The organism is Limosilactobacillus walteri (genome assembly GCF_014830205.1).
In the GTDB taxonomy this organism is placed as follows: Bacteria; Bacillota; Bacilli; order Lactobacillales; family Lactobacillaceae; genus Limosilactobacillus; species Limosilactobacillus walteri.
In genome coordinates, this window is sequence record NZ_QORN01000002.1 from 57,672 (window position 1) to 115,342 (window position 57,671).

54 protein-coding genes, 1 tRNA gene and 1 other annotated feature (2 of these 56 cut by a window edge) are annotated in these 57,671 nt (G+C 39.7%); of the genes, 15 read left to right on the forward strand and 40 right to left on the reverse strand.

The genetic code is table 11. The annotated features are described in order from the left end of the window. A protein-coding gene (gene rpoE / locus DTK66_RS00595) for a DNA-directed RNA polymerase subunit delta (RefSeq protein ID WP_191667437.1) crosses the window boundary here: on the reverse strand, nt 1–42 show its 5' end (the start). Its footprint begins 516 nt before the window's first position; the window shows 42 of its 558 coding nt (coding positions 1–42); it begins with the start codon at nt 40–42; the stop codon falls past the left edge of the window. 48 nt (nt 43–90) lie between these two features. Then, nucleotides 91–510: a YwiB family protein gene (locus tag DTK66_RS00600; protein WP_368356234.1), complete on the reverse strand. Its 420-nt coding sequence runs from the start codon at nt 508–510 to the stop codon at nt 91–93. Between the two features lie 136 nt (nt 511–646). Between DTK66_RS00600 and DTK66_RS00605 the strand changes: the two genes are divergently transcribed. From DTK66_RS00605 to yidA, 3 genes are read left to right on the forward strand one after another with little or no spacing between them, the layout of a single operon-like run. Next, the gene (locus DTK66_RS00605; protein ID WP_153929743.1) at nt 647–1,471 is read left to right on the forward strand and encodes a lipoate--protein ligase family protein; all 825 of its coding nucleotides are present in this window, start codon (nt 647–649) and stop codon (nt 1,469–1,471) included. A gap of 1 nt (nt 1,472) precedes the next feature. Beyond that, nucleotides 1,473–2,834, forward strand: coding sequence for an HD domain-containing protein (locus DTK66_RS00610; RefSeq protein ID WP_153929742.1), 1,362 nt, complete (start codon nt 1,473–1,475; stop codon nt 2,832–2,834). 5 nt (nt 2,835–2,839) lie between these two features. Continuing rightward, nucleotides 2,840–3,661, forward strand: a complete 822-nt coding sequence (gene yidA / locus DTK66_RS00615; RefSeq protein WP_191667438.1) for a sugar-phosphatase — start codon at nt 2,840–2,842, stop codon at nt 3,659–3,661. A 50-nt stretch (nt 3,662–3,711) separates the two neighbouring features. Here the strand turns inward: yidA and DTK66_RS00620 are convergent, their stop codons facing one another. From DTK66_RS00620 to DTK66_RS00690, 15 genes are all read right to left on the reverse strand, one after another. Next, nucleotides 3,712–5,034: a replication-associated recombination protein A gene (locus DTK66_RS00620; RefSeq protein ID WP_191667439.1), complete on the reverse strand. Its 1,323-nt coding sequence runs from the start codon at nt 5,032–5,034 to the stop codon at nt 3,712–3,714. Nucleotides 5,035–5,120: 86 nt separating this feature from the next. After that, on the reverse strand, nt 5,121–5,852 hold the full coding sequence (locus DTK66_RS00625) for a hypothetical protein (RefSeq protein ID WP_191667440.1): 732 nt from the start codon (nt 5,850–5,852) through the stop codon (nt 5,121–5,123). Between the two features lie 151 nt (nt 5,853–6,003). Further along, nucleotides 6,004–6,993 (reverse strand): ribose-phosphate diphosphokinase, encoded by a 990-nt coding sequence (locus DTK66_RS00630; protein WP_153930751.1) that lies wholly within the window; start codon nt 6,991–6,993, stop codon nt 6,004–6,006. A gap of 76 nt (nt 6,994–7,069) precedes the next feature. Further along, on the reverse strand, nt 7,070–8,437 hold the full coding sequence (glmU, locus tag DTK66_RS00635; RefSeq protein ID WP_191667441.1) for a bifunctional UDP-N-acetylglucosamine diphosphorylase/glucosamine-1-phosphate N-acetyltransferase GlmU: 1,368 nt from the start codon (nt 8,435–8,437) through the stop codon (nt 7,070–7,072). 2 nt (nt 8,438–8,439) lie between these two features. Next, the gene (gene purR, locus DTK66_RS00640; RefSeq protein ID WP_191667442.1) at nt 8,440–9,285 is read right to left on the reverse strand and encodes a pur operon repressor; all 846 of its coding nucleotides are present in this window, start codon (nt 9,283–9,285) and stop codon (nt 8,440–8,442) included. A 117-nt stretch (nt 9,286–9,402) separates the two neighbouring features. Next, a complete protein-coding gene (locus tag DTK66_RS00645; protein WP_153930754.1) occupies nt 9,403–10,200 on the reverse strand; it encodes a metal ABC transporter permease in 798 nt (265 codons plus the stop codon). Continuing rightward, a complete protein-coding gene (locus DTK66_RS00650; RefSeq protein WP_153930755.1) occupies nt 10,201–10,872 on the reverse strand; it encodes an ATP-binding cassette domain-containing protein in 672 nt (223 codons plus the stop codon). 5 nt (nt 10,873–10,877) lie between these two features. Then, entirely contained in the window at nt 10,878–11,789 is a 912-nt protein-coding gene (locus DTK66_RS00655; RefSeq protein WP_191667443.1) for a metal ABC transporter solute-binding protein, Zn/Mn family, read from the reverse strand. A 263-nt stretch (nt 11,790–12,052) separates the two neighbouring features. After that, a complete protein-coding gene (gene ispE, locus DTK66_RS00660) occupies nt 12,053–12,904 on the reverse strand; it encodes a 4-(cytidine 5'-diphospho)-2-C-methyl-D-erythritol kinase (protein WP_153930757.1) in 852 nt (283 codons plus the stop codon). Nucleotides 12,905–13,079: 175 nt separating this feature from the next. Further along, nucleotides 13,080–13,325: a Veg family protein gene (locus tag DTK66_RS00665; RefSeq protein WP_191667444.1), complete on the reverse strand. Its 246-nt coding sequence runs from the start codon at nt 13,323–13,325 to the stop codon at nt 13,080–13,082. Between the two features lie 94 nt (nt 13,326–13,419). Beyond that, nucleotides 13,420–14,313, reverse strand: a complete 894-nt coding sequence (gene rsmA, locus DTK66_RS00670; RefSeq protein ID WP_191667445.1) for a 16S rRNA (adenine(1518)-N(6)/adenine(1519)-N(6))-dimethyltransferase RsmA — start codon at nt 14,311–14,313, stop codon at nt 13,420–13,422. Then, nucleotides 14,306–14,872 carry a ribonuclease M5 gene (gene rnmV, locus DTK66_RS00675; RefSeq protein ID WP_191667446.1) on the reverse strand — a complete coding sequence of 189 codons (567 nt, stop codon included), beginning with the start codon at nt 14,870–14,872 and terminating at the stop codon, nt 14,306–14,308. The genes rsmA and rnmV overlap by 8 nt, the downstream gene beginning before the upstream one ends. Then, a complete protein-coding gene (locus tag DTK66_RS00680; protein WP_438268334.1) occupies nt 14,869–15,675 on the reverse strand; it encodes a TatD family hydrolase in 807 nt (268 codons plus the stop codon). The genes rnmV and DTK66_RS00680 overlap by 4 nt, the downstream gene beginning before the upstream one ends. Before the next feature lies 1 nt (nt 15,676). Further along, on the reverse strand, nt 15,677–17,701 hold the full coding sequence (gene metG / locus DTK66_RS00685) for a methionine--tRNA ligase (RefSeq protein WP_191667448.1): 2,025 nt from the start codon (nt 17,699–17,701) through the stop codon (nt 15,677–15,679). Between the two features lie 77 nt (nt 17,702–17,778). After that, nucleotides 17,779–18,627: a DUF72 domain-containing protein gene (locus DTK66_RS00690; protein WP_191667471.1), complete on the reverse strand. Its 849-nt coding sequence runs from the start codon at nt 18,625–18,627 to the stop codon at nt 17,779–17,781. A gap of 265 nt (nt 18,628–18,892) precedes the next feature. Here DTK66_RS00690 and DTK66_RS11060 point away from each other — a divergent pair, with 265 nt between their 5' ends. Then, a complete protein-coding gene (locus tag DTK66_RS11060; protein ID WP_255505036.1) occupies nt 18,893–19,018 on the forward strand; it encodes a hypothetical protein in 126 nt (41 codons plus the stop codon). Between the two features lie 68 nt (nt 19,019–19,086). Here DTK66_RS11060 and DTK66_RS00695 read toward each other — a convergent pair whose 3' ends face one another. From DTK66_RS00695 to trpS, 5 genes are all read right to left on the reverse strand, one after another. Next, nucleotides 19,087–19,785 (reverse strand): NAD-dependent protein deacylase, encoded by a 699-nt coding sequence (locus DTK66_RS00695; RefSeq protein WP_191667449.1) that lies wholly within the window; start codon nt 19,783–19,785, stop codon nt 19,087–19,089. A gap of 5 nt (nt 19,786–19,790) precedes the next feature. Then, a complete protein-coding gene (locus tag DTK66_RS00700; protein WP_191667450.1) occupies nt 19,791–20,750 on the reverse strand; it encodes an IpaB/EvcA family protein in 960 nt (319 codons plus the stop codon). Beyond that, complete coding sequence (locus DTK66_RS00705) at nt 20,743–22,005, reverse strand: hydroxymethylglutaryl-CoA reductase, degradative (RefSeq protein ID WP_191667451.1); 1,263 nt, start codon at nt 22,003–22,005, stop codon at nt 20,743–20,745. Before DTK66_RS00705 ends, DTK66_RS00700 begins: the two co-directional genes overlap by 8 nt. Further along, entirely contained in the window at nt 21,998–22,939 is a 942-nt protein-coding gene (locus tag DTK66_RS00710) for a Ppx/GppA family phosphatase (protein ID WP_153930765.1), read from the reverse strand. Before DTK66_RS00710 ends, DTK66_RS00705 begins: the two co-directional genes overlap by 8 nt. A gap of 141 nt (nt 22,940–23,080) precedes the next feature. Then, entirely contained in the window at nt 23,081–24,103 is a 1,023-nt protein-coding gene (trpS, locus tag DTK66_RS00715) for a tryptophan--tRNA ligase (protein WP_153930766.1), read from the reverse strand. 282 nt (nt 24,104–24,385) lie between these two features. On the opposite strand from trpS, the gene DTK66_RS00720 reads away from it, so the two are divergent. Then, on the forward strand, nt 24,386–25,333 hold the full coding sequence (locus DTK66_RS00720) for a DNA-methyltransferase (RefSeq protein WP_153930767.1): 948 nt from the start codon (nt 24,386–24,388) through the stop codon (nt 25,331–25,333). Between the two features lie 188 nt (nt 25,334–25,521). Here DTK66_RS00720 and ndk read toward each other — a convergent pair whose 3' ends face one another. The 3 genes from ndk to DTK66_RS00735 form a co-directional block, all read right to left on the reverse strand. Continuing rightward, entirely contained in the window at nt 25,522–25,965 is a 444-nt protein-coding gene (gene ndk, locus DTK66_RS00725) for a nucleoside-diphosphate kinase (protein WP_153930768.1), read from the reverse strand. Nucleotides 25,966–26,054: 89 nt separating this feature from the next. Further along, nucleotides 26,055–28,373, reverse strand: a complete 2,319-nt coding sequence (gene helD / locus DTK66_RS00730; RefSeq protein ID WP_191667452.1) for an RNA polymerase recycling motor HelD — start codon at nt 28,371–28,373, stop codon at nt 26,055–26,057. 12 nt (nt 28,374–28,385) lie between these two features. Next, a complete protein-coding gene (locus DTK66_RS00735) occupies nt 28,386–29,555 on the reverse strand; it encodes a cation:proton antiporter (RefSeq protein ID WP_153930770.1) in 1,170 nt (389 codons plus the stop codon). Between the two features lie 201 nt (nt 29,556–29,756). On the opposite strand from DTK66_RS00735, the gene DTK66_RS00740 reads away from it, so the two are divergent. Next, nucleotides 29,757–31,031: a ClC family H(+)/Cl(-) exchange transporter gene (locus DTK66_RS00740; protein WP_191667472.1), complete on the forward strand. Its 1,275-nt coding sequence runs from the start codon at nt 29,757–29,759 to the stop codon at nt 31,029–31,031. A 151-nt stretch (nt 31,032–31,182) separates the two neighbouring features. Here DTK66_RS00740 and DTK66_RS00745 read toward each other — a convergent pair whose 3' ends face one another. From DTK66_RS00745 to DTK66_RS00770, 6 genes are all read right to left on the reverse strand, one after another. Then, nucleotides 31,183–32,412 (reverse strand): tyrosine-type recombinase/integrase, encoded by a 1,230-nt coding sequence (locus tag DTK66_RS00745; protein WP_191667453.1) that lies wholly within the window; start codon nt 32,410–32,412, stop codon nt 31,183–31,185. A 63-nt stretch (nt 32,413–32,475) separates the two neighbouring features. After that, the gene (locus DTK66_RS00750) at nt 32,476–32,679 is read right to left on the reverse strand and encodes a helix-turn-helix transcriptional regulator (RefSeq protein WP_191667473.1); all 204 of its coding nucleotides are present in this window, start codon (nt 32,677–32,679) and stop codon (nt 32,476–32,478) included. A gap of 64 nt (nt 32,680–32,743) precedes the next feature. Next, nucleotides 32,744–34,012 carry a Rep family protein gene (locus DTK66_RS00755; RefSeq protein ID WP_191667454.1) on the reverse strand — a complete coding sequence of 423 codons (1,269 nt, stop codon included), beginning with the start codon at nt 34,010–34,012 and terminating at the stop codon, nt 32,744–32,746. Between the two features lie 83 nt (nt 34,013–34,095). Beyond that, on the reverse strand, nt 34,096–34,497 hold the full coding sequence (locus DTK66_RS00760; protein ID WP_191667455.1) for a hypothetical protein: 402 nt from the start codon (nt 34,495–34,497) through the stop codon (nt 34,096–34,098). A 141-nt stretch (nt 34,498–34,638) separates the two neighbouring features. Further along, nucleotides 34,639–35,253, reverse strand: a complete 615-nt coding sequence (locus DTK66_RS00765) for a hypothetical protein (RefSeq protein WP_191667456.1) — start codon at nt 35,251–35,253, stop codon at nt 34,639–34,641. Then, nucleotides 35,250–35,615 (reverse strand): hypothetical protein, encoded by a 366-nt coding sequence (locus DTK66_RS00770; RefSeq protein ID WP_191667457.1) that lies wholly within the window; start codon nt 35,613–35,615, stop codon nt 35,250–35,252. Before DTK66_RS00770 ends, DTK66_RS00765 begins: the two co-directional genes overlap by 4 nt. A 193-nt stretch (nt 35,616–35,808) precedes the next feature. On the opposite strand from DTK66_RS00770, the gene DTK66_RS00775 reads away from it, so the two are divergent. Beyond that, on the forward strand, nt 35,809–36,372 hold the full coding sequence (locus DTK66_RS00775; RefSeq protein ID WP_191667458.1) for a hypothetical protein: 564 nt from the start codon (nt 35,809–35,811) through the stop codon (nt 36,370–36,372). Nucleotides 36,373–36,445: 73 nt separating this feature from the next. Here DTK66_RS00775 and DTK66_RS00780 read toward each other — a convergent pair whose 3' ends face one another. Further along, a complete protein-coding gene (locus DTK66_RS00780) occupies nt 36,446–37,405 on the reverse strand; it encodes a hypothetical protein (RefSeq protein ID WP_191667459.1) in 960 nt (319 codons plus the stop codon). A 9-nt stretch (nt 37,406–37,414) separates the two neighbouring features. After that, a complete protein-coding gene (locus DTK66_RS00785) occupies nt 37,415–43,966 on the reverse strand; it encodes an SEC10/PgrA surface exclusion domain-containing protein (protein WP_191667460.1) in 6,552 nt (2,183 codons plus the stop codon). 173 nt (nt 43,967–44,139) lie between these two features. On the opposite strand from DTK66_RS00785, the gene DTK66_RS00790 reads away from it, so the two are divergent. Further along, nucleotides 44,140–44,508, forward strand: a complete 369-nt coding sequence (locus tag DTK66_RS00790; protein WP_003665518.1) for a helix-turn-helix domain-containing protein — start codon at nt 44,140–44,142, stop codon at nt 44,506–44,508. Nucleotides 44,509–44,747: 239 nt separating this feature from the next. On the opposite strand, the gene DTK66_RS00795 is transcribed toward DTK66_RS00790, so the two are convergent. The 3 genes from DTK66_RS00795 to DTK66_RS00805 all read right to left on the reverse strand — a co-directional run bounded on the left by DTK66_RS00795 (nt 44,748) and on the right by DTK66_RS00805 (nt 47,752). Further along, nucleotides 44,748–44,821, reverse strand: a tRNA-Thr gene (locus DTK66_RS00795). 125 nt (nt 44,822–44,946) lie between these two features. Continuing rightward, nucleotides 44,947–46,311 (reverse strand): aspartate aminotransferase family protein, encoded by a 1,365-nt coding sequence (locus DTK66_RS00800; protein WP_191667474.1) that lies wholly within the window; start codon nt 46,309–46,311, stop codon nt 44,947–44,949. After that, nucleotides 46,271–47,752 (reverse strand): APC family permease, encoded by a 1,482-nt coding sequence (locus tag DTK66_RS00805; protein WP_191667461.1) that lies wholly within the window; start codon nt 47,750–47,752, stop codon nt 46,271–46,273. Before DTK66_RS00805 ends, DTK66_RS00800 begins: the two co-directional genes overlap by 41 nt. A 292-nt stretch (nt 47,753–48,044) precedes the next feature. Here DTK66_RS00805 and nth point away from each other — a divergent pair, with 292 nt between their 5' ends. Beyond that, the gene (gene nth / locus DTK66_RS00810; RefSeq protein ID WP_191667462.1) at nt 48,045–48,686 is read left to right on the forward strand and encodes an endonuclease III; all 642 of its coding nucleotides are present in this window, start codon (nt 48,045–48,047) and stop codon (nt 48,684–48,686) included. Nucleotides 48,687–48,704: 18 nt separating this feature from the next. Then, complete coding sequence (locus DTK66_RS00815; protein WP_191667463.1) at nt 48,705–48,998, forward strand: FMN-binding protein; 294 nt, start codon at nt 48,705–48,707, stop codon at nt 48,996–48,998. A 134-nt stretch (nt 48,999–49,132) separates the two neighbouring features. Here DTK66_RS00815 and DTK66_RS00820 read toward each other — a convergent pair whose 3' ends face one another. The 3 genes from DTK66_RS00820 to DTK66_RS00830 form a co-directional block, all read right to left on the reverse strand. Continuing rightward, complete coding sequence (locus DTK66_RS00820) at nt 49,133–49,882, reverse strand: sulfite exporter TauE/SafE family protein (RefSeq protein ID WP_153930410.1); 750 nt, start codon at nt 49,880–49,882, stop codon at nt 49,133–49,135. Nucleotides 49,883–49,905: 23 nt separating this feature from the next. Beyond that, complete coding sequence (locus tag DTK66_RS00825; protein ID WP_191667464.1) at nt 49,906–51,102, reverse strand: MFS transporter; 1,197 nt, start codon at nt 51,100–51,102, stop codon at nt 49,906–49,908. A 140-nt stretch (nt 51,103–51,242) separates the two neighbouring features. Further along, entirely contained in the window at nt 51,243–52,175 is a 933-nt protein-coding gene (locus DTK66_RS00830) for an L-lactate dehydrogenase (RefSeq protein WP_153930408.1), read from the reverse strand. 276 nt (nt 52,176–52,451) lie between these two features. Further along, nucleotides 52,452–52,695: a binding site (T-box leader), on the forward strand. 83 nt (nt 52,696–52,778) lie between these two features. Here DTK66_RS00830 and DTK66_RS00835 point away from each other — a divergent pair. The 5 genes from DTK66_RS00835 (at nt 52,779) to DTK66_RS00855 (ending at nt 57,017) form a co-directional block, all read left to right on the forward strand. Beyond that, a complete protein-coding gene (locus DTK66_RS00835; protein ID WP_153930407.1) occupies nt 52,779–53,630 on the forward strand; it encodes a MetQ/NlpA family ABC transporter substrate-binding protein in 852 nt (283 codons plus the stop codon). 11 nt (nt 53,631–53,641) lie between these two features. Continuing rightward, entirely contained in the window at nt 53,642–54,706 is a 1,065-nt protein-coding gene (locus tag DTK66_RS00840; RefSeq protein WP_153930406.1) for a methionine ABC transporter ATP-binding protein, read from the forward strand. Beyond that, entirely contained in the window at nt 54,681–55,388 is a 708-nt protein-coding gene (locus DTK66_RS00845) for a methionine ABC transporter permease (RefSeq protein WP_370649447.1), read from the forward strand. Before DTK66_RS00840 ends, DTK66_RS00845 begins: the two co-directional genes overlap by 26 nt. A gap of 15 nt (nt 55,389–55,403) precedes the next feature. Next, a complete protein-coding gene (locus tag DTK66_RS00850) occupies nt 55,404–56,546 on the forward strand; it encodes an ArgE/DapE family deacylase (RefSeq protein ID WP_191667465.1) in 1,143 nt (380 codons plus the stop codon). Between the two features lie 129 nt (nt 56,547–56,675). Next, nucleotides 56,676–57,017: a carboxymuconolactone decarboxylase family protein gene (locus DTK66_RS00855; RefSeq protein WP_153930403.1), complete on the forward strand. Its 342-nt coding sequence runs from the start codon at nt 56,676–56,678 to the stop codon at nt 57,015–57,017. A gap of 394 nt (nt 57,018–57,411) precedes the next feature. Here DTK66_RS00855 and msrB read toward each other — a convergent pair whose 3' ends face one another. After that, nucleotides 57,412–57,671, reverse strand: partial view of a peptide-methionine (R)-S-oxide reductase MsrB gene (msrB, locus tag DTK66_RS00860; protein WP_225208937.1) — the 3' portion only. The gene runs 172 nt beyond the window's last position; the window shows 260 of its 432 coding nt (coding positions 173–432); its start codon lies beyond the right edge, outside the window — the gene reads right to left on this strand; its stop codon occupies nt 57,412–57,414.

The window sequence follows — 57,671 nt, forward strand, 5'->3', positions numbered from 1 at the left end:
AAGTTCTGATTTATCCTGACCGTCAAAAACCTTTAAATCCAAATTGGTGCACATCCCTTCAAAAAGTCTAAATTACATCTTACAATATTATCACGCAAATTGCAATTCCAACTGATAACTTCCAATAATTTGTCCAGCCTGTTTTAATTGATATTTAACAGACACCTGTCCTGCTGGCTTTTGAACATCCACTTTCTTTTCCAAGCTCTCAGTCACAACGTCAAGATTAAGAATCCCATACTGAGTCCGGTAACGCATTATTGTTGCCTGATGCGGGTCAAGGAATAAATTGGTCTCAACGCTTCCCCGCCTCCTAAGACGCACTAGCTCATCTTCAAACTTTACTTGAACCGGTGTTTCTTGACCATTTTGATGTTCAAGGTACCGCAAATAATATTTCCCATTAATTTCAACAAACGTACCGTCTTCAACAAAATCAAAATGTTCCTGCTGACCTTCTTGGGTGATCGTTGTTGATAGTTTTACCTTTACCGGTATTTCTCTTTTAATCGTAACCTCCTCCTTCCTTGGTTAATCATCGTCATTATTATACTCTTTTTAGTAATAAATACCCGCTAATACGCCCATGTTAGTGTTAGTTCTTGTATAATATTAATGTATAATTTTACAGAAAAGAAGAAGTCATATGCCTAATTTAAATACGCAACAGTTTCAGCACTTTACCCAGCACTTAATACCATCAAATAATCTTTCATCGTTTATCTACACAAATGCCCTCCTCCGCTCAGCGGGACAGCTTTCCCATCCTTTGCTTCACTTTTGGACCCTTAAAGATACTGTAATTCTGGGCTTAAAAGACCAACGACTTCCCCACCTCCAAAAGGCCCTTGATTTATTAGACCAGCGAGGTTGTCACTACTTTATGCGGAATTCAGGTGGCTTAGCGGTTGTTAGTGACAATGGAATCTTAAATTTATCAATTTTTTACCCGTGGCATCTCCTAGGGCACGAATTAACAATCGATGAAGCTTATCAACAGATGGTGAACCTAATCCAAACTGCATTTCCGGCGCTTCACCTCGCAGTTGGTGAAATTATTCATTCTTATTGTCCAGGCAGTTTCGATATTAGTGTCCACGGGCAAAAGATTGGGGGGATTTCACAGCGCCGGAATAAATTCGGCGTTGTCGTTATGTTATATCTTAGCGTATGCGGTAACCAACAACAACGCGGGGTCCTTATTCGTGATTTTTACGCGGCTGGCTTACAAGATGAAATAAATAAATGGCATTTCCCAGATGTTTGGCCCACCGCAATGACGACCGTTGAACAAGCGCTGCAGACACAATTAACTGTTGAAGACGCAATCCATCAGATTCAAACAGCTTGTAAACTTCTTAATAATGCGAGCCTAAATAACCTAATGTGGTCGGCCGATTTTATCGCAACCTTAAACAAAGAATTAATCAGCATGAACCGTCTCCAAGAGCGGTTAAAGAAAGAGGAGTAACATGAACCACTTCTATGATGAAAAGCTAAGACGGGAAAAGGTTTTTCGTGATCCAATCCACGGGCAAATCATTGTTGATAATCAGGTAATCATGGATTTGATTAACACGCCTGAATTTCAACGTTTACGCCGCATAAAACAACTAGGGACCTCGTCTTTTACCTTTCACGGCGCAGAACACTCGCGCTTCGGGCATTGTCTTGGTGTCTACGAAATAACGCGCCAAATGTGTAATTATTTTCAACGCAACTACCCTAGCCAGCAAGAAGACGATGGTCTGTGGAACGATCGTGAACGACCCGTCGCCTTATGTGCTGCCCTGCTCCATGACCTAGGGCACGGACCTTATTCCCACACTTTTGAGCATATTTTCCATACTAATCATGAACAGATAACGCGACAGCTAATCACTGATAGTAGTACAAACATCAACAAAATCTTACGGCGGGTTTCCCCAGACTTTCCGCGTCAGGTTGCCAGCGTGATCGACCATACCTATGATAATCCCCAAGTTGTTCAAATGATTTCAAGTCAAGTTGATGCTGACCGAATGGATTATTTACAACGGGATGCATATTATACGGGGACTAATTATGGCAAATTTGACCTCGACCGGGTTCTCCACGTTATGCGGCCAGTAAAGAGCGGGATTGCTTTTGAGATTTCAGGGATGCATGCTGTAGAAGATTATATTATTAGTCGTTTGCAAATGTATCTGCAGGTTTATTTTCACCCGGTTTCCCGTTCAATGGAGGTGATTTTAGACCACTTATTGATGCGGGCAAAATATATCTACCAACACCCGAATGATTTTGAATCGGAATTTACCCCCCACATGCTAATGCCTTTTTTCAATAATCATTTTACCTTAGATGATTATCTTGCCCTTGATGACGGTGTCTTAACGACCTATTTCATCCACTGGACCCACTCCCGAGATGACATTTTAAGCGACCTTGCTAGTCGTTTCCTTAACCGTCGACCATTCAAGTCGGCCGTATATGATAAAAAGACCCAGGAACTTTTGCCAACTTTACGTAACTTAATCCAAACTGCTGGTTTTAATAGCCAATATTATACTGCTGTCAATGATAGTTTTAAGCTGCCGTATGATACCTACCATCCGCAAGACTCTAATGCGCAAACCCAAATTGAGCTATTACAGCCAAACGGTGATTTCATTGAACTTTCTCAAGTAAGCACTTTGGTTGCAAGTGTTTCAGGCAGAGAAGCAGGCGACCAACGGTTCTTTTTCCCAAAAGAAATGTTAGAATCACGTGATAGTATTGAAATTTTTGAACCAATTTACGAAAAATTCCAAAGTTACATTAAAAATAACCATGTTATCAACCCAAAGGAGTAATTATAATGACAATTAAAATGGTAGCGATCGATATTGATGGAACTTTAATCAATGACCAACGAGAAGTAACCCCCAAAACTGTTGCAGCAATTAAAAAAGCAAGCAAGCACGGAGTAAAAATCGTTTTATGTACCGGCCGGCCAATGACTGGCGTTCGCGCATATCTTGATCAATTAGGATTAAACAATTCAGATAATGAATTCGTCATTAGCTTTAACGGCGCACTTGCCCAATCAACCAGCGGTAACGTCTTTGTAAACTATACAATGTCTTTTGATGACTACGCTAATTGGCAAACTTACTGCATTAAAGAGGGAGTTAAATCACAAATTGAAACACGGGATTATATTTACACAATTAATCGGGACCTTAGTCCTTATACGGTTTATGAATCCGACCTCGTTAATATGCCAATCCGTTACCGAACCTTTGAAGAGCTTTCTAAAATGCAAGACCAATACGTCATCGCTAAAGCAATGATGGTTGATGAAAAAGAACGGATCGACAAAGCATGGCAGGACCTCCCCACTTCAATGACCGAGCGTTTTTCAATCGTGCGAAGCGAAGATTTTTATCTTGAATTCATGAATAAACAAGCAAGTAAAGGTAACGCCCTCCGTGTTCTTAGCGAAGAGCTCGGGATTAAGCAAGATGAAGTAATGGCACTTGGAAATGCTCAAAACGATGATTCAATGATTGAATTTGCGGGCTTAGGCGTTGCCATGGGCAATTCTATTCCCGGAACATTAAAGATTGCTAATGCTACTACTGCTGATAACAATCATGATGGGGTCGGTCAAGCAATCGAAAAATATGTCTTAAACTAAAATAAACGGTAACTGCAGCTACTTTTACAAGCTGACGCAGTTGCCGTTTTTTAATCATGTTTGCGGTGCCATTCATTAATTTGATCCATTCGTGCTTGAAAGCGTGGTTCCCGTCCCTGTGTGCTAGGATGATAGAAAGTTTGACCAGCTAGTTCAGACGGCATCGTCTTCATCGTGGTTAATTTATCCTTAGTATCATGCGCATACTGGTAATTTTTGCCGTAATTTAGCTCTTTCATTAACTTTGTCGGCGCATTGCGGATCGTTAGGGGAACTGGTAAATTCCCCGTCTTTTTGATCACACGTTTTGCTTCTTGCCGAGCTGCATATGCCGCATTGGACTTTGGGGCTAGGGAAAGATAGATTACACATTCCGTTAGATGGACATCACATTCAGGCATTCCCAAAAATTGACAAGCATTAAAAGTATTAACCGCTACCTGTAAGGCGTTAGTGTCTGCTAGCCCGATGTCTTCACTTGCAAATCGAACTAACCGCCGCGCAATATACAATGGGTCTTCTCCGCCATCAATCATCCGCGAGCACCAATAAATCGCTGCATCTACATCACTATTCCGCATTGACTTATGAAGGGCAGAAATGATGTTGTAATGTTCCTCCCCTTTCTTGTCATACCGTAATGACTTGGTGTTAATCAATTGTTTGAGCGTCGCCATCGTTAAGCTTACATTCCGACCGTCTCGTTCACCATTTAAGACCGCCATTTCTAACGTGTTAAGGGCAATTCGCGCATCGCCATTTGCAAATTGGGCAATTAACGGAATTACCCCCTCCTCACAGTCAATTGTTAATTCTGGGAAACCGTGCGGGTGGCTTAAAGCACGTTGTAATACTTCTTCGATATCCCTAGCACTAAGAGAATTAAGGACAAATACCCGACATCGGCTCAGCAAGGCAGCATTAATTTCAAAGGACGGGTTCTCAGTTGTCGCCCCGATTAAAATAATACTTCCCCGTTCGACAAAAGGTAAAAAGGCATCTTGCTGGGCCTTGTTAAAACGATGAATTTCATCAATAAAACAAACGGTTCGTTCACCATATTCACGGTTTTGTTCCGCCTCTTCCATAATTTTGCGGATATCACGAATACTACTTGTCACCGCACTAAAAGTAATAAAGTGCGATTTCGTTTGCTTAGCAATAATCTCAGCTAAAGTCGTTTTACCAACCCCTGGCGGTCCCCAAAAGATCAATGATGACAATTGATCATTCATAATAATTTCCCGCAAAATCTTATCCTTGCCAAGAAGGTGCTGTTGACCAACAAATTCGTCAATATTCGTTGGGCGGACTCGATTGGCAAGGGGCGTATTATCTTCACTATTTTGGTTGAATAATGATTCTTGGTGCATCCTTTTCCCTCCTCATACGAAAAAAGCAGGAGACCAGCTCTTTATTCGCTGTCTCTTGCTCGTATATCGTTATTATCAATAAATTATTAAGCAATCTTTGTAACAGCACCAGTTTGACTATTGTATTGGTAAATACCAATTAAATTAGCAACGGTGTTATCACTATTGTTTTGCCGAACTTCAAACTTGTAAACATTGCCTGTCTTCCCAGTTGGTATAATCTGGTAACCTTGTGAACCGCTAAAGCCCATCTTATTAGCAAATTGTTGAACAACATTATCACTAGTAGCATCTGATGCAGCTTGGTTAGCAACTTCTTGTTGGCTACTATTCTTAGTGGTAGTAGCAGTAGCATTGTTGTTTGTTTGCACACTTGATGATGCCGCAGAGGTCTTATCCGATCCCTTAGCAGAACTTACTTTATCTTGTAAGTCAGCATAAGCATTTCTCATTGCCGTACTGGTTGACTTTTGGGACTTTAAGTTGTTCTTAGCACTGTCATAGTCCCCGTTTTTATATGCCTTTTCAGCATCCATATAGCTTTGTAGGTCATCAGCAAGGGCTTCCGTTTGAGCAGTATGATCATTTAAATTATTTAATTGTTCATATGCCCCTTCGTAATCATGGTTTTGAATAAGCTTATTAGCTGTACGGTAAGCCTTGGAAGCTTTACTTTCGGAAGAACGAACAGACGATGAACTGGAAGAACTACTATCGCTGCTTGAGGCTGATTGCTTACCACAACCAGCTAATGCGAAAACAGTGGCTAAAGCAGCCGTTCCAACCATTGCTTTTTTGAAAAACTTAATTGTTGTCATTTTTCTCCTCCTTATTTCACATCGTATTATACCATGAATTAATAATTGCTGTTTAGCTTTCATTAATCTTTAGTTTCTTTTAATTAACTATATTATACTCATTAAATAACAAAAGTCCTAACAACAATAAATGTTGCCAAGACTTCTAATTTTAGTTCTTTTCTAACTGCGCACTTTGAAATACTTGTTTAAACAAGGGACTAACAGGTCGATTTTCGTTAATCCGCTTGATTGCGGCACCGATTAACGGAGCAACTGATACTTGTTTGATCTTATCAATTTGCTTTTCTTTTGGTAGTTGAATTGAATCGGTAACTACCACTTCTTTAAGTGGCGATTCACTCAAACGTTCAATAGCCGGTCCCGATAAAACTGCGTGGGTACATGAAGCATATACTTCTTTTGCCCCTGCTTCCATTAATGCTTTTGAACCTAAGCTAATTGTTCCTGCCGTATCAATCATATCGTCAATCATGATACACTTCTTACCTTTAACGTCACCAATAATGTTCATGATTTGGGCAACATTGGCTCGTGGTCGCCGCTTATCAATGATTGCAATTGGCGACTTTAAGAATTCAGCGAGTGCCCGGGCCCGTGTCACTCCACCATGATCGGGTGAAATAACAACTGCATTATCAGCAACTCCTTGATTAATAAAGTATTCAGCTAAAAGAGGTGCGCCCATTAAGTGGTCAACAGGAATATCAAAGAACCCTTGAATTTGCGCTGCGTGAAGATCAAGGGCAATAATTCGGTCAACTCCTGAGTTTTGCAACATGTTCGCAACTAATTTGGCAGTGATTGGTTCACGGCTCCGTGCTTTCCGGTCTTGACGAGCATAGCCATAATATGGCATTACTACATTAATTGTCTTAGCACTAGCACGACGAAGCGCATCAACCATGATCAATAATTCCATCAAATTATCATTGACCGGTGCGGAAGTCGATTGGATAACATAGACATTATCTCCGCGTACACTCTCTTCAATGTTAATTTGAATCTCACCATCACTAAAACGATTAACTGATAATTTTCCTAAATCTACCCCAACATGCTTAGCAATTTTTTCAGCCAATGGTCGGTTTGAATTTAACGCAAAAATTTTTAAATTTTGATCAAAATATTGCTGTGTCATTAGGTCCTCCGCTGGATTAATAAAAGTTATACTACCTACCACTTACATAATATAAATTAGTGTAACAAAAAGCAAGTTACCAAGGTAGCTTCTTAGCATAATTTTCTTTGTTAATCTGGCGTGCCCGCGCAATTGCCATATCATATTGCTCGGTACTATCGGTAATCGTAGAGCCTGCCGCAATAAATGAATCTTTGGCAATATTAACAGGGGCCACTAAATTACTGTTGCTTCCAATAAATGCGTGGTCCCCCACATTTGTGTGGTGCTTATTCGTCCCATCGTAGTTAACAAAGACTACGCCACAACCAACATTAATATCTTTTCCAAGAGTTGCATTACCGATATAAGTCAAATGACCAACCTTGGTGCCCTTGCCAATGTAAGCTTTTTTAACTTCACAAAAGTTTCCGATATGAACATCTTCACCAATTTCAGCCTCAGGACGAAGGTGACTATTTGGACCAATATCACTGCCATTATGCATTTCCGCTTCTTGTAGCGTTGAAGAAATTATCTTAACCCCATCATGAATCTTAGAATCAATAATTCGTGAGCCAGCCCCAATGTAACAGTCATCACCAATGACCGTATTACCTTTGATAACTACGCCGCCTTCAATTACCGTATCACGGCCAATCTTAACATCAGCATCGATATAGGTTGATTCCGGATCAATCATTGAAACTCCTTCACGCATCCAATGCGTATTGATCCGCTTGCGCATTACTTTATTAGCCCGCGCAAGAGCAATCCGGTCATTTACCCCCATCGACTCATCAAAATCAGCCATCTTATAGGCGGTCACGATCTCATTGTCTTGTTTAAGAATCCCAATCACATCTGTTAAGTAATACTCACCTTGTGCATTGTCATTAGTAATCCTAGCTAGTGCTTTAAAAAGTTTCTTGTTGTCAAAACAATAAACACCAGTGTTTATTTCTTTAATTGCTTGTTCCGCGGGTGAAGCATCCTTTTGTTCAACAATGCGCTCAACGATCCCAACATCATTACGGATGATTCGGCCATAACCTGTTGGGTCAGGAGCCATTGAAGTTAAAATTGTTGCGGCAGCATGGCGCTGTTCATGATATTCAAATAATTTTTCAAAAGTTTCTGCAGTAAATAGCGGCGTATCACCACTAACAATTATTGTTTCACCGTCTTCATCAGCCAACAGGTCTTTAGTCTGCATAACAGCATGCCCCGTTCCTAATTGTTGTTCTTGCAAGGCATATTGTGTCCGATGTCCCAATTGTTGTTCTACTGTTTCCGCGCCAAAGCCAACAATCGTGATAATATTTTCAATTTTGGCCTTTTCCAGTTGGGTCAAAACATGTTCTACCATAGTTTTACCGCATACTTGGTGTAAAACTTTGTATAACTTTGAACGCATCCGTGTTCCTTTACCAGCAGCTAAAATAATTGCATTGCGTTTTGTCATTTCTAATTCTCCATTTTCTTGCTAAATACGTTTTCCATAAAATTACCAGGTTGAGCCTGAATCTTTTTATCAGCTCCATCTGCTGTTTCAACTTTAATCAAAGACGTGCAATTGTCTACTAATCGTTGACTATTAACCGGGTGACCTTCAGCAAAAACGGTAATCCCTACAAGATTAGCATCAAACTCTTTAATTAAAGACTTCATACCGGTGATTGTTCCGCCACCCTTCATGAAATCATCAACAACTAAGACGTTGGCACCAGATGACAAAGTACGACGTGATAATTCCATTTTCTTGATCCGCTGAACCGAACCGGAGACATAATTAACACTCACTGTTGGGCCTTCTGTAATATGAGAACTATTGCGGACAATTACAAACGGTTTATTCATATACATTGCAACACTCTGGGCAATCGGAATTCCTTTCGTCTCAACGGTCATGATAACATCAATGTCCGTTTCAACATACTGGGTTGCGATCAGCTTACCAATTTGGCGCAGAATCTCAGGCTGCCCGATTAGGTCTGATAAGTATACGTATCCACCAGGAAGTAAACGAGAATCGTCATTAACTTTTTCAACTAAATTATTGATAGCTGTACGGGCATTTTCTTCCGAGTAAAAAGGCGTTAGTACCGCCCCGCCGCTTGCTCCCGGAATTGTTTCTAACCGCCCTTGGCCCCAAGTTTGGAAAGTATGTTTAACAATCCCTAGATCTTCACTAATCGATGACTTAGCTGAATCATAACGCTCCCCAAAGAACTTCAACGATACTAATGACCGTGGATGGTCAAGCAAGTATCGCGTCATATCAACCAGCCGATTGCTTCGTCTAATTTTCATAATTCTTCTCTGCCTTTCAAAAAGGATTAATTAACATTGATTTTACCATAAAATGTTCGTCTTTTAGGATAAAAAATAAAAGGAAGTGCAATTTTATTTTCCACTTCCTTCGATAAATTAATTTGCTTCAATAAATTTATTATAAAGCAAGGCTGTAACATAAATAGCAGCTTCAATAACAGCAATAAAAAAGCTCACTGGCCAATCAGTCAAATAGCCTAAGAATAATCCCAACCACGTACCTAACAACGAGAATAAAATTGCCAGAACTATCATCCGCGCAACCCCATGAGTAAAATACTTAGCACTCGCTGCTGGTAATGTCAGCAAGATAAAAATTAATAATGAACCGACAATCTGAGCAGCAACACTAACACTTAAGGCCAATAACAACAAAAAGATAACCGAGATTACCGTCTCGTTAATCCCGCTAACCCGCGCGCCGATTGAATCAAACGAGTCAAATTTTAACCGGCGATATAATAATAAAAGAATTACCAGGACAAGAATAGAAAGATAAATTAACTGCCATACTTCCTTCATACTAATCCCTACTACACTACCAAAAAGGATACTGGTAGCTGAACTAGCGGATTGGCTACTCAGCGATAGGAATAAAATTCCCATTCCAATAAACAATGCAGAAACTGCACTGATAACAGCTTCCCGCCGTGATTCTTTAATGCTCATCTGACCAACAATAACCGAACTAAGCATCGTAAAGAGAATCATCCCATTTAATGCTGGCCAACCAGCAAAAACAGCGAAAGCCCCGCCGGCAAAGCCAATTTCTGATAAGGTATGCGTTAAGAACGATAGATTTCTGGCGACAACAAAGACACCAATCATTCCACTAATAATTGCAATAAAGGTACTAGCAATAAACGCATGCCGCATAAAGCTCAATGTAAGCATCTACTTTGTACCCCCTTTAGTTGGAATAGGCAATTCATTAATCGGGCCTGTTTCGTAAGATTTTCCCGTCATATATAAGAAACGGGTTCCATATTGTTGTGCCAAATCCCAATCATGCGTAATAAACATCACACTTAACCCATTTTGCTGAAATTGGCTCACCAGATCAAGCAGTTCATACTTCATTTCATTATCAAGACTGGCAGTTGATTCATCGAGAATTAATAAGTTAGGGTTAGGTAGCAATGCTTGGGCAAGGTATGCCCGTTGCTTTTCCCCTCCCGATGCTAGGCCTAATGGACGCTCCGCAATCTTTATTAAATTATTTTCGCGAATCATCCTATCGACCCTGTTGCGTTCTTTTTTTGTAAGCCATGGTAAAAGCCGGGGCTCCGTGTTTAAAGCAACGAAATCACGAATTGATAATGGGTACTCCTCATCAATATTCCGAAACTGAGGAACATACCCGATTTTTGTATTTGACGGAATAATAATTGCCCCGCTTTTGGGCTTTAAGAACCCAAGCATTGAGCGGACCAAGGTTGTCTTTCCAACACCATTTTCACCGACCACGACTAAAAAATCACCTTCATTAATCGTAAAGCTCAAGTGATCGATTACCGTGTGATTCCCATACGCAACCGTTAAATCATCAACTGATACAACTGTCATTCTTTCTAATTCTCCTTCTGCTGAATTTCTGATAAGGCACGATACTGCTTTAACATCCATGCTGCGTAATTATCACCGTTGGGCTTGGTTTCCGTAACTTTCAGGACAGGAACATTATTTTCATGAGCTAATTTAATAAGATTGTCAACTACTTTATCGCTGGTTTGCGAATTAGCAACGAAAAAGGCAATTCGGTGATTAATGATTGCTTGTTGAATCTCCTCTATATCCTTGGGCGATGGATCATTACCATCTTCAACTGCTTTTTCAAAATGCTTGTCCATAATTTGATAGCCAGCATCTTCTAGGGCATAATCAAAAACCGGTTCACTAACTGCTACTTGATTATTAGTTGGATCCACATTCTTCTTCACTTTAGCAATTTCGTTATCAAGTGGTCTTAGAGATCCTAAATACTCTTTAGCATTCGCCTTATATTCCGCTGCATGCTTAGGATCAATTTTGCCGTATTGAATTGCTAAATCATTAGCCAACTTTTTAATTGTAGACGGATTATACCAAATATGCTCGTTGTCCCCATCCTGTTTACCACTCAATGAGGCAACATTGATTACCTTAATCTTGTTGCGATTATCGCTAGACTTTACAAGCTTATTTACCCAACTATCATAGCCTAATCCATTTTCAATGACAATGTTAGCGTTAGCAACCTGTTGGGCTTGTTTAGTATTTGGCTGGTAATCATGGGGATCGACCGAGGCATTATTAATAAATGATGTTACTTTTCCATGGTTACCTGCAACTTTTTGGGCTACTTCCCCATAAAAATTTAGTCCGGTTACAACCCTAATCGGCTTTTCATTTTTCCCTAACGACTTCCACGGTACAAATGATAGCCCGAGAATTATTAATAATAGAACAACAATACTACTTACACTAATAATATATCTTTTCATCTTTTCTCCCTTTTTAATCGTAATGATTACTATTTAGAACAATTAACATCATATAAAAGATTTTCATAAAATGCAATAAAAAGAGCAGGAAAAAATAAAAGAGGCTGAAAAAACTCAGTCTCCTATTTTCAATAAGAAAATGTTATAAGGCAGCAGCCGGCTGGTAATTCAAACGCTGATAAACCTTGCCATGAACTAACCTAGCCCGCTGCACGAAGGTAGGACTACGAACTCGACATGCTAGTTTTGTCCTGCTTTCCTTCTCATAGTAACGTTACGATATGAACATCGCGACAAAATCCGCGAATACTATTTTGGATTCTTTTTGCGCGTGACTCTGTGTGGCATATTGCAAACACTGTTGGGCCAGTTCCGCTCATTTGTGCAACATCAGCGCCTAAATTCTTCATCTTGTCTTTTAACCGGCCAATTTCCGGATACCGCTCCATTGTCAAAGGTTCCAAAACATTTCCCATATACTTTACTGCCTCTAACCAATTTTGATCTTTCAAATTTTGAATAAGCTCAGTATTGTTTAAATGCTTAATTTTTTCATAGTCAATTTGTCGCAATATTTGTGGAGTCGAAACACTAATTTGCTGCTTAGCAATTACTGCCCAGTAATGAGGTTGCGACGGGAGCAATTCGATTTTTTCTCCATGACCGGTTACATGTGCTAATTTGTTATATACACAGTAAGGTACGTCTGAATCAATCGTTAAGGCAATCTGAGCTAATTCAGCCAGACTTAACCCTAAGCGCCAAATGTTATTTAGTGCCCGTAAAACTGCGGCCGCATCTGATGAGCCACCGCCTAATCCTGCAGCAACAGGGATTTGCTTTTTTATTTTTATGGTTACGCCGTCTTTACGATGAAAACGACTTCGTAAAATATGAGCTGCTTGGTATGCTAAATTACGTTGATCGTTGGGCAGAAAGCCACTATTTGTATAAACTTTAATTGTTGCCGGCCGCCGGTGTGTCTCAACAGTTACATAATCTGCCAGATCTGCTGAAACCATTACCATATCCCACTGGGGAAAACCATCAAAATACCGCATGGGAGTATCTAAGCTTAAATTTAATTTTGCTGGTGCTTTTTCTGTAACTATCATCCGGCAACCCTCCTTAAATAATAATGTTAGTTAATTAAATTATACTAATGCTACTGTAATCCTTGCAACTACTGTTTTTATCTATAGTTATTCATTATACACAAACAGCCCTTAGTATTCGTGATATTGAACACTAAGAGCTGTTTTTATTCGTGCAAGATAAATTTTAATAAAATTATTCTGCTTCTTCATCAAATGCGATAGAGATATTTCTTGTTAATAAATCAGTATAACTATATGAAACCCGATCCAGCATTCCCTTGTCATCATTTAAATGAACAATAAATACTGCCGGATAAGTCTTACTTAAGATGCCGTGATGGGTGGTAATACGTTTACGTCCAGCTTGCGCTTTTACTAATACATGCTCGCCAATCCGGTCGTCTAGCTTTTTCTTAATTTCTACAATGCTATTAGGCACGACTCCTTCACCTCACTGTAGACTAGCATACACTTATTTTACACAAAAATCAATATTGTACCACATCGATTTAGCAAGGTCAACCATCTTTTAATTATAATAATGCTTGCTGATGAAGGGCATTGGCAAGATCAATAAATTGCTCTAGCGTCAATTTTTCCGGACGAATCTGAGGCGATATTCCTAAGTTATTTAGAATCATTGTCATTTTTCCTTTTGCAACCGGTTCTTTGCTGATGACACTTTGCAAGTTATTCCACAAACTCTTTCGCCGATGAGCAAAACATCCCCGAATGAAGCCAAATAACTTTTGTTTATTGAAGGGTTGCACAGGTAAAGTCGTTGACCGCGGTTGTAAAACAACAATTGCTGAGTCAACGTTTGGTGACGGAACAAAAACCTTTCTCGAAACATCAAACGCAATCTTCGCTTCCATTTGATACTCAATTGCTAGGGTTAATGCCCCGTATTGTTTTGTCCCTGGTTTAGCCGTTAACCGTTGGGCAACTTCTTTTTGCATCATTACACAGATTGTTGCCCAGTTCACCGGACTTGCCAATAAGTTCATTAAGATCGGACTTGTAATATAATACGGTAAATTAGCAACTACCTTTATCGGCCTGGCCGGATCTGCAAATTCCTGCTTGATTAGTTCAGGTAAGTTTGCTTGAAGGACATCTTGATTTAGCACTTTAACGTTATCGTAAGGAGCTAACACTTCTGTTAAAACCGGAATTAAATCTTGGTCAATTTCAAGGGCTAAGACTTCCCCTGCCTTTTGTGCTAACTGTTCTGTCAATGCACCAATTCCAGGCCCGATTTCAATTACATTATCGTTTTTTGAAATATCAGCTGCGTCAACAATCTTTTTTAATACATTTAAATCAGTGAGGAAGTTCTGCCCAAAACTTTTTTTCGTTCGAACCCCATATCTTTCCATTATTGCGCGAGTCCGTGTCCGGCTACCAATCTCTGGTGAATTACTCATGTTTTTCCTCCTGATTTATTTGCTGAACAGCTTTAATAAAGGCAGCGTAGTCAATCTGAAACATATTTAGCCGATGTACCAACTGCTTACCGTTACCATAGCCAATTCCTAAAATTTGACCTAATCGCTCACGACGCTTACGAGAATCAGCTTGACCGATAAGCCCTGCTTGCTGGAGGTCATGAGAATTAAAAGTTAGTTGCGGCTCGACAGCTTGTGTATAAAGGTGTTTTAATGAAGCTCTTATTACATCAGGAGTTGCATGCTCTACTCCTAGACTGCCGTGTGCTTCGGTAGGAACGCCTTCTTTACGTTTGATAAAAGCATGTTTTACTTCTGGAATTGCCTTACTAATAATTTTTCTAATCCGTTCACCATTAAAGTCTGGATCAGTGAAGACAATTAGACCACGACTTTTTTGGAGCTTGGCCAATTTTTCTAGGTCATCCTGAGAAATCGCTGACCCATTAGTTTCATAGGTATCAGCATCAACTGCCTTTAAAATTTGCTTAGTATCGTCTTTACCTTCAACGACAATAACTTCCTTTACTCTAATCATAAGCCTCTTTCTTTATTTCGCAAAAATAATCGTTGTGCATTATCAAAAGTCTTATAGGCTACTTTCCCCGCATCCACCTGCTTTAACGTTGCAATTGCATCGACAGTAAATTTCGTAAAACCTGGTTCATTTTGTTTACCACGATATGGCAACGGCGTAAGGTAAGGGGCATCAGTTTCAACCAGCATTTTTTCTAACGGAACAACCTGTGCGGCTTCATGAACTTCAAGCGCATTTTTAAAACTAACAACTCCACTGAACGAAATCATCATTCCCAAAGCCATAAACTTTTCCGCCCATTTTGCAGAGCCATTAAAGCTGTGCATAACACCGCCAAATTCATCAATATGAGCATCGCGTAAAATAGCGTAGGTATCAGTCAAGGCATCCCGACAATGAATTGAAACTGGTAAATGAAGCTTCCGTGCCCATGTTAGTTGTTCAATAAAAATATCTTGTTGGTGCTGATGGGGGGAATGCTCATCATTATAATAATCTAAGCCAATCTCACCAATACCTACTACCAACGGATCATGAAGCTGTTGCTGCAATTCCCGCTTAGTTGTTTCATTCCACCCAGCAATATCCTCGGGATGCCAACCAATGATTGGATGAAGGTTAGGATATTGATGTCCTAACTTAAGCGCTCGCTGGTTCAGCTTTTGGTTTGAACCGACAATATTCATCTCAGTGACTCCATAATGAGCTGCTCTGTTAACAAACGCAGGTACATCATTGTAAAATGCATCATCATTTAGATGCGTATGCGAATCATATACCTGCCCTTGATGCTTTTTTTCCACGTTATTCAACGCCCATTCCTGGTACAAGGTTATCTGGAACAGTTACTACTTGAACATTGCCGTCTTTCTCAGCAGATAAAAGCATTCCTTGACTTAGCTCGCCCCGCATCTTTCGTGGTTTTAAGTTAGCAACAATTAAAACTTTCTTGCCAACTAATACTGATGGGTCTGGATACCATTTGGCAATTCCAGAAAGAATTTGGCGACCTTCTTCGGTTCCATCATCCATTTGGAATTTGAGTAGCTTATCCGCCCCTTCGACATGATCAGCTGCCGTAATTTGAGCCACTTTTAACTCCACCTTATCAAAGACATCAATGCGGATTGGCTTTTTACCATCCATTACTGCTTCTTGTTCTGCTTGCGCTTTTTGCTTTGCTTCAGCCATTGCCTTTCGCCCTTTCTTTTTATCGTTAGCAGTCATTTTACTCTTAATAAATTCAACTTCTGCTTTCACATCTAACCGCGGGAAAATTGGCGTTCCCTTGCCAACAACCTGCGCCGTGGCTGGAAAATCATTGAAGGCTAAGTCTTTTAACGTCAAATCTGTTCCTTGAATCCCAAGTTGTGCAACAATTTCTTTTGGAGCATTTGGCATAATCGGTTGGATCAATGCGGCAATAACGCGTAAACTCTTTGCCAAGTGAGTCATTACATCTGATAATACTTCTTTTTTACTATCATCTTTTGCTAAGACCCATGGCTCAGTTTCGTCAATATACTTATTAGCACGGCCAACTAGCTTCCAAACAGCTGCTAACGCTTCCGCAAAGCGCGTCTTATCCATTAAATCCTTGTACTCCGCAATTACATTCGCAGCTGTTTGTTCAAGGTCATTGTCAAAGTCAGTCGTTGCCTCATTAGTTCCAACGAGTTTTCCATCTTGGTACTTATTAATCATTGCTACCGTCCGATTAAGGAGGTTACCAAGGTCATTAGCCAAATCATAGTTTACCTTATCCACAAAATCTTCTGGACTAAAGACACCATCATTTCCAAACGGCATGGCCCGTAATAAGTAGTAACGGGTAGCATCAAGGCCATAACGATCAACTAACGTTTCTGGATAAATTACATTGCCCTTGGACTTCGACATTTTACCATCACGCATTGTTAACCAACCATGCCCAATGACATGCTTTGGTAACGGTAAGCCTAATGCGTGTAGCATAATCGGCCAATAAATAGTATGGAAACGAACAATTTCCTTACCAACCATATGAATATCCGCAGGCCAGTACTTCTTAAACAGGCTATCATCATCACTACCATAACCAAGAGCTGTAATATAGTTTGACAAAGCATCGATCCATACATATACCACATGCTTCGGATCGTTCGGAACTTTAACTCCCCAGTTGAAAGATGTCCGGGTAACTGCTAAATCCTCTAAACCAGGTTTCAAGAAATTATTGACCATTTCATTCATTCGCGTTTGCGGTTCAATAAAATCAGGGTGTTCCTTGTAGTAAGCCATCAACCAATCCGCATATTTACTCATCTTAAAGAAGTATGATTCTTCTTCAACAAGTTGAACTTCATGACCTGATGGCGCTTTTCCACCGATTACCTTGCCATTATCGTCACGATAAACCTCAGCTAGCTGACTTTCAGTGAAATACTCTTCATCATCAACTGAATACCAACCAGTATACTTACCCTTGTAAATATCCCCTTGATCTAAAAATTGTTGAAAAATCTTTTGAACTGCTTTTTCATGATAATCATCAGTTGTCCGAATGAACTTATCATTAGTAATTTCCAGTTTTTTCCACAATTCCTTAATCTGAGATGCCATTTGGTCTACATATTCCTGCGGTTTCATCCCGAGCTTTTCAGCCTTCTGTTCGATTTTTAGCCCGTGTTCATCCGTCCCAGTCAAGTAAAAGACGTCATAACCCATCAAGCGCTTAAATCGTGCTTCGGCATCACATGCAATAGTGGTGTATGAGTTACCAATGTGCAGTTTACCAGATGGATAGTAAATTGGTGTTGTAATGTAATAAGTTGGTTTTTGTTCAGCCATATGAGGCCCCTCTTTCTAAGATATTACTAATTAAGATTTAACATTTAGTATAGCATTTTATTACCGCCGGCTCCATCCTAAAACAGGTCTAGTTGCTCGGGAGATTTAGGAGCTAAACCGGAGAAATTAATATTCATCATTTTCTGCAAGCTTAAGGCATTTGGCGCAGCATCTTTTGCGGAATTATTGTTGAAAACAACACATAATTCTTTGGGTTGAGGTTGGAGAGTCTCAATTTGTTGTTTAAAAAAATCTAGTTCTTCACTTGAATAGCGGTATAGGGTACGCGTCTTCCGCCATTCCTTCCCCTGATTATCCCATCCTTTTCGATTTCGTCCATGTAATCGTAACATTACTAAATCAGAGTTAGTCGTTGCCAGCACAAATGGCACCGATGTCGGCGTATCATGAGGCTCATCAGCAGCAACTAACGTAAAGTTAAGTTCGCGGCAAAAAGCTAATACCGAATCAAGAATCCCTGCTTTATACCAGGTCTGATTACGAAATTCAACTGCAATCGGTAGATTACCCAGCCACGCGCGAATCAACCGTAAATATGAAAAATCACGAACTGTTGCGTCAAAGTACGGCGGAAACTGAAAAAGAATTGTCTTTAGTTGACCAGTTGCTATTAAAGGAGCAATTGTCCGCCGATACTGTTGAAAAACCCGTTCTAATTCGCCACGTTCCTGATTTCGTTGATGCAATGTCATCTTTTGGTTTGCCTTAATAATAAATTGAAAAGCTGGTGGTACTTGGGACAACCAATTTTGAATCGTTGTCACTTGGGGTAAAGCATAAAAAAATGTATCAACTTCTACCATCGGAAAATGTTGAGCATATTCATTTAGCGTAACTGGTCGTTGTTCATTATGGATAAGCACCGGGTGTTCTGTCCAAGTTGTCATTCCCATTGTTATTTTCAAATCGATTCCTCTTTTCATTCCTAAGAAATACTCATCAAATTGCTTAGCAAACTCTTATTCACGCCAAAATAAATCTATATTCATTTTTTAACATCCAAAATGGCTTTAATATCCCTTTTATGCATTTTAATATCAAAAGACGCGCAAAATATGCAATTTTAAGTTTCCGCTAAATGAAAGCGTTTCTCATACTTGCTCTTTTCCCTAGGAATCACTACTTAAACATGTTATTTTACAGTTGAACCACATGAAAGGAGCGATCAAAATGCTACTAAAGAACAAAGACATTAACCACATTTTTTATCAAGAAAAGGATACTACCAAAAAGAAGAAAGCAGGTGTAGTAGCATTCCCATTCAAAGTTGATGGGAAGGTCGTCTTCTTTGAATAGTTTCCCTGCAACAAAAAGAAGCTGGATTATTGTCCTTTAGACCAAGTGACAATGGCAGCTTCTTTTTATTATACTTTTAAATCAGCAAAAAATGTTGTCGCATCAGCCTGTACCATTTGAAATTCAATAGGCAGTTGCAATAGCTGTTGGTTTACAGCAATTACTTTTGCATTCGGATTGCGATACTCAAGTAATCCCGCAAATGGATATACCTTCATTGACGTACCAACAATAACAATGAGGTCAGCTTGCTGCATTGCTTTAACCGAATTAATAATATTTTCTTGTTTAATTCCTTCATCATATAAAACAACGTCTGGACGGAGAGGTCCATTATCCTTTTGGTGCAGCCTGCTCCTTAAATATTCGCTAATCGGAACCGTTTCATGACACTTTTCACAATAGACGTGGAATAAATTGCCGTGAAAATCAATTAAGTGCTTAGTCCCATCTTCTTCATATAAATTATCAATATTCTGGGTAATTACAACTGCCCGATCCTGTTGCGTAAAGGCGGCTTGCTTTTGATGAATTATGTTTGGCTTAGCATCGGGAAAATACAAATTTTTCTTACAAAATTCGTAAAAGCCGTCTGGATCACTTACAAAGTAGCGGTGACTTAAATAATATTCAGCATTCCTATTTTTGGTGTATAAACCATTTGCTGACCGAAAATCTGGAATGCCAGAAGCCGTTGATACCCCTGCTCCGGTTAGAAAGACAATTTTATTTGCATCGTCAAATGTCTTTTGAATTGTTGCGTCCACCTAACTCACTTCCTTACGATATATGGAATGCTATGGCGCTCAAAGAATTCCTTTACTGATTGCGCATAAATCTTTTTAAACTCTTCCGGTGCATTACCTGCTGGTGCTGGAAGAGTAAAGGAGTTCTGACCATCACTTCGCCTAATCCCAACATAAGCACGCTTATCTGTACCTCGTTCCTTCATATCCGAATGATAGATTTCAAATACTTGCCGGACCGCTAATCGTAATTGCCGTTCACTAAGGACGGGGGAAAGAGTCGTATATTCATTATTATGTAAAGCCGGTAATCCCCACGCTTGCATTTGTTCATCAAACAAAGCATAAGTCTTAATAATAGTCCGTCGCATATCAAATGGTGACTTGATTGGCTTTTTAGTAATTTCTGCATAAATTTTCTTGGCAGCCGCTAGTGCTACTGGATATTTATCTTTTAGCTTCTTTTCATATTTAGGTAAATTATCACCATAGAATACTAATGCATCCAAAAGCGTCAAGAGACGTAACGTTCGTTCATCATCGTCTTCTTTTTCTGGAGTAAGGGTGTGCTCAATACCTTTTAGGTACTCCGCTTCAATCTCTTCATCAATAAAGCCATGCTTTCGCTGTTCAGCTACAACAACTCGATGCATTGCAACGTTGTATAAGTCAGTTGACATAATCATCATTTGTTCGTCTAATTCTTTATCACCAAGCGATAATTGGAAAAAGATTTGTGGAAAGCCCTTCAAAAGCATTAGTAAATGAAGCAACTCGTGAGAGGCGGTATAATTTGGTGCTGTTAAATCTGTCACAATGATAACTAATGCCCCTGGAATTGTCTGTTGTGTTGCTTGGTCGTGTCGAACGTATCCAGACTTGTCACCGTGAAACTGAACAAAGACGCTTCCCTCTGGATAAAGCGAATTTACTTGGTCAAGGAGTGCTTGATTCTCTTTATTTAGTTTTATTACTTCTTCACTCATTAATTTGGTCCTTTCTAATCATTGCTAATACTTTTCGTGCTAACGCTTGATCCACATGAGCATGCTGCTTTAAATGCGCAACTACTACTGGTACTTCGGCGGGAGTAGCCCCTACACTAGCGGCCAATGAGCGGTATTGCAATTTCATATGCCCAGCCTGAATTCCGGTTGTTGTTAACGCCCGTAACGCTGCTAAATTTTGGGCAAGACCAACACTAGCAGTCACTGCTGCTAACTCTTCAGCACTCTTGATTTGGCTAATTTGGTAGTTTACTTTAGTCAGGCTGTTTAACCCAATCGAGCCACCGATAACACCAACCGGTAATGGAATCGTAATCGTCCCCGATAAGCTATCACCATCAACTTGCCACTTACTTAATCCCCGATATTGACCATCTCTAGCAGCATAGGCATGGGCGCCGCTTTCAATTGCCCGCCAATCATTACCGCTTGCAATCATTACCGCATCGATTCCATTCATAATGCCTTTATTATGAGTAGCAGCACGATACGGATCAACCTGCGCCAAATCGCTTAACCGTGCAATCCGAGCGGCTACTGTCCGCCCATCCATTTGGGCAGTTGCTAATTGGTCAAAACTAACTCGGCAGCTAGCAGTTTGAAGACTTTTAGTGGCAAGATTGCTTAAAATTGCAGTAATAACATGGTAACCTTTTGCTGTTAACCATTGTGCAACCGCCTCAACCATTGTGTTAACACTGTTTGCCCCCATTGCTTGGCAAACATCAATTCCTAAATCTATACTGATAAAGTCACCAGGTGTGCGAACGACCATCGTTTTTGCTCCGCCACCACGTGCTTGCATTGATGGATGGGCTTGATTAGCGATTGTAAGGATTTCCTTTTGATGCTCTTGCAACCATAAAAGAACCGCTTTTTTATCGGAAACTTCATCTAACACTACTTGTCCAACTAATTGGCGTTCCTGACGAGGAGCACTAAAGCCTCCTGAACAACTGACCCGTTGAGCACCATTACTAGCAGCAGCGACTACTGAGGGCTCTTCGATTACCATGGGCACCGTATAATGATGATTGTTAACAGTTAAATTTAGTGCAAGTCCCTCTGGTAACGAATAATCAGTAATATAGTTTTCGATTAATTCATCCCCTAAGTCAGAACTAGTATTTGCTAACACTTCCTTGGCTGCCGGCGATAATTGTCGCGCCGCTGCCAAGCGTTGCCGCCGCTCTTCCGCGGTTAATTTATAAAAGCCATGTTGCCAATTATTCATGGTGTCGCTTCCTTTGGTTCACATATTCAGTAATAATTCCTTCACGCACGCCGCTTTCTGAAAAAATAACTCGTCCATCGCTATTTCGCTGGAGCAATGTTATTAGCGGAAGCATCCCGCCAATAATAATATCTGCCCGCTCCGGTTCAAGCCCCGCCATCCGTTTCCGTTGGGCAAGGTTACGATTCAACAATTCGCGATAAGTAGCAAAAACTACTCGCGAAGATAACTGGTATCCATGAATTGAATTATTCCGTCGCCGATGATGATGGTACGATTGGGTCATTCGAGCTAGTGTACGGTTGGCACCGCCTAATAATACAATCGGAACTCTTGTTGCATATCTCAGCCACGGAATTTTCGTCAGTCGCTCATTCATCGCCACTTGTGCTCGAAAAAGATCTGCTGAACGTACATATCCGTTCAAACGAAACTGTTCAGAAAGATTAACTGCTCCTACTGGAATTGAGATTAAATTACGGGCTTTACGTTGTTGAACTAGTACTAATTCACAACTGGCGCCTCCAACATCTAAAATCAAACAGTGGTTAAGCCGCAATGTGCGAATAACTCCTAAGTAGTCATAATATGCCTCTTTTTTTCCGGACAGAACTTGTAGGTGAATACCGACTTCACGTTGAACACGGTTTAAGAACTCCTGCCGATTACGCGCTTGACGTACTGCTGCCGTTGTTATCGCCCGTACTTTAATGTTAGGGATCTCTTGATAGATTTTCTTAAATCGTTTTAAGGCTACAATCGTTCGTTCAATTGCATCTTCTTGTAACATTTTTTCTCGTCCCATTCCTTCAGATAAGCGAGTATTCTCCTTTACTCGCCGAATTTCACGGAAACGTCCATCTGGAGCAATTTCGGTAATTGCCATCCGAGCCGAGTTTGAGCCGAGGTCTACAATTGCGAGGTTTTCCACCATTTTCACCTCCGCTTTAATTAAATATTTTTCGTATAAGTACATCTCTTTTATGTTACCATGTTCTGCTATGCGAAACACGAAAAAAACGAGACCGTGGAAAAAAACTTAAACCGCTAATCTCGCTTCTTTAATTAATAAATTTTATCCAAAATAGTTGATACCGATTGCGTCGCGAACCTCTTTAAGCGTCTGATTAGCCACTTCATTTGCACGAGCGGATCCTTCCTGTAATACTTGGTCAACATAATCAATATTGGCGGCGTATTCTTCGCGACGTTTACGAATTGGTGCCAATTCGGCTTCAAGAACTTCATTTAAGTAACGCTTAATCTTAACATCACCTAAACCACCGGCTTGATACTGTTCTTTTAACTTTGCCACTTGCTCTTTATCTGGATCAAAGATATCAAGGTAGGTAAAGACAGTGTTACCTTCAACGTGTCCTGGATCACTGACCTTAATGTGAGTTGGATCGGTGTACATTGACATTACTTTCTTTTGAACCGTATCAGCATCATCGGAAAGGTAGATAGCATTGCCAAGCGACTTACTCATTTTGGCGTTGCCGTCTAGACCTGGAATCCGTCCTTGACCCTTTGGTGGGAATACTCCTTCTGGCTCTACTAAAATGTCCTGTTGGTAAATCCGGTTAAATGTCCGCACAATCTCGCGCGTCTGTTCAAGCATTGGTTCTTGATCATCACCAACAGGAACTGTATCAGCCTTAAAAGCCGTAATATCAGCTGCTTGGCTAACAGGATAAATCAAAAAACCAGCAGGAACGCTTTCACCAAACTTCTTTTGCTTAATCTCTGTCTTAACGGTTGGATTCCGACGCAAGCGTGAAACAGTTACTAAGTTAAGGTAGTGCATTGTTAATTCGCTCAGCGCCGGAATTTGTGATTGCACTAAGATTGTTGATTTCTTTGGATCAATTCCAACCGCAAGATAATCAAGGGCAACTTCATGTAAACTTCGCCGAATCTTTTCAGGATCACGAGCATTATCAGTTAATGCCTGCTGATCCGCAATCATGATAAACGTGTTATACTTACCCGTATTTTGTAACTCAACCCGGTTCTTTAACGAACCAACATAATGTCCAATATGGAGCTTACCCGTTGGCCGATCACCTGTCAAAATAACATGTTTTTCTTCTGTCATTATTAATTCCTCCTAAAATAATAAAGCGCCCCATTAGTCAAAATAACTAACTAGGACGCTTCTCGCGCGGTACCACCTAAATTGCAATAATCATTGCCGCTCATTTATTATCTATTTGATTGTGACCATTTCGTATTTTGGAGGCCTTTGCACCAACCGCCTCTCGCTTAAACTCATACTACTTAATATATATAATTTTAATCCAACCACCCCTAAAAAGGCAAGACAATCCCGAAGTTGACAAGTATAATAATATTAAATGGTAAACGGGAGTGGTATTAAATGCGCTCAAAGAGAAATAAAACAATTGACTTTTCATTGGATGAGGCTTCTCCAACTTTACTGGAACAAATCCTCCATCCTACTGAAAACATTAAAGATGCTTGGGATCGAATTATTAACGGAGATTCCTTTAAAATAATGACGGCGCTTTCTCCCCGCCAAGTTGATCTTGCACTTATTGACCCTCCCTATAATCTCAATAAGCAGTACGACGGGTTAAATTTCAAGAAAATGACGACAGGACAATATCAAAAATATACGCAAAAGTGGATTGACCTATTAAAACCGTTATTGAAGGATAATGCAAGTGTCTATGTTTTCTCTGACTGGGCTACCAGTATGGTTCTCGCTCCTGTCCTTGAACAAAATTTTATTATTCAAAACCGAATAACCTGGCAGCGTGAAAAGGGGCGCGGTTCCCAGAAAAATTGGAAAAACGGCATGGAGGATATCTGGTTTCTAACCACTGACCCCAATAACTATACTTTTAATGTTAATCAAGTAAAACAACGCCGGCAAGTTATCGCTCCCTATAAGCAAGATGGAGTCGCAAAAGACTGGCAATCTACTTCAACAGGAAAGTTCCGCGATACATTACCTTCTAATTTTTGGGATGATATTTCGATCCCTTACTGGTCAATGCCTGAAAATACAGGTCACCCAACCCAAAAGCCAGAAAAATTACTTGCTAAGATTATCCTTGCCAGTTCCAATCCAGGCGACTTTGTCTTTGACCCCTTTGCCGGTTCCGGATCAAGCTTGGTAACGGCCGCAAAACTCAACCGCCATTATCTTGGCATTGAACAAAGCTTGCTTTATTGTGCATGGGGACAGTACCGTCTTAACCAAGTAAAAAACGATCAATCCATTCAAGGATATACTGATGGGGTCTTTTGGGAACGAAACACCTTAGCAGCCCAGCGAAAAATTATGCGTCATAAAAATTAAAACGGCTGAGAAAAAACTTTTGTTTTCTCTCAGCCTTTACTATTTTAACGAACAATAACAAGATAACGTGGCCAATAACCACAAGGTCCAAATCTAAGAGCGAACGATAGTCAGCCCTGCCGTATTAATCATCGTTCTAGTTTAGCCAACCGCCTTGTCACGAAGGTTTTTCCTAATCCCACTTTTATTTATTGTTTATCTTTGATATTAAATTCTGGGAACCAAATATCAATTTCACGAGAAGCACTATTAACATTATCAGAAGTGTGGATAATGTTTCGTAAGTTACCATCTGGCCACTCACGTCCGTAATCTCCACGAATTGTTCCCCATTCAGCTTCGCCAGGATTTGTTGCGCCAGCCATATTGTGGATCGCCTGAATAACATTAGTTCCCGACACAACAATCCCAACAATCGGTCCCTCTGTCATATATTCAAGCAATTCAGGGAAAAATGGCTTATCAACCTTATCAAAGTAGTGTTGACGGAGCTTTTCTTCTGAAGGCTCAATCATTTTTAAGGCTTCAATATTATACCCCTTACGTTCGATTCGCGTAATAATATCACCAATATGACGGGTTTTTACTCCATCGGGCTTTACTAGCACAAGTGTGTATTCGTCTTTAACCATGGCGAAGCATCTCCTTTTTCTATCTTTACATTCATTAGATTATCATAAGTTACCAGACGTTGAAAGCGTTTTTATTCAATAGTTAGGATTTAATCCTTCTTTGGTAACTGATACTCAATTGTAAGTAAGCGACCTGCCTTTTCATTGATTGCATCACTTACCGGTCCGTTACTTAGTAAAACCAATTCATGCATTGCCCGTGATGCCATTGTATAGATCATTCCTACTTCATCCGTATTTTTAAGATTCTCAGCAGATACATCTGCAGCAATCACTGCATCAAATTCAAGGCCTTTCGCCAAATAGATTGGTAAAATTAAAATTCCCTTTGGTAGTTCACTATCATCTTTATTTAGGAGATGAATATTATCAATCTTTTGCCGATGAAGCTGCTGATAAATAGCAGTGGCCTGCTCCTGATTTTTAGTTAAAATCGCAACCGTTTCATGGCGGTTTGCAAGATCAGTCGTTTCATCAATTATTGTCTGCTGAAATTCCTCTGCTGAATAGCGAACTAGCAGGCGCGGCTTATCACCATGCCGTGTAAAGGAAATAATTTGGTCACCATCTGGCAATAACGCCTTTGCAAAGTCCGTAATTTCCGTTGTTGACCGATAACTACGGCGTAAAGCAATCAAGTTAGGCTGTTTGGCCTTAAGAACATTACTTAACTTGCCTAACAATTCTTCCGGCAATTGTAATGGTTTAAATAAGGCTTGTTCACTATCTCCTAAAACTGTAAATTTTGCCTGCGGGAATGCATGCTTTAAGTAAACTAACATTGCCGTAGAATAATCTTGCATCTCATCAATAAAAACGTATTGGAAAGACCTATTTTGTCCTGTTCCCGAAATCAAATCACGAAGATACATCAGCGGGGCCGCGTGCATTAGCTCAAGTCGATGGTACTCAATGCCATCTTGAAAGGCTAAAATCATTGTTGACCATTCGCGCTGACTAATTGTTGGTGGAATATCAACGACGCGTAAAAACTGGTTGTATTGATTATAAAAGTCAAGGAAGTAATTATTGTAGATTGCATCTGCGATAACCCTTAGCCGCCGTTTAGCAAGTCGTCGTGCTAGGTATGCATATTGTTCATCTTCATCTTTAAAATCATCAATTGTCTTCTTGCCATATAAGTTATGCAACTGCTGAAGATCAAGTGAATCTAATTCTTTAGCAACCCAGTCTTTTTTGGCTTCGTCTTTTACCCGGTGCTGAAGCTCACGGATTAATTTATTTTTTAGCTGCACAAGTTTATCAGCCGGTGCCATTGTTGGCGGCAGCTGCTGATACAAGTCTTTAATGTGATGAGCATCAAAAAAGACTTGACCATTAAAGCGAATATCAGCAAATTGCAACTGATCGATACTCATCTTTTTGACATAACGTGCAATTGCCGTCATAAAAGTTTCGCTTTCAATAAAATCAGCTACCACGTGAGATTGCTGATTAGGTTTTTGCCGTTCTTCATAACGATCAAATAACGTTTCTACTTTTAGTCCCTCAAAACGTCGCCGAATGAAGCCTTCTAAAGTCACCTGGCGCATATTTCGCTCGCCGAGGCTCGGCAGCACCTCTGAAATATAGTGGCTAAACAAGTTATTAGGACTAAAGAGGACAATCTGATCTGCATTCAATGCTGTCCGACTATGATAGAGCAAGTAAGCAATTCGTTGTAGAATTGCAGATGTCTTTCCAGAACCAGCAACCCCTTGGACTAATAAAAGGTCACTTCGCGTATCGCGAATAATATCATTTTGCTCTTTTTGAATTGTAGCTACAATATTATGCATATATTGATCATTTTGTTTTCCCAGAGCTGCCTGCAATATCTCATCGCCAACAGTTTCATTAGTATCAAACATATTAGTAATTTGCCCATTTTTAATGGTAAATTGTCGTTTTTTCTGCAACTCAGTTGTTTGAACCCCTGCTGGCGTTTCATAGTTAACTTTGCCCAGGGTGCCATTATAATACACTCCTGAAATAGGCGCCCGCCAATCATAAATTAAGAAGTCAGTCTTGTCTTCATTCATCAGAGAGGACGTACCAATATATAAGGTTTCACTATCTTTTTCCCCTGGATCTTGAATATCAATTCGTCCAAAATATGGTGAGCCTTTTAAATTTTTGAGAGTTTTTAACTGGTGCTTCAAAATCGTCTCACTCTCTGCCGCCCGTGAAACCAGTTGCCGTTGCTGTTCGATCATTGACCGTGATTCTGCAATATCATCAACTTCATAACGGTTAATTGAGGCATTTTCGCTGTAGTTACGTTCAACTGCGCGGGTTTCTTTATGTGCATCTTCAACTGCTTTTGTTGTCGTTACAACCTGCTGGTCAATTTGCTTTTCTACATTGTCAACACGAGCTTGTTCTTTTTCTCGTTCATGATTGTCCATAAAAACGCCCCTTTATCCAATTTCATTTACTGATTTTTTTAACGCATGTTTCAAAATAAATGGTGCTAAGACAGTAGCAACAATGATCACCGTAATTACATCTGAATAATACATTGGCGATAACAGGTGCGCTTCATAACCGATTTGTGCAGTTATTAGCCCCATCTCACCACGGGCGACCATCCCGCTTCCAACAACATAAGAACTCGGGATACTAAAACCAGATAATTTTGCACCAGCACCACAACCAAGCAACTTCGTAAGGCAAGCAAGGACTGTCATTACGACTACAAAAACAATCGACTCATTAAGGTTATCAAACCGCATATTAAGCCCTACGCTTACAAAGAACAATGGAATGAACATCGCATAACCGATGGGAATAAAACTTCGGTCAACAACTTCTTTATGTTTTGTGTTGGCAACTGCAATCCCCGCAAAGAAAGAGCCAACAGCCCCGCTCAAGCCAACATAATCAGCGATGGCAGCCATCCCCAAACAAATAATCATTGCCATAACTGAAGTTGAAGCAACTGTTAATAAACGGTCACTCATATGAATAAGGTATGGTGCCAACCACCGAATCAGCAAGTAAGTTCCACCGAAAAACACTAATTGCATCAACAGAACAATTCCTAATGGCTGTCCGTTTCCATGACCACTATTGCTGCTACCATTGATAACACTAATCATGATACTCAATAGAATTACCCCGATAATATCATCAGCAACGGCAGCTCCCAAGATGGTGGCTCCTTCTCGGCTATCCAATCGTTTAAATTCACGCAACACGGCTACTGAAATACTAACAGATGTTGTGGCGAAAATGACCCCGATAAACAGCGATTCAAGCTTAGTAAAACCAAACGCGTAACTAACTGGACTCATAACCGCAATTGGAATAACTACCCCAACGATTGCTACAATGACAGCAGGCTTTAAATACTTTTTCAGTAACGAAAGGTCACTCTCAAGTCCAGCAATGAACATCAAGATAATAACCCCAATTTCTTGAAATTCATTCATCATTGAGTTCAAATGAACCCAGTCTAAAACCGCTGGTCCTGCAATAATTCCGACTAAGATCTGTCCGATTACTTCTGGAATCTCAACTCGTCGACATAAATGCGCCACAAGTTGAGTGGCAAGTAACAGGCCTGCTAATACAGCAATAAATTCCATTTCTTTTCCTCCATTTTCTCTTATTGTGCATATCTACATAATTCTGATTTTAACATAGCTATATTTCCAATCCTAATTATTATTTAGGGAGTGTATAATCAATACTATAAATTGATTTTGATGTCGAAAGGAGGGATTGCTGTGGATAACAACCAATCTACTGTCAAACGTGCCCGTGATGTCCTAAATAAACCTATGTCAATGGCTTTTATTTCATTAATTATAAAGGGAATCGTCGTTGGTTTGCTAACTGGACTTATCGTAGGAATTTTTCGCTGGATTATTGATCGCACAATGAAATTATTAACAATAATTTATCCAATAATGGCCCAACATCATCAGCTATTAATTCCTTATATTTTTATCATTTTGCTCATCGTGTTTTTACTCAGCCGAATTCTTAAACCATTTCTTCTGGACTTGGTCGGCTCTGGGGTACCCCAAATTGAAGCTGTTCTATTGAACGAACATAAGATGAAGGCTTGGAGCGTTCTATGGCGAAAATTTGTTGGTGGTTTACTAGCTATTTGCCCCGGATTATTTCTTGGTCGTGAAGGGCCTTGTATTCAAATGGGGGCTTGCATTGGGCAACTCTTTGGAGAACACATGAAAATGAGTGAGAAAGAAAAAAGATTCCTTCTCGGTTGCGGAGTCGCTGCTGGTTTATCAGCTGCATTTAGCGCTCCATTAGCTGGCGTAATTTTTCTAATGGAGGAAATAACCTTTAACTTTCAACCTCAAGGATGTATCACCGCTCTTGCTGCTGCCATTGCCGCTGATTTTGTTACGATTTTATTTTTTGGTGTACGTCCGTGCTTATATTTGCCGGTTCATGCAAACTTACCAAAAGAGAGCTATCTTTGGCTATTATTTCTAGGTGTCCTAATCGGTTTACTTGCGTATCTTTATCAATATACGTTATTAAATCTTCGTTGGTGGTACAGTAAAATTAAGTTTCCAAGTATTTACCACAGTGTTATTCCACTACTTCTGGTAATTCCGATTGGCTTATGGAATGCAAAGATTTTAGGTGGTAGTCATGATTTTATCGCCTACATCGCTAATCTTGATAAAGATAGTCACCTTCCCAGCCTCTTAGGACTGCTCGTAATTTTCTTTGTCGTTCGTTTTTGTTTTTCAATGATTAGTTACGGTGCTTCCGTTCCCGGTGGAATTTTTATGCCTATTTTAGTATTAGGATCATTGATCGGGGCAATTGCTGGTGTGATTATGATTCATCAGAACGTTATTCCGGCAGCTTGTTACCTTAACCTTGTCGTTATTTCAATGGCAGCTTACTTTGGTGCGATTGAAGAAGCACCATTTACAGCTATTACCTTATTAACTGAAATGGTAGGATCCGTTGATCAAATCCTCCCAATGACAATCTTAACTTTTATTGCTTACATCACTAGCAATCTGCTCGGTGGTCAACCAATCTACGCTTCACTCCGAAAAGAAATGTTCAAATATTAAACATATTTTTACCGTCGTTTGCCACATTACAATCCAATTAGAAGCAAACTATTTTAAGCCATCTAGCGGGTTCGAACCCTATTCTTGTTTTCACAATAGTCACAAGGGATCTCACTACACTAAACGCCTAGGATGTTGCATTCGAGTTGCACTACTCTTCTAACCAATTATTCATTGAATCAGCAATAATATCCTTAGAAGGGTGAACATATTTTTTTAAATAAACCTCAATCGAATTTCCTAAACGACTAGATGCTATAGCAGGATTAATATTCTTCGCACAGAGTAACGTAGCAACTGAATGACGACAGGTATATATGCTTATTGGTAATTCTCCACTATCAATCTCACATACTTGACATGCTTTTCTCAATGCTTCGTTAACTGCTTTTTGATTAATAACTTTTCCTTCTGAAGCTTTCTTAAAATCTCGAAGACTCAACAAAATATACCCTTTATTGGGTAGGTTATATCTTTTGAGAAAACGAGCTTGTTTTTCTTGAAAAGTTCTAAGCGCATCAACGGTTTGGGGATTCAAAGGCAAAGAATTTCTTGTCTGTCCAGGCATCCTACTTTTAAGATGACCATTCATTTTCCCCTCTAGCTCGTTCCAGGAATCACTTAAACAGAAAATATTAAATTCTGAACCGCCTTCTGTTTTTTCAACGGTTAGATCCTTCCACTTGAGCGCCTGAACCTCACCCGGTCGACACCCAATGCTTAAACAAATTAGTACCCCAACTAATGAAACTAATTGTTGAGGACTTTCTTTATTTATTCTGGATATTACATACTTTTTAAGTACATTTATTTGCTCAGTACTAAAAGTATATTTCTTTTTCTTAGGAGACATTTCACCTTTTCTAAACCATCGGCTTATAAATCTAGCCGGAACTGGATTCTGTTTATAAATCGTCCCAACCAGCCTAGAAAAATATGTTCTAAGATGTTGAAATCTTCTACTCATAACAGTGTTATAAGCTACTGATAAATCCTTATCGGAAACTAACTTCCGCGCAAATAACCTCATTACGTTTTCATCAACATTTTTTAATTTAATGTTCGGTAAATATTGTTCAAGGATGTGTAAAGTATATAAATGGTCATTGTATGTCCGTTTTTCCCAGCTTCCTGCTCTATTCTCTGATTCTAAATAAGCAGTATAAGAATCAACTAAGTTAAGATCTTTATCCTTGTAGAAGGTGGATTCGCGTTCGAAATCTACCATCAATTTTTGATAAATTTTATTTGCTTCTGTCTTAGTTTTACAATACTTAACTGGTAAGCTTACAGTGTTTCCAGCTGCATCACGCGGTTGAGCACGAACCCGATACTCATTGTAATGTTTAGATTTCTTATTTGTAATTTTAGTAACTGACATTGTAATCACTCCTATAAAAAGGGAGCAATAGCTGATGCCATCGCTCCTAATATTAACACCTCACTACTTCTTTTTCCATGTTGTCTGCTGCTTGTACCCCGCTACACATAACCAGTTTTCTACCTCTGAAAGGTTGAAATACTTATAGCTATCCTCACTAAGCTGGTGGTATGGCAGTCCTAATTTCTGTAATTTACGTAAATAACCGGTACTTATACCTAGCTTTTCTGCGGTTTCCTTAGTATTTAAAAACTTTTTTCCTATCATTTCCATCACCATTAATTTGATTAACTATGTCAATAGGAATAGAATGAGACTGTAAATAATTTTCCTAATCATCAGATTGCTTTGGCCGGCTCTGGTGATTTTTTTCTTTTTCTCCGATTTCATCCCCATATTGCTGTAATTCCCTCAGAGTAAACATAGATCCTAATCCCTTTCTTGCGTATGGATTAGTATAGCTGCTCCCATATTCTACAATCCATCTATTCTTTTTCGGATCAATGTCGTACACATACTGTGTAAGTTGATCATATGAAAAATCCAACTTCATTCCAATACGTCGATCAAGCTGTTCAAAAGTATCAATTTTACTTTTTACATTATTCATGCTGTTGTAAAACTGTAGTGGATCGTACACACTAGTTAGAAAAATAAAATCAGACTGAAATGGTGGATTATGGTAGCGAGCAGTAAGGTTTTTCCTGTACAAGTAAGGGTCGCAAATCTGTAAAAGATCAGCATAAGTAATAGTATTTGGTCGGACTTCATCAAAAATTAGCACCTGTTCTCCACGATACCCTTGAAAAGGATCATTCTGACTGGTCGTTACAAAGTAACTCAATCCACGTTCCTCAGCAAAATGCCTAGCAAAGCTGGTTTTCCCCGTTCCAGCAAACCCGGATAGCCAAGAAACCATGATCATGTCTCCTTTTTCCTCCTTCTTTTTCACCCATCGCTTACACTTCTCTTCCATAATGTAGGAGTCAATTTGATCTAAGTTTTTAATGTTCCTAGCAAGAGCAGCGCCACCTTGTAATTTCAGTAGGTCTTCAGCTTCATCCCGAGAAATATTCTCATTAGCATATTCATCAAGAATATCCGTAGTTGATTTAATCTCTTCGGTCTGCTCGATATATGATGGATAGTCAAAGTTTGCTTGCACTTCTGAAGGAGAATATTGATATTTTCCCTGTTGCTTAGCTTCCTTGGTATGATGAATCAGATAACCCATCAAATTTTTAGTACTGTTTGCTATTGATTGACCACGTTTTGTAAAACAGGTTATTTGCTGTGGTCGATCATTTATTATTTTTGACAAACGCGAAATTGTCGTACGCTTAGTTAACGTAAAGCCTACGTGAACATGTGGGGTAACCTTTTCACCTTTTTTATTAATATCCTTGTTATGGACAATCCAAGCAATCTTATCGATATTAGGAATCGTCTTGACTCGACGAATTAATGCAGCAATAGAATCAAAAGGTAAATCTGTTATCTGCTGGGTGTACATCCAGACCCTCGAACGGACTTTAGCGATTTCTTCCTTTTTCTTGCCTTCTGAGCCTTCATTCTTGCTATTTTCTGACAATAGTTTCATTCCTTTCTATTGAGACATCAATCTGTAAAAAGTGTCTTCACCACGGTTTGATGGAACAAGCACATCAAACCGCAAGATAACAATCAATAAAAGTAATCTGTGTCATCATCTACACTATCTACTCGATTTAAGACTTCAAAAATATCATTAAAAGAATAGAAAGGGATTTCGTTTAAATCTTTTTCTTTCAATAAATTATTGCAAAGTTCTCGAATTGCCATTAATGCTAATGTGTTGTCAACGTCACTTGCCGAATGTTTTTTACGCATTTCATATTGCTCAAATGGCATCATCGTTCCACCAGGACATGGATCATTGTATACGTCATACAGGCACAAAGCATTACATAATTGTGAACTAACATAATGTAATACCTTATAACTTTCTTTCATTGCCTCGGCCATGCTTAAATAATCATTTTCGAAGACTTCATCAATTTTGTTTACCATGTCTTCTACCATTTCTGTTTCAATACTTTTTTCCATCTTGTTCTCCTTTTGTAATAAATAACCTTACATGCATCTTTCCGATGTGCGCTTACAGCAAGTGCTAATCCTTGCGTTTCCTTCCGAGCCTACCGGCTCTCCAGTCCACTCAGGATTAGCACTTGCACGCCATACAGATATTTATACATTATGAAAAGCCGTCATTAACATCCATGACACCAGATATGGATTGTAGCCTTCCCGGCACAGGAAGCGATATAGTCCCATCAGGAATGCTTTATATTCACTATTCGAAAATTCCTTAGCCAGCAGATCCTGTAGCTCTAAGAAAATTCCATACTGTGTATCCGTTAGAGCGCCACGATGGTCATGTAAATATTTAAAATAGCCTTTCTCACTCCTAGCAGCCGCATTTCTTTTCACTAGTTCCAGAACTGGTTTCTCACCTTTCTTAGGATTTTGTTTTTCTCGCCATTTTTTCCAATCATTCTGTTCCCTCTGAATGAGATCATTGTAATAATCCGCAATCTGCCGGTTGCTCTCATCATCGTCAACGATTTCATCATATCTCTTGTCCAAGAATCCTGATCGTTCTTGTAGTTCCTTTTCTCTCTTCTTGAGTTCAACTTCTTTCTTAGATAAAGCGTCAGAACGCTGATCATTCTGTTCTTTTTCACTTTGAAATTTTTTAATTGCAGTTAATGGTTCGTTCTGAAGCTTTTTCTTAGCTATTCCGTAGCCTGCTCCTAGAACGCCAGCACCTCCTACCATTCCAGTTAACAATGAAGCTATCATTTTTCTCCCTCCTCTACTTTTGAAAAGCTTCCTAAAATACTTACATGTACTGGAGCAAAGCTACTCTGAGAATTAGGATTGTTGAAGGCGAACGCGCTCGAACTAATTATCCGAAGGCGCACCTTATCTCCAATAGCAATTTTCTGGCTATTTGCCTTTGATACTTTCACGCTAATCCGGTCATGACGCGTGTGTGCTAGTTTTCCATCCAGAGCCTGCACTGTGACCCGAGCACCCAGTTCTGGATGCTTCTCGTCATCGATATCACTAATATCAATGACAAGCAATGTACAGTTCTGTAGCTCCTTCTGGATATCACCTTTCAGACCTGCCAGTGAAATATAATTTTCTTTATTCGTCATATACTTCATCCTTTCTTTTTAAGATTTCGCTGAAAATAGGAGTATAATATGTATGAATATCTATCTCTCTTACTTCACTTAATATGATAGACCTTTGGGCTTGGCATTCCGAACTTATTCACCGCCCAGACATACCGGTCTAATAGGCACCTAGTAGCATTTTGCATTATCAAAATAGGAGGCTTTTTTAATTATGGATGAAAAAGAAGTAGAAGATCTTAAGAAAAAAGGATATATTCCAGTTGGTACTGTTAAAGATAGTAGAGATAGCGATACTCTCTACAACCGAATTGAAGGTGGAGTACCTAAAGAAACTCGCGCCTCTCAAAAGACCTTTTATAATCGAATTAAAAGGATAAGAGATTCATTCTCACAAGAGCAACAGAATGAATACAAAGACGATTTTATAACTGGTCCAAATCAGAAACTATATGTTTCTCAACGAATGGCAGCTATCTTGGATGACTATTTTTATAATAAATATGAAACGGAGAGCTATGCGAACGAAGTTGTTGATGAAAGTTATGTAAATTCCAGAATTACTTACGTTAGAAAGGTATTTAAGGAGTTAAACGAGGAATACAAATTTTCAGAACAATCCTTAGATAGTTTAAATAAAATCCTAGTTCGATATAATCGTGACTTAGAATATCTTGAATCACTTTATGATGAACTTAATGACTTAATTTCTTCACTTGAAAGTCGTAGAGATCCTAAAGAAATGTATAAATTTCTTGACGAAATTTCTAAAAAATAAAAATGATTTGTCAACAAGATGTTATGACGAAAAAATACCATGCAACTTCAACTAAGTCACATGGTATTTTTTATTATCTTATTTTATAAGTAACCTCTGTACCTGTATCAGTACTATCAGATTTTAGTGTATGGTTTACCATATTATATTTTAATTCTAATGGCAATCCATCTAAATCAATATTAACTGTCGTTTCAGGACGATTTGTAATTTGATTAGTATCTGAATCTATACTTACCTTTCCTGAAGATTTTTTCTTCTCAATCTTCGCATTATAAGTTGTATCACTAAGTCCACTTTCACCTAATGAGTATTCATTATAATTAACTATTACATTTTTACCATTTTTGCTAAATTGAATACTTTGTGGAATCTTCACACTTCCTTGTTTAGCTAAACTTGCAACCTGTTCGATAGTAGTTTCCTTATCATCTTCTTTGTCATCCTGCTTTGCAGCTGTTTCAAGTTGTTCTGATGAATAGTTCATATTTCGAGATGGAACCAAAGTTTTTCCTTTTAATGTCTCAACAGCTTTCTTGGTGTTCTTATCTGCTCGACCTTGTTCCTTTTTAAACTCTTCACCCATCTGATTTGATTGTTTTTGAATTGACTTTCCTTCTTTTGAGGTGGATTTTACGAGAATAACATCAGAACCATCTAAGATATCATCACTTCCATCGCTAAAATTTAAGATTAGTTCATCCTTATCGTCACTTAATCCGTACGTTGCAACATTTGTTGGTTTATCCGAACCATTTCTATTTTTAGTAGTAATGAAAGTTAACTTCTTTTGCTTTGAATCTCTCTTAATATCACCAGAATAATCACCATTACCTGTTGAAAAATGTTTACCATCAATCTTCAGCTTAGTTAAGGTCGCGGTATTTGTTTTATCTTCCCCATTAGATGTTTTCTCTATCCACGTTCCATCTAATATATGTGAATTATGGTAATTAACTCCAAAAATAATTCCCAGTACCACTGCTACTGCAATAATAGCAGCAACTATTTTCTTAGTATTTTGTTTTTGCATATTTTCTCCCTAAAATCGTTTCTTCTTAAATCCAAATAGTGCTAATCCACTAGCCAACATAACTCCAGCAAGTGCCATTACTGATTCTGTATTATTACCTGTCTTTGGTAATTCTTTTGCACCTTGTCGAGTTGAGTTTACCATTACATGAACAGTGCCATTGTTAAAGGTAAGGACTTGGTGAGCATCAGTGTTGTTGGCAAAAACATAGCCTTCAGGAGCAGTCAAATCAACAGTTTGGTTGGTACCCTTGGCACCAGTGAAGGTTTGAGATGCAACAAAGTGGACGTGACCGGCTTCGTCAATTAAGTCAAACTCAACAGTTGACTTAGCATCGGTATTTTCTGTTGGCTTAGTTTCATGGTGTTCGTCATGGTGATCATCACTAGGGATTGTCTCGTGACTATCGTCGGGTTTTGCGTCATGACTGTTATCTGGCTTTACATCATGGTGTTCGTCTTTATGATCATCACTAGGAGTTGTCTTGTTGCCTTCATCAGGCTTTGCATCATGGTGTTCGTCATGGTGATCATCTGATGGTGTTGTCTTATTGCCTTCGTCTGGTTTTACATCATGGTGTTCATCTTTATGATCATCTGATGGTGTTGTCTTATGACCGTCGTCAGGCTTTGCATCATGGTGTTCGTTCTTGTGATCGTCTGATGGTGTTGTCGTGTTACCTTCGTCTGGCTTTGCATCATGGTGCTCATCTTTATGATCATCACTAGGCGTTGTCTTGTTACCTTCGTCTGGCTTTGCATCATGGTGCTCATCTTTATGATCATCACTAGGGTTAGTCTTGTTACCTTCATCTGGCTTTACATCATGGTGTTCACCCTTGTTGTTGTCACTAGGGTTAGTCTTGTTACCTTCATCTGATTTAGTTTCATGATGTTCATCCTTGTGATCGTCACTAGGCGTTGTCTTGTTACCTTCATCTGGCTTTACATCATGGTGCTCGTCCTTGTGATCGTCTGATGGTGTTGTCTTATTACCTTCGTCAGGCTTAGTTTCATGGTGTTCGTCCTTATGATCATCTGATGGTGTTGTCTTGTTACCTTCCTCTGGCTTGGCGTCATGATGTTCATCCTTGTGATCATCACTAGGGCTAGTCTTGTGGTCATCTGATGGTGTAGTATCGTGACCTTCATCTGATGGCTTAGTGTCATGGTGTTCTTCAGCAGCCTTAACGGTTAATTGAACCTCACTATTTAATGAAGAATCATCAGGGAAAGTAACAATAACTGGTTCAGTGTAGGTACCAGCAGTCTTGATATCAGTTAAGACTTGCGTTTCATCAGCAAAGTGTGCGGAAGTGTTAGCTGGAAGTTGAGCGGAAGAATCCGTGCTTTGAACGGCTAAGAGGACAAAGGTTGCTGGTTGATCTTTAAGAATAACTTGAAGCGTTGGTAATGCGTCACCGGCAGTTAATTGCACTGGGATGATCGCAATACGATCAGCAAAACGTTGCGCATCAGTTTGATGATGGGCTTGAGCCTGTAAGTCGCGTAAGTAATTGTACTTATTAGTTGCTTGAGTCAACTTAGCTTGAGCATCGGCTAAGGCTTTAGTGTCATCAGCTAACTTAGCATCAGCCTTCTTAGCATTGTCAGCAGCCTTCATAAGGTTAGCTTGAGCAGTTTGTAATTGAGCCTTAGCATCAGCAAGTTTAGTTTCCAAAGCCTTAAAGTTAGCGTTAGTGTCTTGCATTGTCTTTAATTGAGCTTGGTAGTTTTCAACTAGAGATTGAGCAGTAGTTAAAGCCTTGGTATCAGCAGCAAGAGTGGCATTGATTGAATCAACAGTTGATTGAGCCTTAGCAACAGTTTCTTGGGCAGTCTTAGCAGCAACATTAGCTTGGTTAAGCATTGCTTGAGCATGAGCATTAGCGGCAGTCTTAGCCTCTACGTCAGCTTGGGCAGTCTTGATAGCTGAATCAGCGTCAGTCAAAGCCTTTTGAGCAGCCTTAGCGTCAGCTTGAGCCTTCGCTAATTGGTCAGCGGCGTTAGCTAATGTCTTTTGACTAGCAGTTAAGGTTGACTTAACAGCATCAAAATCACTCTGTGCCTTAGTCAAGGCGTCATGAGCAGTTTTAGCGTCAGTTTGAGCCTTAGTTAATTGATCATTAGCTGAATCTAATGCGCCACGAGTAGCGTTTAAGTTAGTTTGAGCTTGATCCTTTGCTGTGTTAGCTTGAGCTAATGCTGTTTGAGCAGTTTGATCAGCGGCGTTAGCCTTCGTCGTGGCATCAACAGTAGCGTTGTAGTTCTTTTGAGCAGCGGTTTGCGCAGTTAAAGCATTAGTATAAGCAGTGTTAGCACTGTTGAGAGCTTCAGTGGTTTGAGCAACGACGGCATCAACTTGCTTCTTAGCAGCTTGAGCAGTTTGTAATTGCTTAGTGGCTTGTGCTAAATCATCATTAGCCTTAACTAAAGCAGTTTGAGCAGCTTGCTTAGTCTTAGTTTGATCTGCAAGCTTAGCCTGAGCACTAGCTTGAGTGTTAGCTGCAGTATCAGCTGCAGTTTGAGCATTAGTCAATGCTGTTTGAGCATCCTTAGCAGCAGACTGAGCCCTGTTGTTATCATTTTGAGCTGAAACAATGGCTTGATTATGGTTAGTAGCAGTAGCTACCGCAGCATTATAAGCAGCGTTTTTAGCGTCAGCGTCATTTTGGGCAGCAGTTAAAGCATCGTTAGCAGCGCTTTGCACGGTCTTAGCACTAGCGACGTTTTGCTTAGCTTGGTTAAGAACGGCTTGTGCAGTTTCAACCTGCTTATCAGCCTTAGTCTTGTCATCAGCAGCAGTTTGTTGAGCTGATTGAGCAGCAGTAACGACAGCTTGAGCAGACTTAACTTGATCAGCAGCTTTTTGAGCGGCGTTTTGTTTAGCAGTTAAAGCAGCTTGTGCGGATTTAACAGTACCGTTAGCAGTATCAACACCCTGCTTAGCGTGGTTAAGTGAAGCTTGGGCATTGTTAACAGTAGTTTGCTTAATCTTAACGTCAGCAGTAGCATCGTTAACAATCTTTTGTGCAGAATCAACGTTAGCATTTTGCTTAGCAACAGCATCATCCTTAGCGTCAACGTCAGCATTAGCATCATTAACCGTCTTTTGAGCTGCAGTGACATTGCTGTTAGCATCAGTAACGCTTTGAGCCTTTACATCGGCATCGGAATGTGCATTAGCAGAAGCGGTTTGAGCATTCTTAAGGTTGTTATTAGCATTATCAACAGTCTTTTGAGCATTAGCTTGTGTTGCCGTAGCGCTTTGTAGTTGACTTTGAGCATTAGCCTTAGCCGTATTAGCATTTTGCAATTCGTCATTAGCAGATTGCAAAGCATTCTTGGTATCAACGGCGTGGTTGTTAGCATCAGTGTAAGCTTCAACAGCCTGAGTATTAGTGTCGTTTAAGCTATTAACCTTAGTTTGTTGTTGAGCCATTTGGCTCTTGACGTCATCTAATTGGGCTTGAACCTTAGACTTAGGATCGATCTTAGTATAAGTAGTAGTATCAAACTTAGATGGATCAACAATTGCAGGTTCATAGATTGTAGTTGTTCCATCAGATTGAGGTAACTCAACCTTCTTAGTTAAAGCTCGTACTTGGATCCAGTGTTGCTGGTCTTGTCCCTTATCAACAGCAGAGTTATTAGTATCGAAACCAAAGTAAGTAATGCGTTGATCAGTTGGAGTTCCAGACCACATTTCATCATTAAGTCCAAGAATTGAGATCGTATGACCGAAATTATTACCATCGGTTCCGTCATCGAAAAGATAACGAAGCATTGCGTCATGAAGTCCATGCTTCATCTCATCCATGTTAATTGCATAGTCAGTAGCATCCCAATCAGTAACATCGTCCATAATGTGACGTGAGATGACACCATTATCCTTACATTCGAAATAATTTACCGGATGATCGGCATGCATTAAACCATATTTAGGAGCAAGATCATTGATTGCCTTCATATCATGATGGTTATACAATGACCAATTATCAGCAGTATATTGCTGAGCGATATCATGAGCGTAATCCATAGCGCCTTTAGCAACCACATCTTTACCAGCAGTATCAAGAGTTCCATAAGCTGCACGGACATTGTTAATCATATCAACGGCATATTGGGCTAACTCAAGACGTTGATCATAAGTTAAGTTGTTAAAGAATTCAGAACGAACTTCACTCGTACCCTTCCGAGCAATTACGTTTTGCTTATCTAATGTATTAGATGTAAATTTGTTGAGATCCATTCCAGTAGAAGCTAAATCCATATAAGCTTTTCGATCAGCAACGTATTCACTATCAGTAAGTGGATTTCCACCTTCAGCGGCTACAGCTTGAGCCCGGGCTACCATCTTATCATAAGCGGCTTTCATCCCGGCAGGAACCTTAATTTGAGTGTTATCAACATAAGAATCAATTGAAGCTTGTAAGGAATCAGCTTGCTTAGAGAGTTGATTATAAGTTGCTTGAGCATCTTGAACCGCTTTTTGCGCAGCTTGCATAGCCGTGGTCTTAGTTTGAAGATCGGCTTGAGCGTCATCATTAGCCTTGGTAGCAGAAGCAACTTCAGCAGTCTTAGTTGCAATGTCTTGGTTAGCTTGATCCAATGCCTGTTGTGCAGAGGCAACAGCAGACTTAGCATTGTTGAGCTTGTCAGTAGCGTCAGTTAAAGCAGACTTAGCAGAAGCAAGATTTGCATCAGCGTCCTTAACGTTTTGTTGAGCCTTAGTTAAAGCGTCGTTAGCAACAGTTTGCTTAGCCTTGGCATCAGCTAAAGCATCGTTAGCGTTCTTAAGATTTTGCTTAGAAGCATTAAGAGCATTGTTAGCATTAGTTTGAGCTTGTGTAGCAGAGGCTAAAGTTTGGTTAGCTTGCGTTTCAGTTTCCTTAGCAGAGGCTAATGCAGAATTAGCTTGATCCAATGCTGATTGGGCATTAGCTTGCGTCGTTTGAGCAGCCTTTAATGCAGAATTGGCATTACCAAGGTCAGCTTGAGCGTTCTTAACGGCTTGTTCAGCACCGGCTTGTAGTTGTTGTACTGCAGTTAATTGTGCTTGTGCATCATTAAGAGCTTTTTGCGCCTTAGTTAAAGTAGATTGCTTAGCATCAGCGTCATGCTGAGCAGAAGCTAAAGCATCTTGTGCGTTTGATTGCTTAGTATTAGCATCAGCAACGGCATCGTTAGCACTATCAAGTTTTGCTTGAGCATCTTTAACAGCAGATTGAGCAGTAGTTAAAGCTTGTTTTGCGTCAGCGACTGCTTGGTTGTCGCCAGTAGCATTTTGAACTAATTGATCGAGCTTAGCTTGTGCATTAGCTGCAATTTCGTTAGCTTGCTTTAACTTAGCTTGAGCATCAACTAAAGCTTGATCGGCAGATTGCTTAGCCGATTTAGCATTATTTAATTGTGCAGTAGCATTTTGAACATTCTGGTTAGCCTTATCCATTGCAGTCTGAGCATCGTTAGCAGTCTCAGAAGATTGCTTAAAGGTCTTGTTAGCATCAGTTAAGGCTTGGTTTTGCTTAACGGCATCAGCATTAGCTTGATCGGCACGAGATTGAGCGTCCTTAACAGCTTCACTTGCTTGAACAGTTGCGTTAGAAGCTTGGTTAAGCTTGATTTGAGCGCCGGCTTGAGCAGTCTTAGCTGAATTTAAGTCGTCATGTGCCTGTTGTGCTGATTGAGCAGCTTGACTTTGGGCTTGGGATGCTTGATCAAAAGCGGTTTGAGCCTGATCATTAGCAACACTAGCAGATGATGCAGCATTAGAAGCAGTTTCAACGGCCTTGTCTGCGCTAGTAGCGTTAGCATTGGCATCGGCAAGGTTCTTTACAGCTGAAGCTTGCGAATCAGTTAAGCCAGTAGCGTTTTTAGTAGCATCGTCATAAGCCTTTTGTGCTTGATCAATGGCACTAGAAGCTTGATTTAATTGATCTTGACTAGCACTCTTAGCATTTTGTGCATCAGAAAGTGCCTTAGTTGCAGAATTTAAGGCATCACTAGCACTAGCAGCAGAGGATTGTGCTGATTGTTGAGCGCTAGTGGCGTTGTTAGCTGTTGCTTGAGCAGAAGCTAAAGCATCTTTGGCAGCACTAGCACTAGTTTGATCATTTTGTAATTGTGTCTTAGCAGATTCAACGGTTCCTTGAGCAGAAGTCAATGCAGAATTAGCATTGGCAATGTCATCAGACGTTGGATTTAATAATTTAGCTTGATCCACCGCATTGGATGCAGAATTAACATTGTTTTGGGCGTTGTTAACAGCATCGGATGCGGTATTTTGTTGTTGATGCGCATCAAAAGCAGCATTAGAACTAGCATTAACTTGTTGTTGTGCTTGGTCAGCCGCATTTTGGGCGGCATCTTTTGCCGTCTTAGCATTATTAACTTGGTCATCAATATTTTGAACAGATGCTTGCGTCGTTGGATTAACAACGTCAGCTTGAACATGCTGAGTTAATTGACTAGCCCCGATTGTCCCGGCTACAGTCCCCGCCGCTACAAGTGCTAAAATCTTATTTGTATCTGTCTTAATTGCTTTGATTTTCTCTCCCAATATAAATACCCCCCAGGCTAATTTAACTATGGATAACTTTTTTAAGATTTCATTTAAATTACAGATTTATTATAAGCTCACTAAAATTATATTTCCATATTTAAAAGTAATTATATTAGGTTATTACTAATAGGATTAACTCTTATTGTTGTAATAAAAATAGGAGTTTTCTTATGGCAAACAATGTTGATATTGGTGAAAATATTAGACGTTATCGAAAATTAAGAGGATTAACTCAAGAAAAATTAGCCGAATTTAGCGACCTTTCTGTGAAGTTTATTTCTATGGTAGAAAGTAAAAAGTCCCAAAATATTAGTATTCAACGTCTAGAAAAGATAGCAGATGCTTTAGATATAAGTTTAGCAACATTAGTATCTATCCCAGAAAAGAAAGATTTATCTATTAATGATTCTCGCCCATATTCAAAATTATTAATTAATAGGCTAACATCTATGGAAAAAAATACAGCCGAATTAATTAGTAAAAACTTTTTAGATACGATCCATTTATATGAAGATTTACTGAATAATAAGTTGAAATAAAAAAGCTAGAAGATTGATGGATCTTCTAGCTTTTTTTATGTGTTGCAACATGAATTAAGTTCTCAAATCATTGATATGATGGCATTTAGCTACTACTTCCATTTATTTTTCGCAACACCTTAATAAAAGCGTGTTGCAGGACTGTGAAAAACTATTACAAATCATTAAGAACTTAAGTATTTTATTTGGCCATAAATGCTTATAAAAAAGCATTTATGAACTCTGTACTCTTTAAATTAAGCCATCTAGCGGACTCGAACCGCCGACCTCATCCTTACCATGGATGTGCTCTACCTAGCTGAGCTAAGATGGCAATTGTAGTATATCGAATAATATACATTTAAATCAAGAGGGCTCTAGCGTTCGGATTGTCCGAACACTAGAGCCTTCTTTACATACTGTTTTCAACTATAAAGGGAACTTATATCACAGTCGCTATTACCAGCCTAACTCCTCTGCATTAGCTGGTGCTGCTAATTTTCCAGCAGCTAATTCTGAAAATGCTTGATCAATCATTGCAAACGCCCGATCTAGTTCCTCTTCGGTGATTACCAGTGGTGGTTGGAAGCGGAGGATATTCCCCCTCAAACTAATGATAATAGCCCCTAATTCAAAAATTCGATACATTAGTTTCGTTGTTGCTTCCGGATCACCTTTCCCAGTGACTGGATTAACAATGTCAATCCCACCATCAAGGCCATACATCCGTACATCCCCAACAAAAGGATATTTTTCCTGCTCTTGCTGGAAGAATTTAGCAGCCTTTTCCCCTAAACGCTGTGATCGTTCGAGGAGATGTTCATTTTGAATAACATCAAGGGTTGCATTGGCTGCTGCCGTAGTAACTGGGTTACCAGCAGTGGTGTACACATTTGCTGGTGCGCCAAGCGATTCCAAAATCTCTTTTCGACCAATCATCGCACTGAGCGGTAATCCTGATGCCAATGATTTACCAACCGACATCAAATCTGGCTCGATATCAAAGTGTTGAATTGACCACCACTTTCCAGTCCGACCCATTCCTTGGTTAACCTCATCAACAGCAAATAAAATACCATTACGTTTTGCAAAATCGTAAACTTTACGCATATATGCAGGCGGTGTCTTAACAATTCCGCCATCTCCCTGAATAGGCTCAATGATAATTGCCGCCACTTCATCAGCTGGAAGGTAAGTTTCAAACGGTAACCTAAACTGCTTAAACATTCGGTCAACAAAATCCTCGTCCTTTTCACCCTCAAGGCGTTCCCATGGACTCGGGAAGGGAACTTTTACTACTCCTGGTAGCATCGGCCCCATTTTACGGGTCATATTCAATGAAACACCTGAAAGTGTCATCGAACCATAAGTTGAACCGTGATAAGCTCCGGTAAATGAAACGATATATTGGCGCCCTGTATATGCCCGTGCAAATTTAATAATTGCATCATTAGCATCCGAGCCAGAATTCCCCCAAACCATTTCAACAGGCCCACTCATCGGTGCCAGTTTTGCTAACCGCGGCGCTAAACGGGCTGCCTGTGAGTTTGCAAAATAAGCCGGCGTATATTGAATCATTTTGGCTGCTTGTTCCTGAATAGCCTTAACCACTCGCGGGTGTGCGTGGCCAGTATTTGTTGAACTAGCACTAGCAAGCAAATCGATATAGTTATTGCCTTCAATATCAGTAACAATTGCTCCTTGACCATGGTCTAAAACAATATCGTAATATTTGATCCGAGCTGCAGTTGCAAAAGCTTCTTCTTCTTTTGCAAGAACCTGTTTATTCGTTGTCTTCAACTTCGTCTTTTGTGTATTCAACATTTCCATTTTGTTCATCTTCTTTCTTTGCCATCGTTGAGTGCCGCATTCCATAAGCAAAGTAAATAATTAAACCAAAGACGAACCAAATCCCAGCGTAAAGTTTTGCTTGGTAATCAAGACCCATGAATACAAGGAATGAGGCAATAAAACCAAGTGCTGGCAAGACAGGGTAGAACGGCATCTTAAATGAAGGTTCTGGAATATCTTTTCCTTCACGACGACGCAATGCGTATACCCCAAGAGAAACAAACATAAATGCGATCAGTGTTCCGGCAGAAATCAATTGGGAAAGGAAGGCAAATGGGAAGAATGCACCAATTAGAACCGCGCCAATTGTCAATGTCCACAATGCACGGTTTGGTCGGTTACTTTCATCAAGTTTTCCAAGCCACTTTGGCAACATACCGTCACGACCAAATGAATAAATCAACCGTGAACCAGCCATACTCATACCGATCAAAGCCGTAAACATCCCAACAACCGCAATCGTTTGCACAACAGTTGCAACACCGCCATGGTGAGCCGCCCGTAAAGCAAGCCCCACCGGTTCGGCACTGTTAGCGTATTGACCATATGGCAATACTCCAACCAAGACTAAACTAACAGCAACAAACAGGACAACAGCAATTACCAATGATCCAAGGATTCCTCGAGGCATTGTTTTTTGTGGATTGATTGCTTCGGCAGAATTAGCTGCAATTGAGTCAAACCCAATATATGAAAGGAAAATCATTGACACACCAGCATAGATACCTTGCCAACCACCAAAAGCACCGTTAGCTGTTTCACGGTAAGCCGGAATAAATGGTGTAAAATTACTTGCCTTCAAAGCAGTTAAACCAACAACAATGAAAAGTAAGATTGCAAATACTTTTAAGACAACAAGTATATTTTCAACCCGTGCTGCACGAGAAACCCCACGAGAAATAAGCAAGGCAACCAATACAATCACAACGACTGAAACAAGGTCAACAACACCACCCTCTGTACCAAATGCATTGGATAGCGAAGCAGGCAATTTCCAGCCTAATGGTGCGAATAGTGCACGGAAGTTGGCAGAAAGACCAGAACCAACAAAGGCCAAAGCGATGAAGTATTCGGCTAAAAGCGCCCAACCAGCAACCCAGCCAAAGAACTCACCAAAAACAACATTTATCCATGAATATGCTGAACCAGCAAATGGCATGGCAGCTGCCATTTCAGCGTAAGCAAAGGCAACCAATCCAGCTACGATCGCTGCTAATAAGAATGAGATCACAACTGAAGGACCAGTGTGCATTGCGGCCACTTCACCAGGAAGAGTGAAAATGGAAGTGGACACAATCGTTCCAACACCTAAAGCTAAAAAGTCCCGCACCTTCAAAGATCGTACCAAATGACCGTCTTTACTATCATAAACACGCGGGTCTTCTTTACGTGTAATTGTTTTCCAAAAACTCATAATCATCCTCCTTTACGTTTATAATTAAAATTTGATTAGAATTATAAGAAAATCTTTAATATATTGTACCAAGGTGCCATTAAGAGGTCAATCGTTTATTTAAATTAATTCAAGAAAACGTTTTCTTTAATAAACGTAAGCTACTACCTATTTTCCTTAACCGGCACTTTTGTTAGTTTGCTTTTATGATATTAAGCAAATAATAGTTTAATGATAAAAAAATGAGTTAGTCGCTTTTTTTAATTGAGAAGCGTTAAAATAGTTATAAATTGATACGAAAGAGTGATTATTAATGCTATCCCCTGAGGAAATCCGTTATGCGGTTAAAATCATGCGTAAAACTTATCCGAACGCTGGAACAACCCTAATTGCAGACACAAATTACCATTTTCTGCTTGCAACTATCCTAAGCGCACAATCCACGGATCAGTCTGTTAACGAGGTAACCCCTGCCCTCTTTAAGCAATTTCCGTTTCCCAAGGATTTAGCAGGGGTGGAACCAGCAGAAGTGGAGCCATATATTAAACGATTAGGACTTTACCGTAATAAAGCTAAGTTTCTTGTTAACGCATCGCGCCAAATTGTTACCGACTTTAACAATGAAGTCCCCCATACGCTTAAAGAACTAATGACCCTTTCCGGTGTTGGACGAAAGGTGGCTGATGTTGTGCTAGCAGAATGTTTCAACATCCCGGCTTTTCCTGTCGATACCCATGTCAGCAGGGTTGCGCGCCGTCTGCGAATGGTTGATCCCAATGCAACCGTCCTTGCAATCGAAAAAAAGCTAATGGCAGTTATCCCACCAGATCATTGGCTAGATGCTCACCATAGCATGATCTTTTGGGGTCGGTATATGTGTACTTCACGAAATCCAAAATGTGCAAACTGCCCCTTGCTTTCTATTTGTGTAACTGGTCAAAATAACGTTATTTAGTGGAGATATGATTAATTAATGAGAGAATTACGTGCAAATCAATATATCGGTGACGGCTTTAGTGCATATGGCGGTGAACTCCAGGTGTTATTAACATACGATGATAATAAAATTAAGGATCTTCAAATCATCAAACATCATGAATCCGAAATGGGCCGCTGGGCATTAGAGGAACTACCGGGAAAAATAATCACTGCCAATAGCGCCAATGTTGACGGCATCACTGGTGCATCAGCAACTAGCCGTGCCATCAAAGATGCTACTGTTGATGCGTTAAATAAGGTAAGACTAAAATATCGCCAATCAAAATAAAAGCTGGGAAAAAAACGTTTGTTTTCTCTCAGCTTCTACTATTTTACGAACGACAATCAACCTGTGGTGTGTAAATCATCGTTCTAACTTCGCCAACCGTCTTGTCGAGAAGGTTGTTTTCCATTCCCTATTTTTTATAGCGTCTTAATACCCATTAAAATGATAAAAAATCCCATAAATAATTTGATGTAAAAAGCCCGTTGTGGTTTTTTCGTCAACCAAATAATAATCGGCGGTGCAAGGACAGATCCCGCAAGTGAACCAATAATTAAACCACCAGCAGCATGCCAATCAACTGAACCACCCATTAAGTGTAACAGCGCGCCAACAATTGACATACCGACTAGTACATATGCCGATGTAGCAGATGCATTAGCCATTGACGCGCCGAGAATTAACAAACCAGCAGTAATTGGACCACCACCACTTAATCCGGCAATTCCGACCATTAGTCCACCAAGGATCCCATAGATAATACTAGCAGTCTGCGGGGAAATAGTTGACTGTCTTTTAGGCGCATTATGATATAACTTGTAGATAATTTGTGCCCCCAAGAAAATCAAAATACCACCAATAACAATCTTGTATATTTTAGTTGGAATAAATGGCGACACTAAATATCCAACAAAAATACTTGGAATTGCTGAAATCATCATTCGGTTACCCAAATGAAAGTTAATCAAACCTTTACGGTAATAAGCCAAAGAACCTAAAATAAGCGCAGGGAGGGCCGTTACAATTGAAGTTGCTGCCGCCGTCGCTGGTGGTAGTTGAAAAATAGCAGTTAAAACACCAAGATAAATCGCTCCGCCACCGCCACCAAGCGAAATAACGAAAATTCCTACTGCTAATCCAATTACAATCAATAGTAACAATGAACTCATAGTTTACATCTCCCTATAACATCCTAATTATCGATTGCCGTTTTTCTTTCTTTTCCCAAGATAAAAGTTATTACCCAGGAAATAATCAGGAAAATTGCAACAAACAAGTATGGATACTGATAATTTACATCAAGCAAATAACCACTAATCAAGGGACCGATAATATTTCCGACACTTGTTAAAGACATATTGATACCGTTCAATAGTCCCTGATTAGCCGTACTCATTTTTGTCAATAAAGTGGTGATTGCAGGCCGTAGTAAGTCAAAAGCTTCAAAGACAAATAACGTTGCAACAATGATATGCCAATGTGAATGATCGTAAATCACCAAAATCGTTCCTATAACACTAAGGAAAAAACTGTAACGCATTAAACGAACTTCACCCAGCCAACGAACAAGACGGTCGAAGAAAAACACTTGTAGAATTAACGAAATAATTCCATTTAAAGTTAAAACCAAAGCGATTGCACTAAGGTCAAAATTATGAACTTCATTAACGTATAGGCTATATATACTTTCAAAACCCGCAAGGCCAAACGCCGCAACAAAAATCATCCCAAAAAGAGTTATTAATGTTGGCGTCATAATTTGCCTAATTTGGCTCCATCCGCCAGTTAATAATTCATTTTCAGGATTTTTAGTCTCACTTTTAAGTAACTCGTCTTCATCGTGAGGTAAAAACTGCCAAGCGACAATCGTACTGATTAATCCTAATATCCCCGCAACCCAAAACGGAAATTTATAGTTTACATGTGCTAACATTCCACCGAGTCCCGGTCCTAAGATCAATCCTCCGCTAAAGGCCGCCGATAACCAACCGATAACCTTTGCTCGATCTTTTTCACTAGTAATATCGGCTGCTAATGCCATTGACGTTGGAACAAACATCGCTGCTGACAACCCATCGACAGCCCGTGACAAATCAAATAACCATAAATGCTGAGCTAGCGCAAAAACAAATTCAGCAATTGCAAAAATTAATAGTCCCCATACTAACATTGGCTTCCGCCCAACCTTATCTGAAATACGGCCAACAACGGGAGAAGCAATAAACTGTACAAACGCGAATAATGAGGACATCACTCCCATGTCAAAGGCAGTAAAGTGGTATTCATTTTTAATGAACGGTTCAACTGGGAAAATAAGACTCATTCCTAGACAAATCAAGAACTCACAAAAAAGAACAACAAAAATTATACGCTTTACTTCTTTTGTCATGATATAATTCCTTTCTTAATTTATTCAGAATAAAAGTGGTGCCATTGAAATAACGACACCACTTTTATTTTGTAAGGTAACGATAACTATATCATGATTAAACTTTTAATGCCAGCATTGATTAATCATTTAACTTTCCCTTAATCTTTAGCTTCAAGACTTTCCTGATACTTTTCTTTGATAAAGTCTGCGGATGTTTGTAACTTTTGTAATTCTTCATCCGTCAAGTCAAGTTGTGCTTGTTCAACTACCCCATCACGACCAACAACGGCCGGATATGATAGATAAACACCATATTCTTCACGATAATTAGATACTGGTAATTCTGATAACGAGTCGCTTAAAATTGCGTTGACTAGTTTAACCGCGGCGGTTGCAACCCCGTAATTGGTGTACTTTTTACCTTGAAAGACAGTCCAGCCTCCCATCCGCGCTTCCTTATCCAGTTGATCTAGGTCAAGGCCACGTTTATCAGCAATTTCTGTTAACGGCTTGCCTAAGACCCGTACTGTAGACCAAGCAGTGAATTGTGAATTACCATGTTCACCAAGGTTGTATCCATCAACTGATCGCGGATCAAGGTGAAGACGATCAGCAACTGCTCGCTTCATCCGGGCAGAATCCAATAATGTTCCGGTTCCTAGGACATGATTTTTCGGTAATCCCGTAATTTTTTGGTAAAGTGAGGTAATAACATCAACAGGGTTAGTAATTGCAACGATTTTTCCCTTGAAGCCACTATCCTTAATTTTTTGCGCAACTTCCTTTACCGCTTGACGGGTAAAAGGCAGTTCAGCAAAGCGATCCGCATTGGGGTTATCCTGAAGTTTAATATTCCCAAGCGCTGAAACAATTACATCCGCATCCTTTAATGCACTGTAGTCATTAACAGTAATATTAGTATGGAAAGGTAGGTTAGCCATTGCATCTTCAAAATCTAATGCATCAGCCTTAACCTTTGCTTCATTTTTATCAATTAATACTAAGTCATCAGCGAAGCCCATTGCAACAATATAATGTGCAACTGTTGCTCCTACATTTCCCATACCGATAACACCAACTTTTCGTGTCATTACTAAGTCCCCTTTCAATCACGCTAGTTTCTAACTTTTTTCTAATACTAGCATAATCATCTTTTCATTACCAGAGCATTTTAATGCGCTCTTATTTCTTTTTATTCAAATCAGGAGCATACATATATGAATTTATTCAAGCTTGTTTTAATATATTTGTTAGCAATAATTACTAGGTGATGCTTAATCTTCCCAAACAAACAATTCCAATTAAAAAAGTTGTTGACAAAAATTAGAGAATCATTATAATGAAACACATAATAATTAATTGAACGTTAAAACATATCGAAAAGCAGAGTAAGTACTGAAACTTTTCAGAGAGCTTCTGGGTGGTGTAAAGGAGTAAGCCTAGGTACTGAAGATGGGCTTGGAATGGTATCGATGATTGTTAGTCGATAACGGGTTAGCACACGTTACTAGTGCTAGGTAATTCTAATTATTTTATTAGAGTAACCTACTGAGGCTAGATCTGTGAGGATCTAGCGAATAAAGGTGGTAACGCGGAGCACTCGTCCTTTAATTAAGGGATGAGTGCTTTTTTGTTTCCTACATTAACGTTCAATTACCAAGAAGAAAAGTATAACTTGAAAGGGAGTTTTTATTATGAAGAGTAAGAAGAAGAGAAATGCTATTATCTGGATTGTCGTTGCTTTAATCGTTGTTATTGCCGGTTACTTTAGCTTTATCCGTCCTCAAGAACAAGCAAAGCGGACGGTTACGATTGGGATCATGGCTGGATCAAAACAAGATGATGAAATCTGGAAAACTGTAAGCAAGACTGCCAAAGATAAGTACAATGTTACCTTAAAGTTCAAACGATTCACCGATTACAACCAACCTAACAAGGCGCTAGAAAATGGTGACGTTGACTTAAACTCATTCCAACACAAGCTTTTCTTGCAAACATGGAATAAAGCACACAAGACTGACCTTGTTTCAATTGGTGATACTTACATTACACCAATTCGCCTTTACTCCAAGCAATACAAGAGTGTTAAAGAAATTCCTGATGGCGGAACAATCGCCGTGCCAAACGATGCCTCAAACGAATCACGGGCCCTCTTCGCATTAAAGAATGCTGGTCTAATTGAATTAAAGAAGGGTACTAAGCTCGCTACCGTTAGTTCGATTTCCAAGAATCCACGCGATCTTAAAATTAAAGAATTAGCCGCCGATCAAACTGCCCGTTCATTAGACGATGTTGATGCTGCAGTTGTGAATACTAACTATGCTCAAGCAGCCGGACTCAATTACAAGAGTGCTATCTTTGTTGAACCAATTAATAAAGACTCTAAGCAATGGGTTAACATTATTGCCGCCAAAGACAGTCAAAAGAACAATAAAATCTACAAAGATGTCGTTAAGGCTTACCAAACAGAAAAGACAAAGCAAGAAATCAAGAAACTTTACGGTACAGCAGAAATTCCAGCTTGGGATCTTAACTTCAATAAATAAGGAGGACTACCATGACAAATCCCATTATTGATTTAGATAACATTAGTGTGACCTTCAAACAACGAAAACATGTTGTTCATGCAGTTAAAGATGTCACCCTCAAAGTAGAACAAGGTGATATCTACGGCATCGTTGGTTATTCTGGTGCCGGAAAGTCAACGTTAGTACGGACCATCAACCTCCTCCAGCTTCCCTCTGAAGGAACTGTTACTATTAATGGAACAGTTTTCTTTAAGGATCATCACCAACAAATTAGTAATAAGGAACTTCAAGAAAAGCGGCGTAAGATTGGTATGATTTTCCAACACTTTAACCTCTTGAATGAAACATCAGTAATTGAAAATGTTCTCTTTGCTTTAAAGCATACTAAACTTGATGATGATGCCAAAGAAAAGAAGGCACTTGAATTATTGGACCTTGTTGGCTTAAAAGATAAAGCAGAATTCTACCCCGTACAATTGTCAGGGGGGGAACAACAGCGGGTATCAATTGCCCGGGCACTCGCAAATGATCCTGAAATTCTAATCTCAGATGAAGCAACCTCTGCCCTTGACCCGCAAAACACAAATCAGATCTTAGACCTCTTAAAACGCTTAAATGAGAAGCTAGGTTTAACAATCGTTCTGATTACCCACGAAATGGATGCAGTTAAGCGCGTTGCTAATAAAATTGCAGTTATGGAATATGGGCAAATCATCGAACGAGGAACCCTTCAAAAAGTATTCTTACAACCACAGCAAGAACTTACCCGTCAATTCGTTGGTGGTTCATTAGCAGCTGTTGATACATTGAAGGCGTTCGACCTTGAGCACTTAAATGATGACGAAGAACTGCTTCAATTGGTTTACGATGCTAATAATGTTACAAAGTCAATTATTATTGAGCTATACAAAAAGCTCCAAGTTGAAGCAAGCATGCTTTATGGCAATATCGAAGTACTTGCTGGTTCGCCAGTAGGAACCCTGTTCGTTGTGATTAAGGGGGATGCTGATAAGCGTAAACAAGCAATTGACTTCTTACGAGCAAACAATGTTACTGTAACCAAGATTGATGATCGGAGGATTTGGAATGAATAATCTTATACCAAACGTAATTCAACTCGGCTGGGGTGGTGACAATGGTTGGGGTACCTCAATCATTCAAACAATTTACATGACTTTTTGGCCAGCTATTTTTGGCGGAATTTTAGGATTAGTCTTTGGAGTTGCCCTTGTAATTACCGAACCAGGCGGTATTCTTGAAAACCGCGTTGTCTTTAACATCGTCGACAAAGTTGTTTCAATTTTTCGAGCAATCCCATTTATTATCTTACTGGCCTTCATTGCCCCCTTCACCCAATTAATTGTGGGAACCCAAATCGGGACAACTGCTGCATTAGTACCGCTTTCTCTTGGCGTTTTTGCTTTCTATGCACGGCAAGTCCAAGTTGCTCTTGAAAGTGTCGACCATGGAAAAGTTGAAGCAGCGCAAGCAATCGGAGCAACCAACTGGGATATTATTACTGATGTTTACCTGCGTGAATCCCGTTCAGAATTAGTACGTGTTTCCACAGTAACCTTAATCAGTTTAGTAAGTTTAACAGCAATGGCCGGGGCAATCGGTGCCGGTGGTCTTGGTAACACCGCTATTTCATATGGTTATGACCGCTTCAATAATGACGTTACCCTGGTTGCGACCCTACTTGTATTACTATTTGTTTTAATTATTCAAGTTATTGGTGATTTCCTCGCTAAAAAGCTTAATCACCAAGATCGTTAAAAAAGGAGGTCCATTATGGAAACCAGCGAAAAAGTAAAGGTATTGCAAGACTTAATTCAAATTCACACTGTTAATGGCAATGAGGCGGAAGTAGCCCATTATCTTCAAAAGTTACTATCCTCCCACGGTATCGAGGTGAAAGTTGATGAATTCGGTGACCGTCGCGCAAACTTAATTGCCGAAATCGGCACTGGAGAAGACTCACGTATCCTTGGATTTACCGGTCACCAAGATACAGTTGCTGTGCCTAACCCTGATCGCTGGCAATATCCTCCATTTAGCGGTGAAATTGTCGGTGACCGCGTATATGGCCGTGGTTCCGCAGACATGAAAAGCGGCTTAGCGGCCCAAGCGCTGGCCCTCATCGAATTAAAAGAAGCTGGGCAACTTCCAGCTGGTAAAGTCCGTTTTATTGCTACAGCCGGTGAAGAGTTAGGAACTCCAGGCGCCTACCGTCTTGAAAAGCAAGGGGCTGCTGCTGACTTAGATGCACTGGTAGTAGGCGAACCCACTGGCGGCAATGTTATTTTTGCTCACTCTGGTAGTATGAATTACCGTGTTACAAGTTTTGGTAAATCATGCCATAGTTCGCACCCCGACCAAGGGATTAATGCTATTGAAGGATTGCTTAAATTTGTCGAAGAAGAAAAACACCTCTTTGACGATGCTAAGGATGATCAATATCTTGGAAAAGTTCAACACAGTATCACTATTTTCAATGGCGGTGACCAAGTGAATACTATTCCTGATAGCGCAACTCTTCACGGGAATATCCGGCCAACCGCGGTCTTTAATAACGAAAAAGTCATTGACAGACTCCAAGATACCCTTGAATACATCAATCACACTACGCCATTCCAACTGGAATTGAAGGTCATTCAGGATTTCTATCCAATCGCAACTGATCCCGCTAACCAATTCGTCCAAATTTCGCTAGATGCGGCCCAAAGAAACTATCCTAATGATGTTAAGCTTGATATTATTAACGGTGCTACTGACGCCAGCGTCTTCACCCTTCACCGCCCCGAGTTACCGGTTGTTGTGCTTGGCTGTGATTCATGGAATGCAGCCCATCAAACTGATGAATTTACGACAATTTCAAGTTATCTTGCAACCATCAAAGCTTATAAGCAAATTGTCCGTAACTTCTTTTCTTAATAAGCCTTATTTTAGTAAAAAGACTAGGAAATAGTTTCCTAGTCTTTTTACTATCTCACGTTAAAGAAAACGGTTACAATAGTCATAGGATGTTAACTTGTCTTATAAAATCAAGAAAGGGTGTTAATTATGACTGACTATCATCAAGAATTGGCAGAGATCATGGCTAATAATAAAAATATTTTTAACAGCACTGGTGAAGTAGGCAAAGCATTTTTAAACGTTCATGATGCTGCAATTGAAGAAGGCGTTCTCGATAGTAAAACCAAGGCACTAGAAGCTTTAGGAATTGCAATCGCAATTCGTTGTGAGGGATGCATTATCCAGCATGTTAAAGGCGCTATTAAACTTGGTGCGACCCGCGATGAAATTGTCGAAACTATTAATATTGCAATTATGATGGGTGGCGGCCCTTCTACTGTTTATGGCGGAAAAGCCTTAGCTTGTGCAGACCAATTTTTAGATGAATAAAAGCTCTTAGGGCATCAACGAGGAGGTCAACTTAAATAGTTTATTATTAGTTTTCCCTAAGCTTTTTCTGCCTAAAGTCTTAGCAAATTATTAGCCGTTATTTGAATCATCTTTGCATTATAAATGTTATAATATAGTCGATGAAAGCGATAACAGTAGATTATTTAAGAAAGGGTGTTTACCATGATGTCATTATTAAGTAACGTAATCGCTGTAGTTAGTTTTTCTGCAATTCTTTTAGCTTCTATTATTAGTTTGTTCATTGGCGGTAAGCACCAACATCGACTTAACTAAGCCAAACTAAATAACATCAAAAAATTCGAACTGTGACTGTTAGTCTGAGCTCGAATTTTTTATTATCCTCATAATTTTTAGCTTAGTTTCGTTCATGCAATCAATTATTAAATAATTTAGCATATTCGCCATAGCCTTCATCAGCAAGTTGTGCGGCTGGAATAAACCTCAACGCTGCCGAATTGATGCAGTAACGGAGACCGCCCTGGTCGACTGGCCCATCAGTAAAAACATGACCCAGGTGGGAGTCTGCCGCTTTACTTCTTACCTCAGTACGTTCCATCCCAAACGACTGGTCACGTTTTTCCTTAATTACTCGTTTGGCAATCGGCTTTGTGAAAGCAGGCCAGCCACAACCAG

Bases quoted from the DNA above. Each gene is read 5' to 3' on its own strand.
- DTK66_RS00605 (WP_153929743.1), top strand. From the start codon at position 647: ATGCCTAATTTAAATACGCAACAGTTTCAGCACTTTACCCAGCACTTA.
- DTK66_RS00610 (WP_153929742.1), top strand. From the start codon at position 1,473: ATGAACCACTTCTATGATGAAAAGCTAAGACGGGAAAAGGTTTTTCGT.
- yidA (WP_191667438.1), top strand. From the start codon at position 2,840: ATGACAATTAAAATGGTAGCGATCGATATTGATGGAACTTTAATCAAT.
- DTK66_RS00620 (WP_191667439.1), bottom strand. From the start codon at position 5,034: ATGCACCAAGAATCATTATTCAACCAAAATAGTGAAGATAATACGCCC.
- DTK66_RS00625 (WP_191667440.1), bottom strand. From the start codon at position 5,852: ATGACAACAATTAAGTTTTTCAAAAAAGCAATGGTTGGAACGGCTGCT.
- DTK66_RS00630 (WP_153930751.1), bottom strand. From the start codon at position 6,993: ATGACACAGCAATATTTTGATCAAAATTTAAAAATTTTTGCGTTAAAT.
- glmU (WP_191667441.1), bottom strand. From the start codon at position 8,437: ATGACAAAACGCAATGCAATTATTTTAGCTGCTGGTAAAGGAACACGG.
- purR (WP_191667442.1), bottom strand. From the start codon at position 9,285: ATGAAAATTAGACGAAGCAATCGGCTGGTTGATATGACGCGATACTTG.
- DTK66_RS00645 (WP_153930754.1), bottom strand. From the start codon at position 10,200: ATGCTTACATTGAGCTTTATGCGGCATGCGTTTATTGCTAGTACCTTT.
- DTK66_RS00650 (WP_153930755.1), bottom strand. From the start codon at position 10,872: ATGACAGTTGTATCAGTTGATGATTTAACGGTTGCGTATGGGAATCAC.
- DTK66_RS00655 (WP_191667443.1), bottom strand. From the start codon at position 11,789: ATGAAAAGATATATTATTAGTGTAAGTAGTATTGTTGTTCTATTATTA.
- ispE (WP_153930757.1), bottom strand. From the start codon at position 12,904: ATGATAGTTACAGAAAAAGCACCAGCAAAATTAAATTTAAGCTTAGAT.
- rsmA (WP_191667445.1), bottom strand. From the start codon at position 14,313: ATGAGTAATTCACCAGAGATTGGTAGCCGGACACGGACTCGCGCAATA.
- rnmV (WP_191667446.1), bottom strand. From the start codon at position 14,872: ATGATTAGAGTAAAGGAAGTTATTGTCGTTGAAGGTAAAGACGATACT.
- metG (WP_191667448.1), bottom strand. From the start codon at position 17,701: ATGGCTGAACAAAAACCAACTTATTACATTACAACACCAATTTACTAT.
- DTK66_RS11060 (WP_255505036.1), top strand. From the start codon at position 18,893: ATGCTACTAAAGAACAAAGACATTAACCACATTTTTTATCAAGAAAAG.
- DTK66_RS00700 (WP_191667450.1), bottom strand. From the start codon at position 20,750: ATGAGTGAAGAAGTAATAAAACTAAATAAAGAGAATCAAGCACTCCTT.
- DTK66_RS00705 (WP_191667451.1), bottom strand. From the start codon at position 22,005: ATGAATAATTGGCAACATGGCTTTTATAAATTAACCGCGGAAGAGCGG.
- DTK66_RS00710 (WP_153930765.1), bottom strand. From the start codon at position 22,939: ATGGTGGAAAACCTCGCAATTGTAGACCTCGGCTCAAACTCGGCTCGG.
- trpS (WP_153930766.1), bottom strand. From the start codon at position 24,103: ATGACAGAAGAAAAACATGTTATTTTGACAGGTGATCGGCCAACGGGT.
- DTK66_RS00720 (WP_153930767.1), top strand. From the start codon at position 24,386: ATGCGCTCAAAGAGAAATAAAACAATTGACTTTTCATTGGATGAGGCT.
- ndk (WP_153930768.1), bottom strand. From the start codon at position 25,965: ATGGTTAAAGACGAATACACACTTGTGCTAGTAAAGCCCGATGGAGTA.
- helD (WP_191667452.1), bottom strand. From the start codon at position 28,373: ATGGACAATCATGAACGAGAAAAAGAACAAGCTCGTGTTGACAATGTA.
- DTK66_RS00735 (WP_153930770.1), bottom strand. From the start codon at position 29,555: ATGGAATTTATTGCTGTATTAGCAGGCCTGTTACTTGCCACTCAACTT.
- DTK66_RS00740 (WP_191667472.1), top strand. From the start codon at position 29,757: ATGGCTTTTATTTCATTAATTATAAAGGGAATCGTCGTTGGTTTGCTA.
- DTK66_RS00745 (WP_191667453.1), bottom strand. From the start codon at position 32,412: ATGTCAGTTACTAAAATTACAAATAAGAAATCTAAACATTACAATGAG.
- DTK66_RS00750 (WP_191667473.1), bottom strand. From the start codon at position 32,679: ATGATAGGAAAAAAGTTTTTAAATACTAAGGAAACCGCAGAAAAGCTA.
- DTK66_RS00755 (WP_191667454.1), bottom strand. From the start codon at position 34,012: ATGAAACTATTGTCAGAAAATAGCAAGAATGAAGGCTCAGAAGGCAAG.
- DTK66_RS00760 (WP_191667455.1), bottom strand. From the start codon at position 34,497: ATGGAAAAAAGTATTGAAACAGAAATGGTAGAAGACATGGTAAACAAA.
- DTK66_RS00765 (WP_191667456.1), bottom strand. From the start codon at position 35,253: ATGATAGCTTCATTGTTAACTGGAATGGTAGGAGGTGCTGGCGTTCTA.
- DTK66_RS00770 (WP_191667457.1), bottom strand. From the start codon at position 35,615: ATGACGAATAAAGAAAATTATATTTCACTGGCAGGTCTGAAAGGTGAT.
- DTK66_RS00775 (WP_191667458.1), top strand. From the start codon at position 35,809: ATGGATGAAAAAGAAGTAGAAGATCTTAAGAAAAAAGGATATATTCCA.
- DTK66_RS00780 (WP_191667459.1), bottom strand. From the start codon at position 37,405: ATGCAAAAACAAAATACTAAGAAAATAGTTGCTGCTATTATTGCAGTA.
- DTK66_RS00790 (WP_003665518.1), top strand. From the start codon at position 44,140: ATGGCAAACAATGTTGATATTGGTGAAAATATTAGACGTTATCGAAAA.
- DTK66_RS00800 (WP_191667474.1), bottom strand. From the start codon at position 46,311: ATGTTGAATACACAAAAGACGAAGTTGAAGACAACGAATAAACAGGTT.
- DTK66_RS00805 (WP_191667461.1), bottom strand. From the start codon at position 47,752: ATGAGTTTTTGGAAAACAATTACACGTAAAGAAGACCCGCGTGTTTAT.
- nth (WP_191667462.1), top strand. From the start codon at position 48,045: ATGCTATCCCCTGAGGAAATCCGTTATGCGGTTAAAATCATGCGTAAA.
- DTK66_RS00815 (WP_191667463.1), top strand. From the start codon at position 48,705: ATGAGAGAATTACGTGCAAATCAATATATCGGTGACGGCTTTAGTGCA.
- DTK66_RS00820 (WP_153930410.1), bottom strand. From the start codon at position 49,882: ATGAGTTCATTGTTACTATTGATTGTAATTGGATTAGCAGTAGGAATT.
- DTK66_RS00825 (WP_191667464.1), bottom strand. From the start codon at position 51,102: ATGACAAAAGAAGTAAAGCGTATAATTTTTGTTGTTCTTTTTTGTGAG.
- DTK66_RS00830 (WP_153930408.1), bottom strand. From the start codon at position 52,175: ATGACACGAAAAGTTGGTGTTATCGGTATGGGAAATGTAGGAGCAACA.
- DTK66_RS00835 (WP_153930407.1), top strand. From the start codon at position 52,779: ATGAAGAGTAAGAAGAAGAGAAATGCTATTATCTGGATTGTCGTTGCT.
- DTK66_RS00840 (WP_153930406.1), top strand. From the start codon at position 53,642: ATGACAAATCCCATTATTGATTTAGATAACATTAGTGTGACCTTCAAA.
- DTK66_RS00845 (WP_370649447.1), top strand. From the start codon at position 54,681: ATGATCGGAGGATTTGGAATGAATAATCTTATACCAAACGTAATTCAA.
- DTK66_RS00850 (WP_191667465.1), top strand. From the start codon at position 55,404: ATGGAAACCAGCGAAAAAGTAAAGGTATTGCAAGACTTAATTCAAATT.
- DTK66_RS00855 (WP_153930403.1), top strand. From the start codon at position 56,676: ATGACTGACTATCATCAAGAATTGGCAGAGATCATGGCTAATAATAAA.